We start from the raw sequence: 57671 nt of genomic DNA, 5'->3' as shown, positions 1-57671 counted from the left end.
GACCCCAAGACCTCCATCCTGATCGACGAACTGATCTGCGACCTCACCAAGCGCAACAACATCACCACCATCATCAATACCCACGACATGAACTCCGTCATGGGCATCGGAGACAATATCGTTCTGCTCAAGGACGGCAACCTCGTGTGGCAGGGCAATAAGACTCAGGTACTCGAAAGCGACAGCTCCGTACTGCAGGACTTCATCTTCGCCAGCCCCTTCCTCCGGCGCCTGCGCGAAGACGCCCTCAAGCAGCGCCACGCACACGACTGATCGACCAAACAACCCTGTTCCCCGCCAACGAAAACCGGCACCCTGGACGTCCTAGTCGGGAAACGATATTGCCATGCGCTACCTCATCATTACCCTCCTCCCGCTCTTCCTGCTGGCCTGTACCAAGGAAGAAGTCCAACCGGAATGCCCCACCGGAATCGGTGTCGGTGATCTGCTGACCCTGCCCGACGATTCGGCGCTCACGCTGGTCAGGATCAACGACAACCGCTGCCCCTGCGATGTCCAGTGCTTCTGGGCGGGCTACCTTCAGGCCGTACTCACTGACGGCGACACGACGCTGACGGTCTCCGACGTACACGTAGCCGACTCTCTGGGCATCGTCGACGTCGTATACTATCGCGGGTTCCCGATTGCCATCGACAGCGTGGTACTGCTCACCGACGAATGCCGGCACCCCTACCGGCAGGACGAATACTGCGTAACGTTCACCTTTGAAGACCGCGAATAGGCGCTTAAAGGGGGTTCAACGCGGAAAGGAAGCGGAGGCCGCATTACCTTTAGCGGTAAACCAAGCCCTCTCGATCATGCGTTCGCTCCTCCAACTTGCCATTCTGTTCTGTCTCGGCGTCGTCCTCTACGGCTGCCAGGAGACGGGCTCTTCCTCCCTGACCGCCGCTCCCGCCCAGGATCCGTACTCCGGTTCAGCGGAGCGCCCCGAGTACGTCCTGGTGATCCACGGGGGCGCGGGCACCATCTTGAAAGAGAACATGACCGACGAGCGGGCTGCGGCCATTACCGCCGCCATGAACGCCGCCATGGACGCCGGCGAGGCGGTACTGAAGGCCGGCGGCAGCAGCGCCGACGCCGTAGAGAAAACCATCTGGGTGCTGGAAGACAGTCCGTACTTCAACTCCGGCCGCGGAGCCGTTTTCACCAACGCCGGCATCAACGAGCTCGACGCCAGCTTCATGACCGGCGAAGACCAGATGGCGGGGGCCGTCGGGGGCATCACCAACCTTAAACACCCCATCAGTGCCGCCCGGGCCGTGATGGAAAAGTCGGAGCACGTGCTGCTCACCGGCAAGGGGGCGGAAGAGTTCGCCGCCGGACAGGGCCTGGAAGTAGTCGACCCCTCCTACTTCTTTACCCAGGAACGCTACGACGCCCTCCAGCGGGCGCTAAAAGGCGAGAAGGTCGAGCAGGAAAAGATCGACGTCGACAAGAAACACGGAACCGTGGGCTGCGTGGCCCTGGACAAGAACGGCAACCTAGCAGCCGGCACCAGTACCGGGGGTATGACGAACAAGCGCTTCAACCGACTGGGCGACAGCCCCATTATCGGAGCGGGCACCTACGCCAATAACGCTACCTGCGCGGTGAGCTGCACGGGGTGGGGCGAGTTCTTTATTCGCTACGCGGTGGCCTACGACGTCCATGCCCGCATGGCCTACGCCGATGCCACACTAAAAGAGGCCGCCGATGCCGTCATCCACAACACATTGGTTGAGAAGGGCGGCACGGGCGGCCTCATTGCGCTCGACGCGCAAGGTAACGTGGCTATGCCCTTCAATACGCCGGGCATGTACCGCGGCTACCTCAAGGCGGGCGGCGAGCGGGAAATCAAGTTCTACGAGGAGTAACCCCGCAGCGGCTTAAACGGTGGTGAACATCTCGTCGAGCGAGAAGCGGACCTTTTCGTGGTCCTGGGTGGCGTCTTCGGGCGAGCGGTAACCGACCGGTGCAATAACGGTGGCGGTCAGGCCCTGCTCTTCCAGTCCGAGGATCCGGTCGTAAGCGGCCACGTCAAAACCCTCCATCGGGCAGGTGTCGATGCCGAGTTCGGCAGCGGCGGCCAGCAGGGTGCCCAGACCGATGTAGGCCTGGCGCTGATTCCAGCTGCGTACGCTGTCGAGGTCCTTACCGGCTACCGATCCCTTCATATACTCGGCGTAGCCGTCGAGGTTTTCCCGGGCCACGCCCCGGACTTCGGCGATGCGGTCCACGTAGCTGTCGATATACTCGGGCGTCAAATCGCGCTTGGCGGCAAAGACGAATACGTGTGAGCTTTCGGTCAGTTGGGGCTGGTTGTAGCTGGCTTCGCGGAGCTGCTCCTTCACGGCGGCGTCTTCAATCACCAGTACGCGGTAGGGCTGCAGCCCGAAGCTGGAGGCCGACAGGTTCGTAGCTTCCATCAGGGTCTGCAGGTCCTCGGCACTCACCCGGCGGGTGTCGTCAAATCGTTTCGTGGCGTAGCGCCACTTCAGGCTTTCAATCAGTTTCATGGGTAAATTGTTTGTACCTACATTAATTGGCAAGCGGCCAAAAAGTTGTGCGTCGGCGCGCGGGTTCCGCGTTTGGAATCCGGCTGCGGAGCGGGTGGTTCAGCGGGCCGTGGCGGCGCTGGAATTTTAAAATCGCCGCGATATATTGTAAATGCCGGAGGGGCGTATTACTTTTGCGTCCGCTTCGCGCATCACCGCCCAGGTGGTGGAATTGGTAGACACGCCAGCTTGAGGGGCTGGTGTCCATTGCGGACGTGCAGGTTCGACTCCTGTCCTGGGCACTTACTTCGACGGCCCCGCTGCTTTGGCAGCGGGGCCGTTGTCGTTTCCACCCCCGGTTTTTAGTTGCCGCGCGCCGGTTATACCTTTGGGTGATGATCCTGAGCGCACTGTCCCGGGCCCGCGAAGCGGGCCGTAAGCTGCTGGCCGTACTGGTTGATCCGGATAAGGCCACCCGGGAATGCCTCCGGGCATTGGGGGAACACGCTCGGCAGGGTCACGTCGACTTTTTCTTCTGGGGCGGCAGCCTGGTCAACCAACCGCAGTCGGAATACTATTTGCGCCTGCTCAAGGGCTTTACTGAGGTGCCGGTACTGCTCTTTCCGGGCTCAGTTTATCAGCTGGACGGGCAGGCCGACGGGCTCCTCCTCCTTTCCCTTATCTCCGGCCGGAACCCCGAACTGCTCATCGGTCACCACGTCACCGTAGCGGGTCGCATCAAGCAGATGGGCCTGCCCACGGTACCGACCGGCTACATCCTGATCGATGGCGGCAAGGCCACCTCGGTATCCTACATGAGCGGCACCACGCCCATCCCGTCCGACAAGCCCGCCATCGCGGCCGCCACGGCCCTGGCCGGCGAGCAACTGGGCCTGCGCCTGATCTACCTCGACGCGGGAAGCGGGGCACTTACCCCGGTCCACCCCCGAACCATCCGTGCGGTGCGGGCCGAAGTCGATCTGCCCATAGTGGTGGGCGGTGGCATCCGAAATCCGGACCGCGCCCGCGAGGCCCTGCAGGCGGGAGCCGACCTAGTCGTGGTCGGCAACGGACTGGAGGGCGACCACAGCTGGCTGCCCTCCCTTAGTGCCGTGGTGCACGCTAGCCACCCTTCCGCCGTCGGCGTGAAATAGACACCTCGGTGGGTCTCACCCACGTAGCCACCGCAGCGCCTTCGCCTATTGGTCCGGGTCAAAGTGGCGGACCGTTGCCATGGTGAAGGGTGTCTACATCCGGTCGTAGTCCCGCTGCTCGAGGGTGCCCGGGTCATTGATAGATTTGGTGTTGGATAGGTGCTCCAAGGTGAACACGGTCACGATTATGGGATGCAGTGTTCGGTGCCGTAAGGAATTACTGCGTGCGCCTGTGCGGTGGCTGTTCAACCTCACCGGAACCGCGGTAGCCGGCACCCCGGAGTTGGTCTTGCACCCGCGTACGCGCCCCGGAAAATCGCACTATGAAGGGTTTGAAGTGTTTTCTCATCCACGCTCCTTCTCCCATGCTTACGCTCAACCTTCCAGATCCCCAGTCCAAACCCCGTATCGTAGTGATCGGTGGCGGATTTGCGGGACTCAACTTCGTTCACCAACTCGATACGACCCGCTACCAAGTGGTGCTGCTCGACCGGCACAACTACCACACCTTTGCCCCGCTGCTCTACCAGGTGGCGACGGCCGGCCTGGAGGCCCCTGACATTTGCGGACCGCTGCGCAAATCTTTCCGCCGCAAACACGACTTTCACTTCCGCATGCTGCAGGTACACGGCATCGACCCTGCCACCCGACTCGTACATACCGCTGCGGGAGCGATTCCCTACGATCACCTGGTGTTGGCCACCGGTACCCGCGCCAACTTCTTCGGCAACCAGAACATTCAGGCCCACACCCTACCGCTGAAGACCGTTCCCGACGCGCGGCGGCTGCGCAACCACATCTTCCAGACGCTGGAGCGGGCCGACCTGACCGACGACCCTGAGGAACGCAAACGCCTGATGACCTTCATCATCGTAGGCGGCGGGCCTTCCGGGGTGGAACTGGCCGGCGCCCTGTCGGAACTGCGTAAGCACGTACTGGCCCACGATTATCCGGATACCCCCATGGATCAACTGCGGTTTATCCTGGTAGAAGGGGAGGGGGAACTGCTGTCGTCCTTCTCGGATAAATCCAGCCGCGAAGCGTACCGCAACCTCGAGGAAATGGGCATCGAACTGAAATTCGGGATGCTGATGACCGACTACGACGGCCGCGTGGCCACCTTCAAGGACGGTACCACCCTGTCCAGCAGCACCGTCATCTGGGGCGCGGGGGTGACCGGTGAAATCATCGAGGGGCTAAAATCCGACAGCGTACTCAAAGCCCGCTACGTCATCGACGACCACCTGCGCGTGGCGGGCTACGAGAACGTCTATGCCCTGGGCGACGTAGCCCTGCTCACCAACGACGAATGGCCCCGGGGCCACCCCGGCGTGGCGCAGGTAGCCATACAAATGGGCAAACGGCTGGCCAAGAACTTCAACGCCATCGCGCGCGACCGCCCCACCACGGCTTTCCGCTACCGCGACAAGGGCAACCTGGCCATCATTGGTCGCAACCGCGCCGTGGCCGACCTGCCCCCTAATCTCCACTTCAGTGGTGTGCCGGCCTGGTTCGTGTGGGCCTTTGTACACATTTTTTACCTCATTGGCTTCCGCAACCGGCTGTTTACTTTTCTGAGCTGGGTGGGGAATTACGTGACCTATAACCGGGCGGTGCGGCTGGTGCTGGAACCCACGCTGGAGGAGGAATTGCGGGAGGGTGAGGAGCGATTTAGTGTGATTGACCGGCGTTAGGTGGTGCCTCTTCGCGGCCTGAGGCCGCATTGTACTTCGCAGCCTGAGGCTGCATTGTCTTGCGCGGCCCGAGGCCGCATTGTACCTCGCAGCCTGAGGCTGCATTGTCTTGCGCGGCCCGAGGCCGCATTGTACCTCGCAGCCTGAGGCTGCATTGTCTTGCGCGGCCTGAGGCCGCATTGTACTTCGCGGCCTCAGGCTGCATTGTACGGGTTAGCGGAAGGTGAAGGGCATTTCCAGGGGGCCGGTGAAGGACAGGTCGGTGAATTCGAGGTCCATGCTGGCGGTGCCTTCCGTGGCGCCATCGACTTCTACCCGGCGGTTGCGGGGGAAGGACACGGACAGTCCGTCTACGGCGGCGTAGGAGGCGTTGCTTACCGTTACGGCGCGGCTTTGGCCCAGTTCCTGGAGCTCCATGGAAGACAGCTGGTAGGTGACCGGATCGTAGCGGTAGTCGCCGGCAAATTCCCGGTTGCGGCCCATGAGGCGAATGGAACCGTTGTCGCGGCTCACTTCCAGGTCTTCGGTGAGGAAGACGGCGTTGCCGAAGAAGATTTCCTGCAGCAGGTCGAAGCGGGCGGGGATCTTGTATTTCTCCTCGATGTAGCTGAGGGGCTCGGCGATGTATTCCCCCTCGAGGCGGTTGTAGAGGAAGAAGCTGTCGGGGCGGATGAGGGCGCGCGCGCCCTCGATGCCAAACTTTTTCACGCTCATCCAAATGGCCTTATCGCGGTGGAGGCGGATGTAGGCGGTGCCACCAATGGAAAAGTTCTCGCTCGCCACATCCACCCGGGCGCGGGCGTCCATCCATTCCGAGGTGGCCCGTTTGTCGTCGATGGCCCGGAGTACCTGCGCGAGCCGCAGTTTGCCGGTGGGCAGGTCGTCGGTGCCCCCCGCGGCGGGCCCGGCCACCTTGCGGTTACAGGTGGATAGAAGTAGGATAGCCAGGAAGGCCAGGAAGGGAAAACGCATGCGGGGCGATTTAGCTTTTGAGTCCGGAAATCTTCCGGGCGAGGGTAGAGGACCGGCTCCCCGCGGCCTGGGCACGAGCGTAGAGTTCGGCCGCGGCAGCCTTGTCGCCGGCACGCTGTTGGGCATCACCCATCAGTTCCAGGAGGAGGGCGTTGGTGTTGACCGGGCTGTCGGCGGACTGCAGCGCGGCAGCGTCGGGGTCGTTACGTTGCTTGAGATAAAAGGCCAGCGGACCCCCTTCGCCACCGGGAAGGCGGGCCAGGTTCAGGTTATCGGCATCCGATCCGGTCTCCAGGGCAGTAAAGGCAGCCTGCAGGGCGTCTACCGCGGCGGCGGCGTCGGGGCTGGCGCTGACCATCAGTTGCGCCTGCTGCAGCAGGTTGTTGGCTTCCCCGAAATCGCCGCGGAGGGCTTCCCCGAGGGCGTAGTGTACGTAGACGGCCGGTCGGTTGGGGAAGATGTCGAGGGCGGCTTCGGCGTACTCCCGCAGGTCGACCAGCTGGTTATCCAGGTAGAGGGCCGCCAGGAGCTGTTCCCAGACGGGGTAAACGGTATCGTCCAGTTCCAGGGTTTCGCGGTAAGCCTGTGCGGCTTCGGTGAGCCGGCCGGTATGGAAATACAAGTCGCCCGCGATGGCGGCGGCTTTGGCGGCGTCGGGGTGTACGCGGCGCAGTTCGGCGGTGAGGGCCAGCAGGCGATCACCCAGGGCCCGGTCGCCGGTATTGGCTACTTGCTGGATGAGGGGCAGCAACTTGCCAACCTTGAGGTCCAGGTCGACTTCAGGCCGGGCGAGCAAGGCCATAAGTTCACGGTCGTCCGTACCCGCAACGTCGCCGCCGGGGGCGGCATCCTGCAGGGCGAGCTGAGCGCGCACGTCGGCGGGTTCCCGGCGCAGAATCTCCTGGTAAACTTCGCGTGCTTTCTTATCCTCGTCCTGACTGCGGTAATAGCCCGCCAGCAGGTGGCGGTAGTCGATCACGTCGGGAAAGGCTTCGATCAGTGATACCAGTTCCTGCTCGGCGCGCTTCCGGTCGCCGGTACCCAGGTAAAGGGCGTGCTTGCGGCGCGAAAGCTCTGGGTTCACCCCGATGCGGTCTTCCAGCTCGTCGTACACCTTCATGGCCCCCTTCACGTCCTGGGCGCGGACGAGGAACGCCGCCCGTTCCAGGTAATTTTCCGCTTGGGTGGGCCGTTGCTCGATGAGTTGGGCGTACAGGTCCGCTCCGTCGCGGTACCGACCGGCCGCCTGGTAGAGGTCGGCCAGGAAGGCGGCGTAGACGTCGTTGGGCCGGATGGCGTAGGCCCGCTGGAGGGCTTCGATGGCCGGCGCGGTGTTGCCCGCCGCGTAGTGCAGTCGCGCCAGTTCGAAGAGGGCCGGATCGTTTTTGGGCTGCTCCTCAAGCAGGGCCTGGAAAAGGGCGATGGCGTCGTCGGTCTTTCCGAGCAGCGCTTCCCGCTTCGCGGTGATGAACTGTTCCTCCCTTTTTACCTCGCTTTCACTCCTTTCCGACTGGGCGGAAAGGAAACTCAGCGTGAAAAGAAGGGGAAGCAAGAGCAGGATACGCATAGGACGGTGGTAGATAGACTGGCTACCTACTAACGTTTCGAGCGGGCAAGTAGTGCTAAAGGTTGGTCGGGCCAGCCACCGGCACGACTATTCTACTTCCGTGATCTTCATCGTGTTCAATCGTCCGCGCCCTTCCAGCGGCATGCTGGCGGTGTTGACGATACGGTCACCTGACTGTACGTGGTTGTTCCGCTTCAAGATCTCGACGATGTCCTCCATCGTCTGGTCGGTGCTGGCGAAGCTGTCGTAGTGGTAGCAGCGCACGCCCCAGCAAAGGTTGAGGGTGGCCAGCATTTGGGGGATATCGCTGAAGATGTAAATCTTGGCGTGGGGCCGGAAGCTGGACAGCTTGAAGGCCGTGTAGCCCGAGCGCGTAAGGCCGGTGATGGCGCGGGCGCCGACGTTCTGGGCGGCCCAGGTAGCGGCGGAGCTGACTACGTCACTGATGAAGGTACCGCTGCGGGCGTTCGACTTGGGTCGGCGCACGCCGATCTCGTAGATCTTTTCGGCTTCCTCGATGATGCTGTTCATCCACTTCACCACGAGGGCGGGGTGGCGGCCCACGCTGGTCTCACCGCTGAGCATCACGGCGTCAGTACCGTCGAGTACGGCGTTGGCGACGTCGGTCACTTCGGCGCGGGTGGGGCCGGGATTGGTGATCATGGAGTCCATCATCTGAGTGGCGACAATGACCGGGCGCGCGCGTTGGATACACTTCCGGATGACCTCCTTTTGAATGATGGGCAGTTGCTCCATGGGCATCTCGATGCCGAGGTCACCGCGGGCCACCATGATCGCATTGGAGTGCTTGATGATCTTGTCGATATTCTCCACCGCCTCGGGCTTCTCGATCTTGGCGATGATCTTGGCCGGGTGCTGGGCGCGGTCGATGTGGGCCCGCAGTTCCTTACAATCCGAATGGTGGCGCACGAAGCTCAGGGCGATCCAGTTCACCGGCAGGGTGAGGATGTATTGCAGGTCCTCAAAGTCCTTTTCCGTAATGCTCGGCAGGCTGATCTTGGTATTAGGCAGGTTGACGCCCTTGTTCGACTTCAGGGTGCCCGGGTAGAGGGCCTTCAGTTTTACCGTGTCGATGCCGTTGGTATCCACGACCTCGAAGACGAGTGTACCGTCGTCGACCAGTACGCGTTCGCCTACGCGGACGTCCTGGGCAAACTGGGGGTAGCTCATGTACACCCGGTCGATATTGCCGACGCATTCCTCGTTGACGAAAGTGACGATTTGTCCGGCCTCAAGCTCCAGCCCGTCGCCTTCCATCTTGCCGACGCGCAGTTTGGGGCCCTGTAGGTCGGCCAGGATGCTGACGTGGGTTTCCAGTTCCGCGTTAAGGCGCACGATGTGGTCGACCACTTTCTTGTGATCCTCGTGGGTACCGTGGCTGAAGTTGAGGCGGAAGACGTCTACGCCGGCCTCAATTAGGCCCTTGAGCCCCTCGTAAGAATTACAGGCGGGACCCACGGTAGCTACGATCTTGGTATTCTGGTGGTCGGTCATAAGAGGTGTAGCTTGAATTTATAGGATAGTGTAGAAAATACAATAATACGCGAAGGTAAGCGATAATTGGCCTTTACCGGCGTAAAAGGACCGGCCGGGGGTAGGGCGGCAGGAAAGGGATAACATTGCTATACCTGTTTAACCGGGCAGTAGTTCGACCTTGAGACTGCGGCCGGCATGACTGCGCAGGAGGGTATCGTAGAGCAGGGTCATGGCACCCGCGTCCGCGCCCCGCTGGCTTTCGGCGCGAAACAGGGGGAAAACGCGGCCGTGACTGTAGGCGTTGAAGGAAACCGCCAGCAGTTCGCCGTCGCGGGTCTGCACGCCGGTAGCGTTGCCCCAACTGCGGTGAAGGATCTGGTACATGATGCGCTGCATGGCGTGGAACTTCCACTCATTCTCGCCGCCGCTGCCGTGGACTTCCAGCCAGAAGGCGGCGAAAGCCTCCGGTTTGATCACCGGTACGGGCAGCAGGTCGGCGGCCTCGGCTCGGGCCATACGGTCGTAGTAGCCGGAGGGGAAGTTGTCGGTGATGGCTTCGTAGGGTTGGTTGAGGAAGAGGGCCTCGCCTACGGCGGAGGTAACGGTGAAGCGGCCGCTCTGCCCGGGGACGGAGGCGGGTTCCACAGTAAGTTCCCCTCCGCGGAAGGTGTCCGGGATGGCGTCCCAGAAGGCCTGAATGCGTTTCGGGCTGAGGGGCTTCACGCTGTAGACTGCCAGGTCCGGTACGAGGGTAGGCTGGGTGAGGTAGGTACGCCCTAGCCAATTCTGCCGCTTGGGCAGGGGCATGGCCGTGACGTAGTTGTCGCCCTCCACCAGGAGGTCCCATTCCTTGGCGGTGGCATTGAGGTACCAGTCGTAGCCGTAGAGGCTCCCGTTGGTGGCGAAGTGTACGCAACTGTTGTAGAGTTGCTTGTCGATCTCTTCCTGGGGGATAAAACGGATGTCCATGCCTTAGGAACCGGATGCGCCGAAAAAAGGTCATGAACGCCCCCAGGACTTACTTGAGTTTTCCGAGCTTTTCCGCGGTGAAGGTGGAATCCGGATTTTTTTTCAGCGCCATCTTGAAATGTTCCTTGGCGTGGAAGTCGTTGCCGGCATTGCTGTAGGCATCGGCGAGGCTATCGTAGACGTTGAAGGAATCGGGGTATTGCTGGCGGTTGAGGTCCAGCACGTAGATCGCCTCCTCGTCGTAGCCCTCGGCCATCAGGTCGTAACCCAGTGCATTCATCTGCATTTCGCGAAATACGTAACCGTTGGGATTGCTGCGTTTTAGCCCGGCGTACCATTCCTGGGCCGCCTCCAGGCCTTCACTGGTGAGGATTTCCTTGAGTTTGTCGTGGCCGTACTTGACCGGCGGGCCAATCTCCTTGACGTTGATCTTCATGATGAGGTGCCCTCCCCCGTTCCGCTGCTGTTCCCGGAAACTCTGCCGGGAGGCCGGCACCGTAACCTGCACGATGCCGCCGGCACCGACCATCTTCACGGCGTTGTTCCAGCGGGTGTTGGTGGGATCACTGCCCAGGATGTCCTGCCAGTCTTCGCCGAGGGAGGACGTCTCAAATACGGTTTCCCCCCGTTCGTTCATCACCTTGCCCGACCAGGTGACCTCCTGTCCGCGCAGGGGCTTCGGACCGGTACCTTCCTGGATGATCTGGTAGCTGATGGACTCCGATGAGGGCGGTGTGGTTTCGCGCTGAAGTTCCCACACTTCCATGCGGGTGCGTTCCCGGAGGTCGGTCATCTGATTCATGATCGCGCCCAGGTCCTTATTGGGGTGGGTGGCGGTGGCCGTCGACTGCCACTTTTGCTGGTAGGCCTCTACCTGGTCCCAGTCTGAAAAAGCGTCTACGGTAGCGAAATTGGCCCCGAAGTCGGTACCCACCGGTATAGCGCGCTCGAAGAGGGACCAGTTTTCCATACTGCCCTGCTTGACGTGCTGTTCCATGATGGGCTTGAAAACTTCCGTTTCCATAGCCAGGTAGTCGCTTTCCTTGCCGGGGGGTACCAACATGTAGTTGACGGCCAGGAGGGGGGCGCTGGGTTCACCCCGGGTGCTGGGGGCGGGCATGAGGGCCCCGGCAATGGTGTAGGTGGTCTCACTGATCACGTCGGAATCCTCTTCCACGAGTCCCCAGAATTGGTCCGGAGTGGTGTGCGGGAAGGTTTGCTCGATCACCTGGTTTTCCCCCGATTCGGGCAGGTGAAGTTCGGAGAGGTTGTCGTATACGTCGACGGAGATATAGTCGTAACCGGCCTCATTGGCGTCGGGCGAAACGATGCGGTAAAGGGCGTGCCAGATTTGCGATCCGTCGTTGACGCGGGCCTGAAAGTAGGGCAGCATCAGGGTATTTTCCACCTGCATCAGGTTCCCGGTCGGGTCCTTAAGTTTGGTGACCTGGTAGTATACGGTACCCGGTGGGGCGTCGGATTGGGCCACGAGGGGCGTAAGCCCCAGGAGGATGGCCAGGAGGAGTAAGGTCGTGCGTTGCATGGTAGCGGGTCGTTTTTGAAGGAAAGTGCTGTTACCGTGCACCCAGGCGGGTGCCCTAATAAGATAGGGTAATTAACAACGCAATACACATCTTTTATTCCCGCATATGAAGTATTAGACTCCCGCTAAAAGGCCGCGTACACCCGCCGCACCAGTTCGCCGATCTCGCCGGGTTCCAGCCAGCGTGTTACGATCACGAGGTCACGTTCCTCGTCGACCACGATGAAATTGCCCCCGAAGCCGGCGGCGTAGTAGACGTGGTCGGGCACCCCGTCCCAGCGCCGTTCACCGGCGTTGAGCCACCACATGTATCCGTAGCTGGCGTTGGCCGCGGCCGGGGTGCGAATTTGGTCGACCCACCCTTCGGAGATCAACTGCCGGTCGTTCCAGCGGCCGCGGCGGGCGAAGAGCAGTCCCAGGCGCGCGTGATCAACGGTGCTGATGAAGAGTCCGCCGCCGTGGTGGCCGCCGCCGCTCACCGACTGCATGTGCAGCCCGTCCAGGTCTACCCAGCTGTCGTCGTAGCCGTACCAGCGCCAGGTGGTGCTCGCGCCGATGGGGTCCATGATGCGTTCCTTGAGCACGCGCGGCAGGGGTTGCCGCCACACCTGAAGCAGGGAGTAGGCCAGCACGTTCACCCGCACGTCGTTGTACTTGTAGTGGGTGCTGGGGGCGTGGAGTTCGCGATTTTTCCAATCGTCGTAGCTGCCCGCGGGGTCGGGTCGGTCGGTCCAGTCTTCGAGTCCGAAGAGGGTGCCCGACCAGTCGGAGGTCTGCTGCAGCAGGTGCTCCCAGGTGATGCCGCCGTTGTGGTTGCCGCTGAAGGTGCCGTCCCAGACGTAGCGGCTTACGGAGTCGTGGACGGATTCGATCAGCCCGTCGTCAAGGGCCAGCCCGGCGGTGGTCGACAGGTAGCTTTTCGTCACGCTGAAAGTCATGTCCACCCGTTCGGTGTCGCCCCAGCGGGCCACGATGTAGCCGTCTTTGATGATCAGTCCGGCGGGGCCGCCGCGTTCCTTGGTGGGCCCCCTGAGGGTGTGGCCGGGCTCACGGCTGAAGGCGTTGAGGATGGCCAGGCGGAGGTCGCGGGCGCCGCTGTATTCGTGGTCGAGGGCGAATTGCACGGCCGAGTCGAGGGCTGCGGTCTGGAAACCGGCTTCCGCGGCGGCGCGTTCCGCCCAATCGGTGGGGGTGGGGTAGTACTGGGCGCGGACGCAGGTGCCGAGGAAGAGCAGGAGAGCAAGGATCAGTGGCTTCATGGGGTGAAGATAGGTTGAGTCTTTTGGGGGTGCATTGACCGCGAAGCCCCTTCCTCGGTTCCCTTGGAATTGACTTCGCTGGTGTAGGGGCGCCCTTTTCAGGGCCGCTGGGGGATTCACACGTTTTGACCGCGAAGCCCATTCCTCGGGGTTCCCTCGGAATTGACTTCGCTAGTATAGGGGCGTCCCTTCCAGGGCCGCTGGGGAATGACGCGCTATGACCGCGAAGCCCATTCCTCGGGTTTCCCTCGGAATTGACTTCGCTGGTGTAGGGGCGTCCCTTTCAGGGCCGCGGGGGGTCTCGCGCATTGACCGCGAAGCCCATTCCTTGGGTTTCCCTCGGAATTGACTTCGCTAGTCTAGGGGTGTCCCTTTCAGGGCCGCTGCCGGGGTGGGAGGTGACCGCTCGCTTCTCTCCGGCCCGATTGATACAATCACAGTGAGATACTGGGTCGCGCCTGGAGCCGCTCCACCCAAGGGGTAGCGGGTTGAGGGCTTTCCAGCCCGATTAACTGAATCGTCGTGGAATGGTGAGTCGCGCCTGGAGTCGCTCTACCCGTAGAGTAGCGGGTTGAAGGCTTTCCAGCCCGATTATGTGAATTGTCGTGGAATGGTTAGTCACGCCTGGAGTCGCTCTGCCCGGGGCTAACGGGTTGAGAACTTTCCAGCCCGAGTGGAGCAATCATAGTGTAATGCTGAATTGCGCTTTGGAGACGCATCAACTTTGCAAAGGGTATTGGTGTACGGAGGCTATGCAAAATTATTGCGCATTGAAAAAAATTAAATTAATATCATTTGGGTGGGTTACCTATGATTTATAATTTCATTATTAACTAAACGGTATTTGATGTGGCCTGCCGTATGGATGGCCATTGTTTAGTTTGTTTCGGGCCATTTGTCTTGGCCTCCAGTATAATCACACTATGTAGTTACGCGTCTTACACCCCTTATTTAACACCTCGCTTTTTCTCTTCTTGGCAATAAATGATTTTTCGGTTACTCGACCGGAACAGGTATTGCATTGGATAGGATCAGCTGATTAACCCACCCAACTTTTAACACGCACTCGCAGGCTCGGTCCCCTCGCCTGAAGGGGAGGGCTGTGCCCGCCATTTTCTCACCCTTTATTCCTGATTTATTATGGATAATGTATACTATTCCTCGCCTTGTTCCGAGAGGGGAACACTGAAGCGATGGTTCTCTGGATCGGCTCGATCGGGTACGTCCTGGGGCATTCTGTTCTTCCTGTTGCTCACCACCTCTTTACTGGAGGCTTCCCACTTTCGGTACGGTTCGATCAGCTGGCGCCATGTAGGAGGAACCACGGTCGAATTTAAAATCCAGCAAGCCTGGCGGATGAGCTTTTTCTTTTCCGGGACCCCAGCAATCGGCACTCGGTCGAGAATTGTCGATAATCTAAGGTTTGGAGACGGCGGATCACAATCGTTTTCGTTGGAGGTCACTGCAGTAGATCCCTCGGAAGACTGGTTCTTCGGGGAGACTACGATCACGCATACCTATCCCAGCTATCAGGACTTTACAGCCTTCTTCAGTGACTGTTGTCGAATTGGTGGAATAGTAAATGCCAGTGGTAGTTGGCTGTCTCAAACTTTGGTGAGCCTTTCCCCCGGCAAATTGGGTAACAACTCGCCTGTGGTAGCCGTCCCCCCGATCCTAAACGTGCCCCAAGGGAGTTCTGCCACCTTCAACTTAGCTTCCGCCGATCCAGACGGGGATGTCCGCCGTTTTCGCCTGCCGCAATCCGGTGAGTATACCGGGGTCGATCTGTCAGGATTTTCCATAAGTCCTACCGGTACTGTGACCGCCAATTTATACAACCGACCGGTCGGATCGCTCTTTGCTATGGTGGCCGTCGTGGAAGACCTTGACTTGTCGGGCAATGTCAAGTCCAAAACAATGGTTGATTTTTTGATCAAGGTGGTCCAGCCGTCGACACCTCCGGCCTTTGACTATTCGCTGACGCCGACTGATGGCTCAGTGATCTTTGCGCGACCAGGGAACGTCGTAAATTTTGGTGTCCGTGCCACCGATACCGACCCTGGAAGTACCGTCACCCTGAACGCGGTAGGAGTTCCAAGTGGAGCGAATTTTTCACCGGGACTCCCGGTAACCGCCAACCCGGTGCAGAGTGCCTTCAACTGGACACCGTCGATAAGCAATCTTGGCACAAATGTAATAAATTTCACGGCCACTGACAACGTTGGTAATCAGACCTCAACCTCGGTTTCAATCGTAGTTAGTCAGCGGCCGGTGTTCGATGTCCCGCCCACGCCGGCCACTGCAGTACATCAGGTAGTGGCTCCTGGTCAGACCATATCCTATACCGTTCAAGCTTCGGACGACGATCCCACTGATTTGGTCAGTATCACTGAAGCTAAGGATAAAAACTCCGGAGCCGATTTCAGTACCCGGGGGGCAAGCCTGTCGCCGGCCCTTCCTACTGCCGCGGCCAATCCGGTCAGTACCACCTTCAGCTGGACACCCGCGGCCGCGGATTGGGGGCATAATCACGTCATCTTCAAAGCGGAAGATAGTTTCAACGAGGTAGCCACTCATGAAGTGAGCATGCTAGTCAATACAAGCCCCGCGTTTACCAGTATTCCGGTAACGGTTGCGGAAGCGGAGTCCGTCTACACTTACCTGGTTACAGCCTCGGATCCTGACCTCGCATACGGTGACCAGTTAGCTTTGATAGGGATAAACATTCCTTCCTGGCTTTCCCTGGTTGATAACGGGGACGGGACCGCTACCCTCAGCGGTTCGCCCACTCTTGCGGAGATTGGATTTCATTCTGTAGAGATCAAAGTTCAGGATATCAACCATCACCATAACGTCGGTGGAATTCCTTCTCAGGTGTTTCAGGTAGAAGTCATCAACCCCTGCAACGTCGGACTCAACCCCGCGACCGTTACTGACCTTACCTGCCCCGGTTCGGATGATGGAGCAATCGCCGTTTCCGCTACCGATGTACGCGGCAATGCCACCTTTACTGCCGTTGGTCCGGTTACCGTTAATAGTACCGATGGAACCTTCACCGGCTTGCCTAGTGGTACTTACGAGGTTACCGTTACCGATGATGGTTCACCTAATTGCACCGCCACTCAATCGAATATCATGGTAGGAATTACTACGTACTCCGCCGACAACGATGGAGATGGATTGGGCGACTTTTGTGACCCCGACGATGACAACGATGGCGTGCTGGACGTGAACGACAATTGTGTATTCACTGCCAACCCGGACCAGGCCGATAACGACGGCGATGGTGAGGGCGACGTTTGCGATCCCGACGACGACAACGACGGCGTGCTGGACGTGAACGACAACTGCATTTTCGCTTCGAACTCCGACCAGGCCGACAACGACGCCGACGGTGAGGGCGACGTTTGTGATCCCGATGACGACAACGACGGCGTGCTGGACGTGAACGACAATTGCGTATTCACTGCCAACCCGGACCAGGCCGACAACGATGGTGACGGTGAGGGCGACGTTTGTGACCCCGACGATGACAACGACGGCGTGTTGGACGTGAACGACAACTGCGTCTTCGCTTCGAACTCCGACCAGGCCGACAACGACGGCGACGGTGAGGGCGACGTTTGCGATCCCGACGACGACAACGACGGCGTGCTGGACGTGAACGACAACTGCTTCTTCGCTTCGAACTCCGACCAAGCCGACAACGATGGCGACGGTGAGGGAGACGTTTGTGATCCCGACGACGACAACGACGGCGTGCTGGACGTGAACGACAACTGCGTCTTCGCTTCGAACACCGACCAAGCCGACAACGATGGCGACGGTGAGGGAGACGTTTGTGATCCCGACGACGACAACGACGGCTACGCGGATACCAATGATTGCGCGCCTTTTGACCCGGCCATCAACCCGGGCGCGGAAGAGGTATGCGACGGAATCGACAACAACTGTAACCTTATAGTAGACGAAAGCGACGCACCTGAGCTGCAATCAATCACCTTACCCCTAGATCCTGTGGCGATCAGCGAAGCGGTGAGTATCTCGGCCAATTTTACGGATGCGGATGACGAGGATGGCCACAGCGCAGATATCGACTGGGGCGACGGTACCGTCTCCACCGGCTTGGTGAACCAAAACAATAACTTCGTTAGTGGTAGCCACCAGTATTCGGCCGCCGGGGTTTACACCGTCAGCGTTACCGTTACAGATGCTTGTGGAGAGCAGGATATGCTGGTGAATGCCACATATGTTGTCATCTACGACCCCAGCGCCGGCTTCGTAACCGGTGGTGGATGGATCTGGTCACCGGCCGGAGCCTATTCAGGTGATGCCTCCCTGGAGGGTAAGGCCAACTTCGGTTTCGTAGCCAAGTACAAGAAGGGGCAGTCCGTCCCGGACGGTAATACCACCTTCCACCTGAACGCCGCAGACTTCAAGTTCAAGAGTACCGATTACCAGTGGCTGACCATTGCAGGTTCGAATGCCAAATTCAAGGGCTCCGGGCAGGTCAATGGCGCGGGCGACTATGGTTTCATGCTGACCGGCGTGGATGGAGACGTCAACGGTGGAGGTGGTGAGGACAAGTTCCGGATCAAAATTTGGGACAAGGCCACCAGTCAGGTCGTCTACGACAACCAGATGGGTGCGGATGACACCGGCTACGCTACCACCGTGCTCGGTGGGGGCAGTATCGTCATCCACACGCAGAAGGGATCTAATAAGTCAATAGGAACGCCAACTCCCCCGCCCCCGGCGGCGCCCGTGGACGCTGTTCCCGACCTGCAGGACCTGCAACTCTTCCCGAACCCGGCCCGTGATGAGGTCAACCTTCGTTTCCTGGCGCTTGATCGCGATGCCCAAGTCACGGTCTTTGACGCGATGGGTCGCAGCGTGGTTAACCAAATGATTGCCGCCGGTCAGACCCAGCTTCGATTGGTGCTTCCCGACGGCAAGTTCGCCACCGGAGTGTACACCGTTCGGCTCGCTACGGAGCCGGAAGGTATTACCCGCCGGCTGTTGATTCAGCGGTAAGGCCCGCAGTTCCGTTCACGGTACTGCTTACGTTTTAGCCCCGCCCGGATACTTCGGGCGGGGCTTTTTTTGTTCTCGGTCCGCGAAGCCCATTCCTCGGTTTCCTCGGAATTGACTTCGCTGGTGTAGGGGCGTCCCTTTCAGGGCCGCTGGGGATTCACGCGCTTTGATTGCGAAGCCCATTCCTCGGGGTTTCCTCGGAATTGACTTCGCTAGTGTAGGAGCGTCCCTTTCAGAGCCGCTGGGGAATGACGCGCTATGACCGCGAAGCCCCTTCCTCGGTTCCCTCGGAATTGACTTCGCTAGTATAGGGGCGTCCCTTCCAGGGCCGCTGGGGAATGACGCGCTATGACCGCGAAGCCCCCTCCTCGGTTCCCTCGGAATTGACTTCGCTAGTGTAGGAGCGTCCCTTTCAGAGCCGCTGGGGAATGACGCGCTATGACCGCGAAGCCCCTTCCTCGGTTCCCTCGGAATTGACTTCGCTAGTATAGGGGCGTCCCTTTCAGGGCCGCGGCCGGGGTGGGAAGTAGCCGCTCGCTTCTCTCCGGCCCGTTTGTTTGAATCACAGTAATATACTGGGTCGCGCCTGGAGCCGCTCTACCCGTAGAGTAGCGGGTTGAGGGCTTTCCAGCCCGATTATGTGAATTGTCGTGGAATGGTGAGTCGCGCCTGGAGCCGCTCTACCCGTAGAGTAGCGGGTTGAGGGCTTTCCAGCCCGATTATGTGAATTGTCGTGGAATGGTGAGTCGCGCCTGGAGCCGCTCCACCTAAGGGGTAGCGGGTTGAGGGCTTTCCAGCCCGATTCAGTGAATTGTCGTGGAATGGTGAGTCGCGCCTGGAGTCGCTCTGCCCGGGGCTAACGGGTTGAGGGCTTTCAGGCACGATTAGGTGAATCATTGTGAAAGAGTGAGTCGCGCCTGTAGTCGCTCTGCCCGGGGCTAGCGGGTTGAGGGCTTTCAAGCCGAATAGGTGAATCATCGAGGAAGAGTGAGTCGCGCCTGGAGCCACTCCGCCCACCATCCAGGGCCAACTACATTCGATCTCTAGAAACATTCGATAAAAAACCAAAAAAACGTAGCTTTTCCACAATTTACGGCACCCGCGGCCGCGCCCCGCCTCACTTTCCACGCCTTTTTGTGGAAAACCGACTGTGTTTTCCACATTGTTGATAACCTTATCCACATTGTGGAGAACTCGGGAAATCTTGCTAATTACTTGATTTACAGGTTAATGTGTAAAGTTATCCACACCTTGTGGATAAATACCCGGTAAAATCTCCCAACCGGAGCACTATCTTGGCACTTATACGAGGGAAAACAACAAATTGGTTGTACCCGCGCAGGTTCCGACTTGCTGATACCACTTAGACTAAGGCGGCATCCTTCCAAACGGGGAGCCGCCTTAGTACACTGACAACCACAACGATACGGTTTGCGCCGACCCATCCCCACCGAAGCTACCGGGGGGAAACGACCGGCCGCACGCCCTTAACCAACCAACCGCAGTACTCCGATACCAATTGGAACTGCCCACAAAACAGTCCGTCATGAACGCCCAAACAGAACCCATCCTCGTAGAGAACCCCAACCGTTTCGTTCTCTTTCCGATCCAGCACGACGACATCTGGCGCTATTACAAAGACAATGAAGCCTGCTTCTGGACGGCCGAGGAGATCGACCTGAGTGCCGACCTCAACGACTGGAACAACAAGCTCAACGACAACGAGCGCTACTTCATCAAACACGTGCTGGCCTTCTTTGCCGCCAGCGATGGCATTGTCAACGAGAACCTGGCCGAAAATTTCGTGGCCGAGGTTCAGTACACGGAAGCCAAGTTCTTCTACGGTTTCCAGATCATGATGGAGAACATCCACTCCGAGACCTACAGTCTGCTGATCGACACCTACATCAGCGACCCCGCCGAAAAGGACCACCTGTTCAACGCCATCGAAACCATGCCCTGCGTGCAGAAGAAGGCCGAGTGGGCCCTGCGCTGGATCGACAACGGCAGTTTCGCGGAGCGCATCGTCGCCTTCGCCGCCGTGGAAGGCATTTTCTTCTCCGGTTCCTTCTGCTCGATCTTCTGGCTCAAGAAGCGCGGTCTGATGCCCGGCTTGACCTTCTCCAACGAACTGATCAGCCGCGACGAGGGCATGCACTGCGACTTCGCCTGTCTGCTCTACAACGACCATATCGTCCATAAACTGGAAGACGGGATGGTGACCAAGATCATCAAGGATGCCGTCGAGATCGAAAAGGAGTTCGTCAGCGACTCCCTGCCCGTGAACCTGATCGGCATGAACGCCGACATGATGTGCCAGTACATCGAGTTCGTCGCCGACCGCCTGCTGGTGGAACTCGGGGAATCGAAGGTCTGGAACGTCGAAAACCCCTTCCCGTGGATGGACATGATCAACCTGCAGGGAAAGACCAACTTCTTCGAAAAGCGGGTGGGCGAGTACCAGAAAGCCGGGGTAACCAGCGACCGGGACAAGCAGGTGTTTACGCTGGATGAAGACTTTTAAGGTATGCGATATGTGATTCTCGATTCTCGATTCTTGATTTGGCTGCCGCACGAGAATGCTCGCTGCGCTCGTCTTGAACCGCCGACTGCTATATCTGCATAACGTGAAATCCTCGCAATCGCAGTCTGCCCAGCTGGAGCAACGGCTCATTGACTTTGCAGTACGGATTGTCCGGCTCTCCGCTAACCTACCCAGCAGTTTCGCCGGAGCGCATTTCGGCAAGCAAATTCTCCGCTCGGGCAGTGCACCCGCCCTGCTGTACGGAGAAGCTCGTGCGGCGGAGTCCGACAAGGACTTTCGCCACAAATGCAGCTTGGCCCTGAAGGAACTCAGAGAAACACATATCAACCTGAAAATCATTCAGCAGTCCGAATTGTACGCCGCCGACCGGCTAGCGGCTCTTCTGGATGAAAACAACCAACTTATCAGCATTTTCGTCCGCACGGTTCGCACCATGGACGATCGCATTAACCAAACCAAGAACTGAATTTGCGAGCGAAGCGAGTAGATAGGGCGGCACGAACGCAGTGAGCAGAGCCGTGCGGCAGCCAAATCGCCTATCGAGAATCGAGAATCGCAAATCGCATATCAAAATTAATCGCCATGCAAGTAATAAAACGCTCAGGACGTCGAGAAGACGTCTCCTTCGACAAGATCACCGCCCGCATCAAGAAGCTGTGCTACGGACTGGACGAGAACTTTGTCGACCACATCACTGTCTCAAAAAAGGTGATCCAGGGCCTGTACGACGGCGTCACCACCGTAGAGCTGGACAACCTGGCCGCAGAGACCGCCGCTTCAATGTCGACCGTCCACCCGGACTACGCCCAGCTGGCGGCCCGCATTGCCATCAGCAACCTGCACAAGGAAACGGACAAGTCGTTCAGCGCCACCATGGAGGGGCTGTACAACTACGTTGACCCCAAGACCGGCGACCCCGCAGGGCTGATCGGCGACGATACCATGCAGGTGATCCGCGACAACGCCACCACCCTGGATGCGGCCATCATCTACGACCGCGACTTCGAGTTCGACTACTTCGGCTACAAAACCCTGGAGCGCAGCTACCTGATGCGCCGCGACGGGGCCGTGGTCGAACGCCCCCAGCACATGCTGATGCGTGTCGCCGTGGGCATCCACCAGGACGATATCGAAAGCGCCATCCAGACCTACCAACTGATGAGTGAGAAGTGGTTCATCCACGCCACGCCTACGCTCTTCAACTCCGGAACGCCGAAACCGCAGATGAGCTCCTGCTTCCTGCTGACCATGACGGATGACTCCATCGAGGGGATCTTCGAGACGCTCCGGCGCTGCGCCCGCATCAGCCAGAGCGCCGGCGGGATCGGACTGAGCATCCACAACATCCGCGCCACGGGCAGCTACATCAAGGGCACCGGCGGCACTTCCAACGGTATTGTGCCGATGCTGAAGGTGTTCAACGATACGGCCCGCTACGTGGACCAGGGCGGCGGCAAGCGTAAAGGCGCCTTCGCGGTCTACCTGGAACCCTGGCACGCCGACATCTTCGAGTTCCTCGAACTGAAAAAGAACCACGGCAAGGAAGAAATGCGCGCCCGCGATCTTTTCTACGCCCTCTGGGTCAACGACCTCTTCATGCAGCGCGTGAAGGAGGACGGTGAGTGGAGTCTCTTTGACCCCAATGAGGCCCCCGGCCTGTGCGACGCCCACAGCGGTGAGTTCGAGGCCCTGTACCACCAGTACGAGCAGGAAGGCCGTGCCCGCAAGGTCGTCAAGGCGCAGGAGCTGTGGTTCGCGGTACTCGACAGCCAGATCGAAACCGGCACCCCCTATATCCTCTATAAGGACGCCGCCAACCGCAAATCGAACCAGCAGAACCTCGGCACCATCCGCAGCTCCAACCTCTGTACGGAGATCATGGAGTACACCAGTCCGGACGAAGTAGCCGTCTGTAACCTCGCCAGTCTGGCCCTGCCCAAGTACGTGAACGAGGAAACCCGGGAATACGATCTCGACAAGCTGGTGGAGGTGACCCGCGTAGTGACGCGCAACCTGAACAAGGTCATCGACCGCAACTATTACCCGATCGAGGAGGCCCGCAACTCTAACATGCGCCACCGCCCCATCGGGCTGGGCGTACAAGGGTTGGCCGACGCCTTCATTATGCTGCGCATGCCCTTCGACAGCGACGAGGCCCGGCAGTTGAACAAGGACATTTTCGAGGCGATCTACTTTGCCGCCTGTACCGAATCGATCGCCCTGGCGAAGAAAGATGGCCACTACGAGAGCTACCCCGGCAGTCCGGCCAGCAAAGGTGAACTGCAGTTTGACCTCTGGGGCGTTACGCCCTCCGACCGTTGGGACTGGGCCGGCCTGAAGCAGGACCTCGCCAAGTACGGCATGCGGAACAGTCTGCTCGTGGCCCCCATGCCCACGGCCAGCACCAGCCAGATCCTCGGAAACAACGAGTGCTTCGAGCCCTACAGCTCCAATATGTACACCCGTCGTACGCTCTCGGGCGAGTTCGTGGTGGTCAATAAGCACCTGCTACACGACCTTATCGGCCTTGGGCTGTGGAACAACGGCATGCGCAACCGCCTCATGCAGAGCAACGGCTCCATCCAGGACTTCGACGATGTACCACAGTACCTGCGTGACCTCTACAAGACGGTCTGGGAGATCAGCCAGAAGATCGTCATTGACATGGCCGCCGACCGTGGCGCTTTCGTTTGCCAGAGCCAGTCGATGAACCTCTTCGTCGAGAACGTGAACTTCGGCAAGCTCTCCAGCATGCACTTCTATGCCTGGCAAAAGGGCCTGAAGACCGGCATGTACTACCTGCGCACGAAAGCCGCCCGCGACGCCATCAAGTTCACTGTCGACAAGGACCAGCTGGTCAAGCAAAGCGACGACGGCGACGGACAGGTCAAGCAGGGAGCACGCAGCGAGTCATCCGCCCCCGCGAAGATGACCGGCGGCGTGCCCCAGCCCCGGCAGGATAGCGGTACGGCCACCGCGGTTTCGGCCGGAGGTTTTGAGGAGCTCAGCGCCGAGCAGACCGCCCAGGTCGGCAAGACGTGCAGTCTTGACGACCCGGACTGTGTGGCCTGCTCCGCCTAAGATTTATTTTCCCCAATCCCACATTCATTGGCCCGCGGCGCGTTTGCGCCGCGGGTTTTTTTGTTCGGAAATTGCCGTGGCGCGGGATCTCGCTGCGTCGACGATAGTCGTTCGGGGAGTGTCCGGTCCAGATTGTCCTGCTGATGCCGGATAGAATAGAGTAGAGCCCGCGCTTCACGGGGCTGCCAGTTTTGAGCAATGGTCTGGACCTCGCTGAACTGGAGGGCCTCTCTGCGTTGACGATAGTTGTCTGGCGAGAACCCGGTCTGGATCGTCCAGCTATTGCCGGGTAAAAAAGAAAAGGCCCGCGACGTATCTCGTCACGGGCCTGCCAGTTTTGGGTAATTATTCAGCGGACCTCACTTCATCGACGGTAGTCAACCAGCGAGGGTCCGGTTAGTGCTAGTAATTCGGATCCTGGGTGATCGTCGGTTCTCCGTTGAGGATCGAGCGGTCGATGGCCTCGGTGGGGATGGGGTAGTACTGGTCCTGGGGTGCCTCGAAGGTTACGCCGCGGAGGTATACCCGATGCTCTTCCTCGCTGTCGAGGTAGGCGTTGAGTACTTCCGACTGTACGCCCCAGCGCTGCAGGTCGAAGAAGCGATGGCCTTCCATGGCGAACTCGAGGCGGGTTTCGAAGCGGACGGCCTGACGGGCCATGTCCTGATCGGTCCACGGCTCGTCGTAGGTGTCGACCTTATAGTTGGCAGCAACCTCGCCGTCAACGAAGCTGTACTCCTGGCGGCTGTTGGCCCCCTGGATCACCTTGGGAACAAAGTCTTCCGAGTTGCCGGCGCGCTCCCGGATCTGATTGACCAGTTCGCGGGCGCGTTCCAGGTTGCCCAATTCGACTTCCACTTCGGCCAGCCAGAGCAGGATCATACCGTAGCGCATGATACGGTAGTTGTTGGCCGAGAGGTTACCCCAGCCGGTGACTCCGAAGCCTTCCGGCTCGGCCACGTGCTTCATGGAAGAGAAGGGACCGGCGTAGGACAGGTCGCGGATGAAGTCGGTCTGGTGGATCTGGAAGTTTTTATACAGGATACCCGGGCGGCCCACGGTGTGGTCGAGTCGGGGATCAAGCGGGTCGGTGTACTCGGTTTCGTGGGTAACGTCTTCCGAGTCGAAGGTTTCCAGGAATGGTAATCCTTCGTCGTCCGTGCGGAAAGCGTTAACGAGGTTCTGCGAAGCCTGGTAGAAGCCACAGCAGCCCCAGGGAGCGATGTAGGGGTGCGCCAGACCGACACCCTGGGTGGCGGCATCACCGGTTGCACTGCTCACTGCGTACTGTACTTCCCAGATGGACTCTTCGTTGTTCCGGGTTTCCACCAGGAAGTTGTGGGAGAACTGGGGGGTGAGGCGGTAGCGACCGCTGTTGATGATCTCTTCGAGCAGGGGCTTGGCTTCCTGCAGTTTACCGATGACGGCATTGCCGCTGTCGTCCCAACCCTGGTACATCTTGGCTTTGGCGAGGAAGGCCTTGGCCGCCCAGCTGGTGGGCCGGCCTACTTGTGCCTGGTTGTCCGGCAGAACATCGGCGGCAGCCTTGAAATCCGCCTCGATTTCTTCCCAGATTTTGCCGTCATTAGGGACCTTGGTCGATTCTACGTCATTAATGTCGTACACGTCGTCACCGACGTAGATCGGGAAGCGCCACATCTTTTGGGCCTCGAAGTGAAAGATGCCGCGTAGGAACCGGGCCTCGGCGATGATTTGCGCGCGGCGTTCCTCGGTCAACCCTTCAACGTTGCGGGCAGTGGTGATAACGTCGTTGGTCCGGGCCACGCCTTTGTACACACCCCGCCACTTGTTGCGGATGTGGCCATTGAAAGAGTTAAACTCGTAGCGTTCAATAAAGGATTGCTCGGGCTGGTCGCCGGCATCGGTACCTTTCAGTGCATCGTCGGAGGCGATACCACCGAAAACCCAGTTGGTGATATCATTATTCCAGGGAGCCTGGCCATCGAGTCCCGTGCCATCAACCATGGCGTAGGCACCGATCAAGAGGCTTTCCACCCCTTCGGGAGTTTGGGTGGAGGCGGTACTGATCTGTCCCTGTGGCGTTCTTTCCAGAAACTCTTCGCTACAGTTCCATAAGACCGTGGCCAGCGCCAGCAGGGGAATTATTACGCGGAAGCTATTCATTTTTATTGCGTTTATATCGTGGGTTAGTTTGCTCAGGGCATTATTGAAAATGCCCGAACGAGAGGGGTAGACTTATTGGAAACTGATGTTCAGTCCGAAGAGCAGGGTTCTCGAAACCGGCATGTAGCCGCCGTCGAATCCTAGCGTCGTATCGGTGTTGGACTGAATTTCCGGGTTAAGGCCATTGTATTTGGTGATGGTGATCATGTTCTGTCCCTGCAGGTACACCTGGGCGTTCGAAAGACCGAGCCGCGAGCCCAGACTGCCCGGAAGGGTGTAAGTGAGCTGGATGTTGCGGATGCGGAAGAAGCTACCGTCCTCAATAAGGTAATCCGATACCTGGCTGCTGATCTGGTCGTTGGCGTCCATGATGGGTGAGGTGGCGCCGGGGTTGGCGGCAACCCACTGCTCACGGGGGGCGGTGGGGTTGGTAGGCTGCCAGGCATCGTACAGTGCCCGGCGCGAGCGGTTACCCTGGAAGGTGTTGAAGTCAGCGAAGAAGCGGGTGTAGTTAAAGACATCGTTGCCTTGCGACCCGTTACCGAAAACGTTCAGTTCGAAATTGCCGTATCCCAGGGTCAGGTTCACGCCGTAGGTGAAGTCCGGGTGGGGGTTGCCAATAATAGTACGGTCGGCGTCGGATATGACTCCGTCGTTGTTCACGTCTACGAAGCGGAACTTGCCGGGAGCGTTATAGCTGCCGTATTCCGGGTGGGCATCGGCCTCGGCCTGACTTTGGAAGATTCCGTCGGTCTGGAAGCCGAAGAAGGAGGAAATTGGGAAGCCGGCCTGGGTGACCGTCATGGAGGGTACGCGCGAACCGTAGCCGAAGATCCGGGCATCCGCATCGTTGAGGGCTACTACTTCATTGCGGTAGGTGGAGAAGTTGCCGCCGATGCTGTAGTAGAAGTTGTCCGATCCGCCGGTCCAGTTCAGTCCGAGGTCGATACCGCGGTTGGATACTTCACCTACGTTGAAGGCGGGGGGAGAAGCGTCTCCCGCACTGAAGGTGATGGGCACTTGTAGAAGAACGTCCGTGGTGCTGCGGGTCCAGAGGTCAAGTTCTACGTCGAGGCGGCTGTTGAACATGCTGCCGTCGAAACCGAGGTTGTTGGAGGTCGTGGTTTCCCACTGCGCCAGGGGGTTGCCAAAGCTGGAGGCATCGAAACCGATGACCGGGGAACTCGGGTTGCCGTCGATGGGGTAGCCGGCGTTGAAGATGTTGGAGCGGTAGGTGGTGAAGCCGTTGTAGTCGCCGATCTCCTGGTTACCCGTTTGTCCCCAACCGTACCGCAGTTTAAGGTCGCTGAAAACGCCGCTGAGTCCGTCGAAGAAGGGTTCGTCGGACACACGCCAACCCAGGCTCACGGAAGGGAAGAAGGCGGCGTTGTCGGCGGTGAGGAAGCGCGAAGACTGGTCGTAGCGGCCGATGACCTGGACCAGGTAGCGGTCGCGGAAGGAGTAGTTCGCCTGGGCGAAGACACTGAACAGCGAGAAATCCTTGAAGGTACCGCCACTGTTACTGGCCGTGGTCAGGTCACCAAGGTTCAGGTAGGAGATGATTGCGTTGTTTTCGGAGGGGAAGCGCTGGCGGCTGGCGTTGGAGAACTCTCCGAAGCCACTGATGGCCTCGATACCGGCCAGACCGGACACCTGATGCTCGGAAGAAAGCTCCTTGCTGTAGGCCAGGGTGTTGGTCCAGACCCATTCGTACTCGTACGAATCACCGATGCTAAGGCTGTTGATGAAGTTGCCCTCTACGTACTCGGGCTGGGGGCGACCGATGTTCCGGCTGCGGCTGGTATTGGCGTCCAGGCCAAAGCTCGTCTTCGCAGTCAGGTTCTCGATAAGGTCAAATTCCGCGTATACGTTACCGAAGGCTCGCAGGTTGTAGTTCCGGTCGTCTTGGTCCCGGGCCAGTACGGCGTAGGGGTTAAAGTTGTTGCCGAGGTTAGCCCCGCGACTGCCGGCGAAGTTGCCGGCGATGTCGTATACGGGCAGCAGGGGGTGGTGCTTGTAGGAGCCAGAGACGGCGTTCTGCTCGTTGTTGTTGCTGAAGCCGCCCTTGCGGTTGCCGAAGGATACGGTGAAGTTCTCCCCGATGCGCAGCCGGTCGCTGATGGCCGAGAACTGTGTATTGGCACGCAGCGACATGCGTTCGTAGGCCACGAAGCGGGTGATGGCTTCCTGGTCGAAGTAGTTCATGCTGAAGGCGTAGCGCGCGAATTCCGTGGCTCCGGTAGCGGAAATCTGGTGGTTCTGAATGGGGGCATTCGAGCGGGTCACTTCCCCCCACCAGTAGGTGTCGGCGGAGCGCGTGATGGCGTTGATGTTGCCCGGCGTTAGGGCGTATTCATCCTCGTTGGCCGTTTCGGCGCCACTGGGAAATACGTAGTTAGGGATGGATACCTCGCCGTTCGGACCGAAGTCGTACTGTCCGTGAGAAGGATCCTTGCCAGCGTATAGATCGGCCAGGTAAAGGTACCGACCCAGCTCCTCGGCGTTAAGTACTTCCACATCCTGGGCGGCGTTCTGCAGGCCGTAGTAGGTGTTGTAGGAGATGGTGGGCTTGCCTAATTTACCTTTCTTGGTAGTAATGATGACTACTCCGTTGGCGGCCCGTGAGCCGTAGATGGAGGCGGCTGAGGCGTCCTTGAGTACCTGCAGTGACTCGATATCGTTCGGGTTCAGGTTGTTCTGGTTACGGGTGGGTACGCCGTCGATCACATAGAGCGGACTGTTGTTCCCCACCGTTCCGTATCCCCGGATACGGATGGTCGCTTCCCCGCCGGGCGTAGCGTCGTTCACTACCGTCACTCCGGAAGCGCGACCCTGCAACTGTTGGGCAAAGGTGGTGGCGGGTACGGCCAGCAATTCTTCGGAATCCACGGTCGCAACGGCTCCGGTAATGTCGCGCTTGCTCTGGGCGGTATAGCCGGTGACCACCACTTCCTCCAGCAACTCCCCCGAGGTCATGGTCACGTCTATCACCGATTCGTTTCCGACGAGCACTTCCTGAGTCTGGTAGCCGGTGTAACTAAATACCAGGGTACTGGCCGGTTCGGCATTGATGGAATAATTGCCGTCCAAATCGGTAACAACCCCGGAAGTAGTGCCCTTGATCAATACGGAGGCACCAATGAGCGGATCACCGGTGTCTGCGTCGATTACCGTGCCGGTAACCTGGGCGGAGAGGAAATTGGCGCACAGCATGGAGACCACCAATAACAGGTAGGCTCCCGCCCCGCGGGGGAGTAGAATTCGCATGATCAGTTTGAGTTGAGTTGTTGAGAAGGTCTTGAATACTAAGTGGGTGATTCCTAACGAAAGTAACTAGTAATGGGGAAATGAAAAAATTAAATAAGAAGGATGGGGTGACTGGAAGAATAATGTATATACATCTTTATTCGGGGACTAGAACCTGGGTATCCGACAATCGGTTGCTGGTCATGAACATGCGGTCTGCGCGCAGAGGACTCTTTAATTCGTTGGCGAGAATACTTTTCTCCCGGGTCGGGGCGGCTGGACCACTTATACAAGGTCATAAGAGCAGGAAAACGGGTGGGGCCGTGTGCGCATAGCACCGACACATCAGGCAGGGAGGCCGGGCGTAGTTGCCGTGATTTAAATAGTCGGCTAAGCTTGGAGGGCCCCGTGATCTACCGGGGGCCGGTATTTCATTGACTCGGCCTGGAAGGGCTCGACAATTCAGGGCTACTGCGAGCGGCGGATCGCCCGCCACTGCCGCCGCAATTCCCGCAGTTCATCCAGGCGGCCGCGCTGATTGTAATAGCGGCGGCGGCCGAGGCGAAATTTGGTCTTGACCTCGCCGTTCTTTCCGGTGGTGTATACGAGGTATACTTTCCAACCGGAAAGGGCGTAGCCGGTGGTGTCGGGCGCGGAGGGAAGGAGGCCGCGTCCGATGTTGCGCAGGGGCAGGGAAATGAGCAAGTCCGGCCCGCGGGTGGGGTGGATGTCGCCTTCGAGGAAGACCTGAAAGCCGGTAGATTGCACCTCGATGCGCGGCAGGGTAACCAATCCACCGTCGACGCGGATCTCCCCTTCGAGGGGGGCAAAGTGGAGATGGCGAAAGCGGTGTTGCATCCGGGCCTTGCGACCGATCTGATTAAGCATGGGCCAATCGGCCAGTTCCGCGTCGGTAAGGCGGTAGCGGAGGTGGCCGTAGGTGCTGTCCATGACCACCTTGCCATCGGTCTCGTCGACCAGACCGTGGATGGAGCCGTCCATGGTGAGTTTCCCGCGCAAGAGTCCAATGTCGTCGGGCAAGGAAACTTCCATCATTCGCAACTGCTCGACCAGGTGCTGCAGGGCCAGGGTGTCGGTAGTCCAGTGCGCGGTGAAGGGTGAGCGGAGCTTATCGTCGAGACTGTAGCTGGCGTCAAATTCGAAGCGGCCGTCGTCGAGGGAGAAGCCCGACCGTTCCAGCCGCAGTTCGGTGGAGTCAACCAGACGCAGCCCAGAGTGAAGGCCCAGGAGCGGGGTGGTCTCCCCGGCCCAGAAGGTGTCTACGCGAAGACTGAGATCGGGGCGAAAGGCCCGGAAGATGCCCCCGGTAGCCGAAAGGAGGGTTTGGGGGTCGAAGTCGGAAGCTGATGTGGTGTCCTCGTTGTCGGACTGCACGAAGTCGCGCAGGTCCGCCCAGTGGAGGGTGGCGGCGGTGGCGTCGGCCCGGACGCGGAAGGTTTCGCCGGCGGTGGGCAGGACGAAGGCGGGAAGGTTGGTCAGTTCACCGCGCAGTTCCACGGCCCGGCGGGTGGAATCGGTGAGCAGGTCCATGCGGTAGGTGGCATTGCCGCCTTCTACGTCGACCGAAAAGTGCTCCACGGGTACGAAGACGTCGGAGGGCCGGTAGGAGATCCGGCTGCTGTCGATCCGCAGTTGCAGTTCGCCATCCCGCAGTACGCTACGTAGGTCAGTGGGGTTGCCGTCGATGCACAGGTCGATGCTGAACCTTCCGGTGCCGAAAAAGAAGTCGCGGGAGCCGAAGAGAACATTCACGATCTGGGGGTCGCCACCGAGGCGCAGGTGGCTGGATAGTCCGCCCGGACCGGGAGTATAGGCGAGGCTACCGGAGAAAAGGTTGTTGCGACCGTCGTCGAAGCGGAATTCCCCGGTGTTGGTCCCGGGCCGGATGCCGAGGGAGTCTTCGATGATGCCGGCGTGGGAAAAGGAAATACTCAGGTCGTCGGGCAGGGAATCGAGTCCGCCCGGTACCTGCACGCCGAAATACGTCAGCGCGGGCCGCATGCGGTTGAGGTCGAGGTGCTCAGCCTGGGCGGCCAGGCGGAAGGGGGTTTCCCGGGCGCGGGAGAGATCGAGGCGCGCCCCGAAGGCGAGGTCGCTGTCGGCCCAGTCGAAGGTGGTGCGCTCCAGCACAAGGGTGTCGCCGAAGAACCGCAGGCCGGTAGCAAAGTCGGTGACCGAAAGCACGTCGTAATAGGCTACGGTATCGAAGCGCGCTTCAATGCTGGGGTGGAAGGACCGCTGCAGGCCGGTCAGGGCCGTCTTCATGGCGCGCACCTGATCGGTGGTACTGGCCGCCGGCGGAGCGGAGGCGCTGGTGTCGGCGGCGAAATATCCGCTTTGTCCGAAGAACCCGAGGAAGTCGGTCCAGTCGATCCGCGGCGCCAGCAGGGCGACGTCGGTAGTAATGGCCGCCCCGGGCTGGTCGATCAGCAGCGGGGTAAGGTTGTTGATGTTGCCGAACAGGCGGAAGGAAAACCCGGTGGGCATGGGACTGCTCGCCAGGCGAAAACTGACATCGCCCTTCTCCTTGGTAACGGTAATAGTCTCGAAGGGAAAGGCTACGTCGGCGGGACGGTAGACCACGTCCAGGTTCCGAAAGTGCAGCCGCCCCTCGCTGGTGGAGGCGATTTCCTCGAAAGAAAGCAGGGAAGCGTTGATCTCGGTGGTCAGGCTGAAACGCCCGCGGTTAAAGAAGAAATCGCGGTTCTGCAACCAGTCGCTCACGACCCGTGCCGGACCCGTAATGTGGAGCGGGGCGTGAAGGCGCGCGTCGCCGCCGAAGACGGCCACCAGGGCGTGCGGACTTGAGATACGGGCACCGAGGTACGTAGCGTAGAGGCTGTCGAGGTCCACCCGCATGTTCTTGCGGCTGTTGGGGATGCCGCCTAGCCGCTCTTCCAGGCGGTTGACGAGCTTGCCGCGGGTAAAGACGTCTGAAAAGGTATACTCCTTGACCCGCACCCGCTGCCCCTTCAGCGTAAAGTCGACCGTTACCTCCGGATCGCTGCCCCGCTGGAGGGTGGTAGCGATATCGACGTGCACCGGAAACCGACCGGTGACGTGGTATTCGGATAGTTTTTCACGCAGCTTGTCGTTGAGGAGCGGGTGAGTAAGGTCGAAGTCGGCCGCCTCGTTGGCGATGGAGATGTGGCTCAACTCCCCGGGGGTGCGGGCGATGGTGGCTCCGATGGTGAAGTCCTGCGTACCGATACGCAGCGGGGTGGGGGGGAAGGTCCAGGCCCTTGGGCCAAAGCTGGCAGCGATGGTCCCGCTCAGCGGTGCGTCGGTGAGGTAGGCTCCCTTTTCGGTGTTAAAGGCCAGGGCGCGTACCTGGGTGGCCAGTTGGGTAGTCAGTTCGACGGTACCGGAGTCGGTGCGAATGGCCCGCGTACGGAGGGAATCGACGCAGAGTTCGATGTGTTTGTTGCGTGGCGGGTTCAGGTAGGTGACGTCGATATCGGTGAGTCCTACGCGTACCCCATCCCAGGCCAACTGGGGGGGATCCCCAAGGGCACGGTTTTCGGGCGGTTCGGGTTGGTCCGCTTCGTTGAGCAAAGTTCCGGCATTGAATTGACCCGCGGAGTCGCTGGCCAGGTACAGCGCCCCATGGTAGAGGTCAAGACGCCGCAGGCTGAGGGTATCGCTGAATAGGGAGGCTAGGGAGAATTCCGCCTCCAGCCGATCGAGGCGCAGCAGGGCGGGGGCGTCCGGGGTGCCCACGGTGTCGCGTACGACGAGGCTATCGATGGAAAGGGACACGAGGGGAAAGGTAGACCAGGCCGTCAGGTCGACCTGGCGGAACACGATATCCAGACCCGCGGGGTAGGCGATTTGCCGCAGAAATTTTTCGTCGTTACTGCGCAGGTAGTCGTCCAGGTAAATACCCAGGCCGGCCAGGACCAATATCGTCAGGCCCAGGAATACCAGCAGCCCGCGAATCAGAATTTTAATCATAGCTTGCGCTTACGCAGGGATACAAACGCGGCCTTGGGGTTCGCCGGCATATCCGCCATTTGATCAAACCCTGCGGCCCCGCTAACAGTTCGGCCGCCGGGCAGTGAGTCCGGTGCGTCAGTTGCCCTTCCGGTCAAAAATATTATCTTGTTTCACAAGGTGACTTTTTTGCCTCTTACCCATTAACTAGTATACTATGTCCGATGAGGCCCTGTTAACGGCCTTGCAGGAGTCGGGAGATGACGCAGGTATTCACGTCATTTACCGAAAGTACCGTGAACCCTGCGTGCGTTTCCTTTTGGGACGGGTCATACCTCCGGAGGAAACCAACCGACACGAACTGGCCGTGGAACTTTTCACGGAATCCTTGATCATCCTGGTCGAGAACGTCCGCTCCGGTCGCCTGACCGTGCTGACGGCCCGCCTGGACACGTACTTGAACGCGGTGGCGCGTAATCTGTACCGCAAGATGAAACGCCGCAAGCGCGAAATTTGCTGGGAACCGGACGAACTGCCCGAACCCCTGGTGGAGCCTGTCTCGGAGGCGGAAGCGGAAGAAATTCGGCGCGAGGTGCACCAGAAAATGCGAGAGCTGGGGCCACGGTGCCGACAGTTGCTGGCGTACTTTTACTTTCTCCACCTCGATTGGGCAACTATTGCCGAATTACTGGGGTATAAGAATGCAGCGTCAGCCAAGACGAATAAATCAAAGTGTATGGTACGACTCCGTGCCCTCTACGGTGTTAGCCCTCCAACAAAATCCAAATGATCCTCCCAGCTGATTTACCGGATGACTGGGCAGCAGAAATAGAGGCATATTACGCAGGCGAGTTGTCGCCGGAAAGCGAACGCGACTTACGCGACCGTCTGAACGGCGATCCCGCGCTTGCCGCCGCCGCCGCCCAGCACGAAGCCCTCTACCGCCGCGGGTTGCAACCCGAACGGCCCACGCTCGTGGAACGCGAGCGGCTGCGGGAAAGCCTGCGCAGCCTCGAGCGGGAACTCCCGCCCGTTGCCGTCAAAGCCAACGAACCGCCCCGCCGGATGCGCCTGTGGCTGGCGATCGCCGCCAGCCTTCTATTGCCCGTACTACTGTGGCTCTTTCTGGCCCGCCCGGATCCCAACGCCGGCCTGATGGCCGACCATTTCTTCTGGCTGCCGCGGCAGGATGCCCTGTTGGGGCCGGATGAAGAGCGGGACGGACGCACGCTTTACGACGTGCGGGATTACGAAGCAGCCTACCCAAGCCTGCGCGATAGCGTCGCCGCCGGGAGCCTTGACAGCGTCAACCTGCTTTATGCGGGCGTGGCAGCCATCGGCAGCGGGCACCCCGCCGAAGCCCGTGAGATGCTGACGAACCTGCTCGACACTGGCCGGTACCCGCTGGAAGAAGACGCTATCCGGTATTATCTCGCCTTGGCCGAATTAATGTTGGGCCAAGACACCGCCGCCGAAGCACAATTACGCGCCATGACCGGCCAGGACCCCGAACTCTCGGTACGGGCCGACCGGCTGCTGCAAAAACTACGCGAGGGGGAAGGAGAATCCTGATCTCGTGGTCCATAAAAATGTGGGTTTCGCGGGTAACTTCCCTGTATTTTAGGGAATAGAGGAGAAGACACTTTTCAGACACTTTTCCTAATACCCGTCGGCCAATTACCCTGGCCGGCGGGCTTTTTTATCCTGCCAATACCCACACACCATGAAAAACACTTTACCCACCCTGCTATTCCTTTCCCTGTTCACCTCCTGGCTGCCGGCGCAATCCTACATTTTCACCACCGCTCAGGAAGAATATACCGAGCTCACGGGCGGTGACCTCATCAGCGGAGATTCCATCTGGGATGACCCCGACTTCCGCGTGCCGCTCGGCTTCACCTTCCCCCTTTTTGGTGCCCCTCTGGATACCCTCTACTTCAATGCCGAGGAGGGCCTTGGCGGTGACCTCACAACCGAGTATACAGACCCGGATGGCAATTACACCGATTCTTCCCACCACTTGCTTTACGCTTACATTACTGATCTGGCGGACCGCGGACTGGCCCACCTGGATTCCGCCGAATCGCCCATCACCTACCATATCACCGGGACCGGGCCCAACCGCATCGGGATACTGCAGTGGAAGAACGCCGGATTTTACGACGAGATCGCGGAGGATGATGAGTCAGACTACTTCGTGAACTTCCAGCTTTGGCTGTACGAGGGCTCAGGACGAATCGAGGTGCATTACGGACCGAGTTCACAGGAGGTGCTGGACGGTGAGGCCGGCACCCAGCCGGGTTTCGCGCTGTTCAAGAATTTTTATTTCCCGACGGACGATGATACGCTGGGCTTCGACGAAGGATATTTCCTGCGGGGCCCGGCCGATGATCCGGAGTTCGTCAGTTTCGACCAACTGGGCGAAGACGAACTACCCTTGCTCGACAACGGTCCCGAACCGGGTATGGTCTTCATTTTCAGTGTCTCGGAAACCACCGCCCTTCCCGCCACCGACGCCGTGGCCGCGGCGTTCGAGATATACCCCAATCCGGCCACCGAGGGCTTCCACATTGCCATGGCCCCGACCTTTACCGATCGCGTCGATCGACTCGAGGTCTTTGATCTGTCGGGCCGCCTTCTGACCACCTACGCCGGTATTCCCACGGAAGTTAAACTGGCCGCTTTCCGGTCGGGTATCTACCACGTCCGCCTGACTACCGATTCAGGCAGTTCCGCTCACGCGCGATTGATAAAGCGTTAAGGATCAGGGATTTGATTTCCGAGTCAAAGCGTGATCGTCACGTTTCGACCATTAATCGTGCGAGGCCCCCCGGCTACCGGCCCTGAATCGCTATATTAGCTGGCCCCGGCAGTAGGTAACGGCAAGTGTTGCCCTACCTATCGCCGTCGGCACCCGCACCCAGCAAATCATTCCGGTACCTGGTTCGCGCATCATGCGCGTACCTCACCCGGGTATTCCCTTTTTCACTCACTTTACGTAATCACACACCATGAAAGCTTGCCTTATCTTTCTGTTCGCCCTGCTGGGGCTGAACGCTACCTCCGCTGCCCAGTGCCAACAGGAAAGCATCCGCTCCCAGATCAATAACGTGACCGCACAAATGACGGATATCGGCTATGAGATGGTCTACCTTACCCGTTGCGGCTCACTCGGGGAGGGAGAAAGCGAAATCCACGACGTAGAGCTCTACGGTGGAGTGCCCTACAAGATATTCGCGGTTTGCGATGGCGACTGCCCCGACCTGGACCTTCAGCTCTACGACGGCAAAGGCAAGCTGGTCGCCGACGATACCCTCGACGACTATACCCCGATCGTGGACGTCAACCCGGACGCCGAGGCGACCTACCACGCCAAGGTGATCATGTACGACTGCGATGTCGAGCCCTGCTACTACGCCATTCGGGTGGTAGCGGAGTAACCACGCCATTCCGCCTGCCCGCTATCCGTGGATCTTGGCGGCGCGGACTCCCCGGCCGGGACCTCCATCCGCCGGGTAAAGCCAATGTTGCGACGGACGATCGCGGTAGGGGCGCGCGGTGTTTCCCATGGCACCCGCGCCCCGCCGCCCCGAACCCTGAAGCGGGCGATGCGTACTGTACGGGTAAAAGAGAAAGCATGACAAAGATCGCGTCGACCCGGTTGCGGCACCAGATTTACTTTTGGGGGCACCTGTCCAAGGGGCTCGTCTACCTTACGGTGGGCGGACTCGCCCTGGCCACCGTGGTCGGGCAGGCCCGGGGCGGCCCCGAAGGTCCGCAGCAGATCGTCCGCTACCTACAGAACGAGCCCGGCGGTACGGTCATCCTGATCGCCCTGGCCATCGGGCTCTTTGCCTACTGCGCCTGGCGGTGGTACAAGGCCATTACCGACGAAAGCAACGAAGGGACCGACGGCGAGGGACTTCTGCAACGCTCGGCCTTCGCCATGAGCGGTACCCTCTACGGACTACTCGGCGTGTACAGCCTCACTCTGGTGACCGGCGGCAGCGGGGCAGAAGGCAATAAGCAGGCCCTGCTGGTGGAGCTGATGCAGAAACCATTTGGCATCGTCGTGGTGGGCCTCCTGGCGCTTTCGGCCCTTTACGCGGCCTACCTGCAGTTTGACCGGGCGTACAACGAGACCTTCATGGAAGAGCTGGATACGGGGCAGATGAAGGAGAAAGAACGGCGCACCTACCGCTGGATGGGCAAGGTGGGCTACGGCTCGCGGGTGATCGTCTACCTCATCTTGGCTTACTTCCTGGTGCAGGTGGTGCTGGCACAGGACCCAGGCCAATACAAGGGTTTGGGTGGTGTACTCCAGCTCATCAGTCGGGGCGCGGGCAGTGTCTTTCTGGCGATCATCGCGGTGGGGCTCCTGCTGTACGGCGCCTTCGTACTGGTCAAGGCCAGGTACCGGGAACTCAGCTAGGCGCACCACTTTGGGCGGCGGAGCGCAGGTGCTGCGAACGTACTAAAAGGCGAAGCCCGGGAACTCCGCGCCGGTAATCCGCCACTCATCGTCTTCCAGCAGAAACTCCATCACGCCCGGTCCCTCGAAGGTTTCCGGTGCCCCGCCGGCCCGGCGAACGACCTCGTAGGCCACCAGATAGAATTTTATGGCCTGGCGGTCGCTGGGTGGTTCCACGTGTGGGCCGTCGGTTACCACTTCGAAGGCCAGGGGCGTGATGGAAGTGTATTCCTTCCGCCACTTCCGCAGGTGTTCCAGGGCACGCTGCCTGGGTACCACGCGGTTGTCTAAGCGCATTTCCCTGGCCAGGAGGTCCGCCGGAAAAGTATGGTCGAGGTCAAAGAGCGCCAGCAGGAACGACTCGGTGAGGGCCTCCAGCGGGTCGAAGTTGGCCAGGAACACCTCGTGGAAGGGGACCATCCGCTTGGTGCCGGGGGGCGGCGGGACGATCTCGTGGTTCAGGAGCATGTTGTACAGGTACTCGTAGAAGTTGATGTCGTCGAGTTCGGCGGCCTCGGCCTCCTGGACCAGAATGCGCTGGGCCCGCAGTGCTTCGGTGAGGCGGCTGATCTCGCGGCGGGCCATGGACAGGCCGGTAATTTCCCGAGGCGGTACGAGCTTAATGTCGCCGATCAGGTCGCCGATGCGGACGGTCGGGGCACCGGAGTGTTGCTGTTCCAGTTCCCGGATCTGTTGCTGAAATGCTTCGAGCATTTCCAGGGGCAAGTCGTCGGATATCATGGTCTGGCTGCCCATTTCGGCGTCGAACAGGGCGGTTTTGAGTTGTCTTTCGTACTGTTCCTCTTCGCTCGGCGGGGCGGGGCGGGCATCGCGGTCGAGGTGAAAGACGCGGCGAAAGCGGTCGGTGACAACTACCGTAGCGGGCTGGGGTGGGTTGTACCTTTCCCTGGTGACTTCCACGAATCCATAGTAGGCCAGGTAGCGTTCGAAGAGTCGGGTCTCCGTGGCGCGGTCCAGCAGGGTGCCGGGATAGTCTTCGTTAAGCATGGGAAACGCCCGCCGCAGCCGGGAGGAGTAATCGGTGATGGGGCGCTTCGTTTCGCCCAGCACCAGCAACAGAAAAGTGAGGTAGGGTGCGAAATGCTGGAGCATGGAGGTGTCGGGGTACATGTCCCACCATCCGAGGTTGAAGCCGGTGAAGTGGGCTACGAACATTTCGCGGAAGAAATCAGCGGGCGGGAGCCGGAGCGCCTTTTTACCCTTGGCCGTTATGGACAGGCGGTTCTGCCGTTTCTTGATCCACCTGAGTTGGAGCAGCAGGTGCTTGACCGTCTGCATGGGCAGGTAGTCGTCTTCGCCGGTCAGTTTCGTGATGCCACGCTCGATGGCGTAGTCCGGCAAGCGGCCGGTAGCGTAGTAGTCCTTCACCAGCTTGCCGGGCAGGTTGCCCTTGGCCGTAAGTTTGATTTCTCCTTTGGCCAGGTCATTCAGCAGGTCGGTGGCGAAGCGCGGCAGCGGCAGCTCGGCTAACGTGGCGGCGTCGAGGTCGTCGCGCACTTTCACCAGGCTACCCGGCCCCAGGAAAAAGTACAGAAGTTGACGCATCTGGCTGGACGAGAGGCCCTCAAAATCGTCCCGGGGTTCCTCATTCAGTCCCCGTATGCTACTGTCGAGTCGTGGCATGATCGAGTGTTGAGTGGTGTGCAAGATAAAGGCCGGAGGCCTACCGGCAACGGGGAAAGATAACGGCTACATCCTAAGTCAACGCCCCCGACTTGCTACAAAATGGGCGGTTGGGTTAAGGGTCGTAACGGGTGATCACTGCCCGGCAACCACCGTACCTTGGTTCTCCAAACGCCCCTTGCTCATGCGCACCGCCGCCCCGCTGCTCCTGTTGTTGTGTTGCCTTTTTGCCTGCGAGAACGCCGAAACGATCCCCGATGATGACCCGGTTACCGCGGTCCGGCCCGCAGTCGATCCCCTGAAGTGGGAACCGTATACCCTAGAGGACTCGGCGGCCCTGCGCCCCCGCGGGCCGTACTACACCTACCGATTGTCTACCCTGCGCGCGACCGACGGCGACCCCACGCTCCGGCGCATGATTAATGATACCCTGGCGGCCTACGTCCTGGGAGAACCCCTGGCCGTGGGCGCCTCACTGGAAGAGGTGCTGCCCAGCGAGCAGGCACGCCGCTTCAGCGACTACCAGCAACAGGAACTGGAGGAAGAATGGCTGCAAGAAGCCCCCAGTGCCTTCACCATGGCGGAAGACCATGAAACGGAAGTGGTCTTCCAAAACGACAGTCTGGTCGTTCTGGCCCACCATTACTACATCTACTCCGGCGGTGCCCACGGCAATTTCGTGACGACCCTGCTCCCTTTCGCGACCACCCCGCCCCGGCGACTTGCCTTCTCTGACCTGTTCAGGGAAGGGAGCGAGCCGCACCTGCGGCGCCTGCTTACGGAACGGGGGGATTCGCTTACGGAAGGTATGCTGTACGTGGATTCAGTGCCGGTGACGGATAACCTGGCACCACTGCCGGACGGGGTGCGGTTCGTGTACGAACCTTACGCTATCGCGCCATATGCGGCGGGGGAGGTGGTCATTGAGCTGACTTACGGGGAAGTGGAGGAGTGGCTGCGGCCTGGGGTAGCGGGGTTGGTGGAGTAGGTGGGGGGCGCGCGGTCGGAGACCGCGTCTTGCTTTCGCGGCCTGAGGCCGCGTTTTGCTTTCGCGGTCTGAGACCGCGTTTTACTGTCGCGGCCTGAGGCCGCATTCTGCTTTCGCGGCCTGAGGCCGCATTTTACTGTCGCGGCCTGAGGCCGCATTTTACTGGGTGAACACGGGGGTGGGTATGGGGCTTCTGACGTTGATGCGCATACTTCGTCTTTTCTTGCTTTTGGTGGTCGGGGGACTTACTGCCTGTTCCGGGGGGCCGGATATCAACGTATTTCCGGTCAGCCAGGACGTGGAGCTCGGCCGGCAGGCGATGGCGGAAATTTTGCAGGACCCCGCTGCCTTTCCCGTGCTGGATCCGGACACCCACCGGGAAGCCTACGCGTACGTGCAGGGCATGGTCGACGAGATCGTGGACCTCGGCGGTGTGCCCCACGCGGATGTGTTTCCTTACCGGGTTTACCTCATCGACCGGCCGGTGAATAATGCCTTTGCGGCGCCGGGCGGCTACCTGTTCGTGTTTACCGGCCTGATCCGTTCCCTGACTGGCCCTGACCAGCTTGCCGGGGTGCTGGCCCACGAAATCGCCCACGCCGCCGAGCGGCACTCGACCCAGCAGGCTACCAAGCGGTTCGGACTGGCGGCCCTGCAACGGCTGCTGACCGGCGGCGACAACTCCGGAATTCTGGCGCAGCTCGCCAACCAGTTGATCAACCTGGGGTTCAGCCGAGCAGACGAAGCGGAGGCCGACGCCCGTTCGGTTGATTACCTCTGCGCCACGCCCTACGCCACCAATGGCGCGGCCGGCTTCTTCGAGCAGGTGGAACGCCGGGGCCAGGTGACCGAATTCTTAAGCACCCATCCCAATCCCCAGAACCGTATCCAGAAGATCAACGCCCGCGCCGCCGACCTCGACTGCGCCGCGAAACGGGAAGATCCGGCGGCCTTCCAGCGCTTCGTGGGGCAGCTGTAGCGCGGGTGGTTCAGAAACGACAGACGGGTGATCCGTTACTGCCAGGTTCGACGAAATACATGCCGACCAGACCGATGTTCCTAGCTTCCACCTGTCCGCGAAAGGTGCAGGCAAAGTGGTCCTGAATGTAGTTGAATGTCGCTTCGGATACGTTGATGCGCCCCGGGGCGCTGTTGACCTCCATGCGGGAGGCTAGGTTGACGGTTTCGCCCCAGATGTCGTAGGCGAACTTGTTTTTGCCCACCACGCCGGCCACTACCGGTCCGGTATGGATGCCGATGCGCATTTGCCAGCAGTTGCCCCGGCTATCGGGCGGAAACTGGGCGACGCATTCGAGAATCTTCTGGGCCGCGACTACAATCTGGACCGCGTGGCCGTCATCCGGGTTCGGGATACCCCCGGCGGCCATGTAGGCGTCGCCGATGGTCTTGATCTTTTCGAGACTATGTGTGCTGACGATATCGTCGATGCAGTTGAAGATGTCGTCGAGGCGGTCCACCAGTTCGCGGGCGGGCAGACCGCGCGTCAGGCTGGAAAACTGGACGATATCCATGAACATGACCGAGACGGAGCGGAAGAAGCGCGGCTCGGCGTACCCCCGTTCCTTGAGTTCGGCGGCAATGTCGTTGGGTAGGATGCTGAGGAGCAGGTGGTCGGATTTTTCCCGCTCGATCTCCACCAGCCGTAGGGTTTCGTGGAGTTGCCGGGTGCGCTCCTCCACCCGCTCTTCCAGAATTTCCTTCTGCTGGGCTACCAGGGCGTGGGCGGTCTGGGCGGCGTGCAGCGCTTCCCGCTGGGCCTGGATGCGGTCGCGCTTGTAGGTATTGATGCGGTCGGCCAGGGCGAAGGAGAGCAGGGTCACCTCGAGGGCGGAACCGATCTGCAGGGAATTCAGGTGGGGGCTCACGGGAAGTACGTTGAGCGATTCCAGCATGGCCGCCACGAAGCCCAGGATCAGTACGCCCCAGGCGATCAGGTAATATTTGGCCGGGGAGAATCCCCGCCGGTACAATACCACACCGAGGACGAACAGGAACAGGGCCAGCAGCAAAATTCCCGCCTGGGAGAGCATCAACGCCAGCAAGGGTACCTGTACGACGACGAGGATAATGATGAGGCCGCCCAGGCCAAGGAAAAAACGGGAAAGCCGGTGAAACCGGGGCGCGTTGGTGAGGGTAGAGAGAAATTCCCGCGAAAAGAGCACGGCGGAGATGATGGTGAGTCCGGCAGTAGCGACCGCGTAGCGGTTCAGCTGCGGGAAATTGGGCCAGAAGTACTGGAACAGGTACTGGAAAACGAAACTCATGAAGAGGGTAATGCTCAGCAGGTAGAAGCCGTAGTAGAGGTAGACCCTCTCCCGCAGCGATACGTAGATCAGGAAGTTGTAGAGGAAGATCAGCAGCATGAAACCGAAGTAGACCCCCTGCAGGAAATCCTGGGTGTGGAGGTCCTCAAAGTAAGCCTTGGGCGTACCCGTGCGCAGGGAGAAGAAGAGGGGCTGATCGGAGCGGACGCTCAGGTAATAGGTGCGGGTTTCCTCCACCCGCTGGTCGAGCAGCAGGAGAAAACTCGGCACCTGCAGGTCGCGCTCCGCGAAGGGAAGATCGTCGCCCGTGCGGCGCAGGAGGCGGGGGCCCGATTCGCCGATCTGGTACAGTTCGATCCGGTCGAGGAAAGCGGAGCTCAGGTGCAGGTAGAAAGGCAGGGGAGAAACCTTGCGCACGGTGAAGCGCAGCCAGACAATATCGGAGGTGGCTGCGAAATTGGGGGCCGCCTGGTTGAGGCGGTGGAAGGCACCGGAACTGTCCAGGGCGATCACCTCCTCTATGGACAGTTCGTCCGGCGTGCGGAAAAAAGCGGTGTACGTGCCCACGGTCTGCACGCCGTCGGCGGCGTCCAATACGATCACGGGCTGGGTGCTGCCGGAGGCGGCGGTAACCAGTAACAGGGTAAGCAGAACAAGCCGTACCACCGGAGCCTGATGCATATCCAAAGGTGGAGGTCCAAACCACGACGAAAGGGGCCGGAGGCGGGGTGTCTCCTTTACTGAAAATTACGTCTTTTTTTCGCTAATATCCCGGCCCGCCCGTAGTTTTGTAAAGGCCTCTGCGTCAGTTTGGTAGGGGCGCATAAACAGCCCCTCACACTATGCCACCACTAGTCGCTGGCCCGCTCGTGGAAATCGAGCGGGAAGTACGGTCCTGGGTGCAATCCTTACAGGACTCGCCGTCGGAACGGTACGCTTCCCGGCAGCAGTTTTACGCTAAGTACGGCCACCGAAACGGTGGGCTGTCCAGCCTCGGAAACTCCGAACTGGCCTTCATGCGCTGGCAGGAACGGGCCGTACTACGCCCCCTCAATAGTAAGCCCCCGGGCAGCGCCTGGTGGAGCGCCGTGAACCTGCACTACATCTATTCCTGCGAACTTGCCGTGCGGGCCGCCGACAGAATGGTGGACCCCACACTACTGCCCACGCCCGCTCAACTATGGCACGAGTACCTGAACCGGCCCGACGACACCACCTGGTACCGTGCTCACAACTGTAGCATCATCGACGGATACCTGACCTACACCGCGCTCGCGAAGAAGGAGCGCCCGCCGGAACGCATCTTTCTGAATGTCGTCCTGTACCGCCTGCTCTTTGCCCAGGCCATGGTGGAGGAGGCGCCGTTCGCCTTCGGGGACCTGGGGCGGATCTTCGCCTCGCCCGGGGGGGCAGCGGTGGACTTACTTACCCAGTTTGAGGCCTTCTACCCGCGTACGTACCCCCTCTCGGACCGTGACATTCGCCATGTTCTGGGCCACTGCCACTGCGGCGAGTCGCTCGGCGTGCAGCTGTTCGACAATGTGTTGATCATGCCGGAGCTCGATCGCCTGTACCGCCTCGCCGCCGACTGGAATCGACAGCCCCGCCTGGTGGAACTCATCCGCAATGGGCAGCCCGTCTATCCCACCGGCCGATTGCCCCGGCGCGCCACCCCCTGTTGGGTTAAGCTGCTCGGCACCTTGCGCGGGATATTCACCCGCTTACCCGCGCCGCCACCCGCGCCCAACACCGTCTGATCGCCATGCCCAAACAGATCGCCATTCTTGGCGGAGGACTCGCCTCCCTGGCCGCGGCCCACGAACTGACCGACTACCCCCGCTGGTCGGAGCACTACGAAGTGACCGTCTACCAACCGGGATGGCGATTGGGCGGCAAGACCGCCACCGGGCGGGGCGACCACGGGCGCATCGAAGAACACGGCATCCATATCCTGCAGGGCTGGTACGATACCACCTTCAGGCTCTTCCGGGACGTGTACGCCGAACGCACCCGGCGGGCACTGGATCCGGACAGCCCCCTGCAGGAATTGTTCCGTGACGGACTGGACCGCAACGACACCACCCTCCTGACGACGGAGGAACGGTCAGACCACTGGAGTTGCTGGCCCCTCATCTTTCCCCGTACCGCAGAACTGCCGGGTACCTCCGGGCCGCTGCCACCCTGGGCGCTGATCCGCAAGGGCATGGCCCTGCTGCTGGAGTTCGTCATGGGCAGCCCCTACGGCAAAGACGTCAACCCGATCGAGCGCCTGATCCTGGCGCACTTCTTTCCCTACTTCGGACTGCCCGCCAGGGGGTGGCGCGGCTGGTTGGCCGGGGCGGTCGGAGTTCTGGTGAGCCAGCAACAACGCAAACTACCCCCCAGGTACCAAAACCTGCAGGAGGCTTTCCACACCGCCCACGCCCGGGCTATGGATAGTGAGTACGCCCACCACCGCCGCCTGCTGCGGCAGATCGGCAATTTCCTGGAACAGAGCGACGACCTGCTGTACGCCGGCCTGAGCAAACACCCACGGCTGGAACGCATCGTCCTCTTTCTCACCTTTGGCTACTACCTGCTCAAGGGGGTGCTCGACGACGTATACGAAGAGAAGACTGAAACCTTCCACTTCGAGGCCATCGACCGGTACGATTTCCGGGAATGGCTGCGTCGGCAGGGTGCGCCGGACTACCTGTTGGAGAGCGTCGTGGTACGGTTCTTCTACACCGGCACCTTTTCCAACCTGGTCAACGACCGGGGCGGTGCCCTGGCGGCCGGCTCGGCCCTGCAGTTCCTGATCCAGTCGATCGGTTACAAGGGCAGTTTCGTATTCCAGATGCGTTACGGCACGGGCGATACCCTGGTGATGCCACTCTATCAGGTATTGAAGGCGCGCGGCGTCAAGTTTGAATTTTTCCACCGCGTCGAGCAGGTCTACCACTCCCCCGCGGGGCGCATCGAGCGCATCGACGTACTCCGCCAGGTCGATCTCACGGCGGCCGAGTACGACCCGGCGGTGGTGCTGCCCGACGGCGTCCGGGCCTGGCCCAGTACCCCGCGCTACGAACAACTTGACCCCACCCAAGCCAATCGGCTGCGCACGGAGGGGGTCGACCTGGAAGATCCGTGGGCCGACTGGCCCGGGGCGGGCACCCGGACCCTCACCCTGGGCGAGGACTTCGACGAGGTAATCCTCGGCATTCCGGTAGGCTGCCTGACCACCGTGTGCTCGAGCATCATCGACAACCGCCCCGAATGGCGTCGAATGGTGGAGGCGGTCGCCACTACGCCCACGCAGTCGGCCCAGATCTGGACAAAGCCCAACCTGCGCAAACTCGGGTTCAAATTGTACGATTGGGGGTTGCCGCCAAGCGGGGGAGCACCCAACGTGGTGGTGTACGAAGACCCGCTCTACTCGTGGCTCGACAGCACCCTCGTCCTTCCCCACGAACAGTGGCCGAATGACAATCGGCCCGGTTTCGTGGCCTACTTCACCGGTCCGTATCCGCTGGCTACTCCGCTTCCTCCCTATTCGGACCACGGCTTTCCGGCTCGGGAACTTGCCCGTCTGCGGGCTTCCTTCCGCCAGTACCTCGACCGCTATATGGCCTACTTCTGGCCGGATGCCTATTCGCCCAATGCCACCTTCGACGGACGACTGCTTTACAGTCCGCAGGCGTCGGCCTCGCCGGAAGAACGGTTCGCCTACCAGTACGTGCGGCTGAACGTACGACCCACTGACCAGTACACGCTCTCCCTGCCCGACACCGCGCGCCACCGGCTGCGGCCCGATGGCAGCGGCTACGGTAACCTTTATCTCTGCGGCGACTGGACCGATTTCGGTCTGAACGTAGGGTACATAGACGGGGCTATTCAATCCGGTCTGCAGGCCGCCCAGGCGCTCAGGCGGGCTTACGGTGCGACCCGTTATAAGGACATCTGGTCCCCGCTGCGCCGCACGCCCGGAGTACCCGTCGGCTAGCCGCTGAATCGGAAAAAATTATGATCCGGCCTCCAACGCTTTTCCGGTCGCCTGCGTCCTGTTCATGGTGAAACCAAATGCGCGAATTGCCATGACAAAGTTCACTGTATTGCCCCTGTTTTTGCTCGCCTTCCTGTTGTTTTCCTGCGAGAAGGACGAAGCCCTTACCCTTGACTGCGGTCCCGATATCAGGATCGTGGGGTCGGTGGAGGGTTTAGCTTCCGACCACTACAACCTGGAGTCGGCCCACGTAGACGGTCGCTGCCTGACGGTGGAGATCGGTGCCAGCGGCTGTACGTCAGAATTCTGGAAACTGGACCTGGTGACGACGGGCGACGTAGCGGAAAGCAATCCCACCCAGTCTTCGGCCCGGCTCATCTTTGACGACAATGTAGACGAATTTACCTGCCAGGCCTACCTGACGCGGGAATTCTCGTTCGACCTCTCTCCCTACCTCTCGGAGGAGGACCTGCCCTCCGAGCTTTCCCTGATCGGCACGGATACCACCCTGCTGGTTGAATAAGCGACCCCTGCGAAAGTATGGTCCGGCGTGCCGGATCGTCGATCAAACCGGGGTAGACCAACCCACCCGGGTCCGGATCGTCGAGCAAGTACGCCGGATGGTAGATCGGTGCCCCGCGGCCTCCCCGCGGGGCCTTCTTTTGTGTGCCTAATCCCACCCAGATGAAGACTCGTTTGTATCCCCGCTTTATATTTCTTTTCAGCCTGTTGCTAACCGGCGTCGCTTTAGCCGCCCTTCCCGTGGGCGCGGACGCCGGTGCAACGGCTTTTTCCCTGCGCGGTAAAGCGTGGTTGCCCGCGGCGGGCTCCATCACCGGCACGGTCACCGATGCCAACGACGGAAGCCCGGTGGCCTACGCTACCGTGAGCCTGTACACGGCGGCGGCGGAGCTGGTAAACGGTACGCTCACCGACGAAGCCGGTCGCTTCACGGTTACCGACGTGGCCGACGGCACCTACCGCGTGGAGATCACCTTTCTGGGATACGAAAAAATATCCGTGCCCGACGTCACGGTAGCCGGCGGCAAGGCCACCGCCATCGGCAACGTCACCCTCGGCGCTTCCGCCGAACTGCTGGAGGAAGTCACCGTCACCGGCCAGCGCGCCCTGATCGAGGAGAAGGTGGACCGCCTGGTCTACAACGCCGAGCAGGACCAACTGAGCAAGGGGGGAGACGCCAGCGACGTACTGCGGCGGGTACCCCTGCTGCAAGTCGACCTGGAGGGCAACGTGAGCCTGCGGGGCAACAGCAACATCCGCGTACTGATCAACAACAAACCCTCCACCATCATCGCCAGCAGCGTGGCCGACGCCATGAAGATGATTCCCGCCGACCAGATCAAGAGCGTGGAGGTCATCACCAGCCCCTCCGCCAAGTACGACGCCGAGGGAAGCGGGGGCATCATCAATATCATCACCAAGAAGAACAGCCTGGCCGGATACTTCCTCAACGTGGATACGGGTGTCGGACTGCGGGGGTCCAACCTCGGCCTGAACGGCAGCTACCGCAAGGGCAAGTTCGGCCTCACCCTGGGTGGCTTCGGCCGCGCCTTCTACAACGACGCCGAAACCTCCCTGCTGCAGCAGTTTACCGACAGCCGCAGCGAGCAGTTCGGACAGGCCAGCGACAACGGGATGTTCGGTCGGTATAACTTGGGACTGGACTACGACATCACCGACCGGCAGTTCCTCTCCGGGGGCATCCGCTTCGGACTGCGCAACTTCAACCGCGACCAACTGCAGACCACCAGCGTGTACGCTAACGAGCAACCCCTGTCCACCTTCCTGCGCGACATTGAGAGCGAGCGCACCGGCAACAGCATCGACCTGAACCTCGACTACCTCTTCGTCATCAAGCCCGGCCGCGAACTCAGCGTCTCCACCCTCTACAGCACTACGGACGAGAACACCAACTTCGTATCCTCCAACCTCGACGGACGGGAGACCGTGCTGAGCCGCCTGCAAAACCTCAATAACAGCAACAACGAGGAGATCACCCTCCAGACCGACTACATCCACCCCATCGGGGAAACCCAGATCGTTGAGGCCGGCGCCAAGGGTATCCTGCGGCAGGTCAACAGCGACTTCCGCTACCTGAGTGCCGAAGGGCAGGACCCCTTCTCCGCCGACGGACTACGCCCGGCCGGGCAGCTGGACTACGGACAGGACATCGTGGCCGCCTATGGTGCCTACACCCTGTCATTGCCCGGTGAAATGACCGTCAAGGCCGGGCTCCGCTACGAGCAGACCCGCATCCAGGCCACCCAGAACCTGGAAACGATCGAGATCCCCGACTACGCCAACCTGGTGCCCAGCCTGAACCTCTCCAAGCGGGTAGGGGAGTCCACCACTGTAAAGGCAGCCTACAGCCGGCGCATACAGCGGCCCTGGCTGCGGCAGCTGAACCCCAACGTCAACCTGGAAAACACCCAGAACATCGAGGTGGGTAACCCCCTGCTGCGCCCGGAGCTGACCGACAACTACGAACTCGGCTACAGCAGCATGGTGGGCAAGACCTACCTCAACCTCTCCCTCTTCGGGCGCAATACCTCCAACGCCATAAATGAGGTCCGCACGCCGATCGACAGCCTGGAGGGCACCCTGCTCACGACCTACGAGAACATCGGCAAAGAGCAGGCGGTAGGCATCAACGCCTTCCTGAACCTCTATCTGACAAACCGCTGGACGGTCAACGGCGGCTTCGACGTCGACTACGCCCGCCTGGAAGGCCAGGTAACCGGGGCCGACGGCATCTCCGTCACCCAGACCAACGCCGGCCTTAACTACGGCGGCAGGTTGATGAGCCAGCTGAAGCTGAACCACGGCTGGAGCGCGCAGGCCTTCACCTTCATGCGGGGCCGGCGGGTACAACTGCAGGGCTCGCGCGGCGGCTTCGGTATGTACGCCCTGGGCGTGAGCAAGGAATTTAACGAAGGACGGGGCACCATAGGCCTGTCGGCCGAGAACTTTGCCGGTCGCGGCTGGACGCTGCGTAGTGAACTGGAAACGCCCAACTTCACCCAGGTCCGGGAAGACCTCCTCCTCAACCGCAACATCAAGCTGACCTTCAGCTACAAGTTCGGCGAACTGGAAGCCGACCGCGCCCGCCGCAAAACCCGCGGCGTCAGCAACGACGACCTTATGGGTGGCGGCGACGACAACGGCGGCGGCGGTGCCGCCGCCGCACCCACGCAGACGCGCCGCGCCGCCGCCCGCCGCTCGGCCGCCCCGGCCCCCACTAAGTCGGACAAGAAGAAGAATGAGTAGCCCCTCGCGGTGCTCTACGACCTATGCTTTTGAAGTTTGAGTTGAGATTACTTTTGTGAAGCGGGCTCGCCCCTCGATACCACCACTGTGGTGAACCGGGGGGCGCCGCTTCTTTTTTTTGGGGACCCACCCCGCCGGCCGCCCCGGTCGGAAGCCGGCACCCGCGACCGCGCCCACATCCCGTTTCGGTATGTAGGAAGCTTTGCTATCTTTCACGGTATGCAACGCTATGTAGACCAACTGACCGAAGACCTGCGCACCGCGGCCCACCAACGCCGCGAGCGCCCCCGACCACTGGCCGATCAATACTTTGTCAATGAGGAAGAGCGGCAACGCGCCGAACTGATCCGCCACTTCTCGGACGTGGAGCGCTACGTTTCCGGAGCCAGCAACTCCAATATGTACGTTGCCCTGGGGTTCGCACCCGAGGTGTTCCCTCCGGCCGAGCGGCTGACCGACGCGCAACTCGAAGCGCTCGTCCGCGACCTGCTGGACCTCTGGGCCGCCCACCGCACCCTGGCCGATGCACCCGAAGGCGTGCCGCCCCGCCTACTGTACCCCCAACTGCTGCGGCTGATGTACGAAGACTACTTCGATCCCGGCGACTCGGGCTACCACCACCTGGAATTCTGCGAATACGAACCGGCCCGCTGCCCCTGGCCGGAAGGCCTCTGCGGCTGCCGGATCGACCTGGAAAATTTCGGCGCGGCGGGGGAATAGGCGGTTGCCCGGAGTCAAATTCGCCCCGATCCAGGGGTTACCCTAGTTGGCTAACACCATTAATCAGATGAATCGGCCGCCGTCGGAAGGTGGGTGGTCATAATCCTTACTACGACCAGTACCATGATCAAAATTCCCTACTCCCGCGTCGGTTTGCAGCGCAGCCAGGGCCTGCTGAACGGCAAAATCGACTACCGCTCTTTTCAGGAAGTCAGCGACCACTACAATCCGAGCGTAATCGTGCGACCTTCGCCGTCGACCGACGTGGTAAGCCCGCCACCCTCCGCGGAACCGTATTACGCCCAGCCGGTCGTGATGGTCCTGCCACCGGGTATGCAACGCGTGTGGTCGTTGGACGAATTAGATGAAGAAGGCATGCCGCGCACGGACGGATTATCCCTGCTTACCGAACAGGGCCCCGGGGCAAGCGCCGTTCGCTTCGTGGCCCTGGACCACTTTGGCGGCCCCCCGGAGCATTTCTCCCCGGAAGAATCGGTTTTGGTTGCGCATTACTGCGGGGCCGAGCAAAATGGCGGCGCCCCGCTGCCGGAAGATCCGGATGCGCATCTGCTTCTGGGCAGCAAAATCGGCGGCGTGTGCTCCACCGCCTTCCGACCCACGCGGTCCTCGGGCACCTATATGGCGGTGCGGTGGGATTGGAGAAAGCACTACGATGTGGGTACGAAGGCTTTTTACCAACTCTGGCGCCTGTTCAGCTCCGTGGAGCCCCTGGTCATGCTGGCCACCGTCTGTAACGACAGTTCCATGGTATGGGTGCCCCTCCAAGGCGAAAAGCACTGGCGGGCCGCCCACAAAGCCCTGACCGTACCGGGTGAAGAACCCGTACTGGCCTTCAACGACGTACACTACGTGGACGGGCCGGACATTCGCCTGACCACCACCCGGACCTACATTGATGGAGAACACTACCCTGGTTAGCTCACCGTCAGGCCGGCCCAATAATAGGGCAAGGTGTAGCGCGCGCCGAGGGCGCCGGAGCGGCACTTGCGCTGGGCGCGGTTCAGGGCGGTGGCCGGAGACGCGCCGGACAGCAGGGCGGCGTAGAATTCGCGCAGCAATACGGCGGTAGCCGCCGCCGGAATGTCGTAGAGGGAAGAGACCACGTCCGGTACCCCGGCCCGGTGGAAACTGCGCCGCAGACTGAAGGTGCCCTCGCGTTTGTAGGTGTAGCCCAGGGAGGAGGAACAGGCAGCGAGCACTACGAGGCGGGGTGCCAGGGGGTATTCGCCGATCTGCAGTCCGTTCAGACTGTCCGTGGGGCTCAGGTAGAGGTAGTTCTCATTCAGCGATTGCTGGTCGCCGCCCGCGTGCAGGGAGAGTTGCAACCAGTCGTAGTCGGCCGTGCGCGAGGCAAAGGGAGTCGGACTGCTGGGTGCCGGGGGCAGGAAAGTGGTACTGACGGCGGAGTGGCCGCCTAGCAGGGTGTTCAGCGGATCGAAGTAGGGCCGCAGGGCGGGGTAGGTGATCACGCCGAGGCGGGGTGTTGCGTTGAGCGGTACGCGCAGGCGGCGGTGCTGCACTTCCGTTCGCCAACTGGGCAGGTACCGGATCAGGTGGTCGTCGGCCAGATATGCGCGGGCGTCGGAGGAATCCGGGGCGGCGGGGCGCGGGAGCAATGCGGCAAACGGCAGTGACGCCAGGGCGGCGGTGGGCACGATTAACAGTTCTTCCCTGCGGCGCAGCGCTTCGGCAGCGGGCAGCAACAGGCTGCGATACAGGTCGTGGGCGAGGGAATCAAAACGGGGGGAGATGCTGCGCTGGTCACCCACCAGCTGGGCTATCAGCTGGTCGGCCTTCTCCACCGCGGAACCTGCAATCAGGTAGGACAGCGTGGTATCACGGTCTACGTAGAAGGCGTGCAGGCCCGCGGCGGATTCGGCAAACTCCAGGAGGGCCTGCTGGTCGGTCAACGCTTGCTGGACGTCGCGGAGCGAACTCACCCCGTAGCCCCGCGTCACACCGTGCAGGGCTTCCGACCTGGTGGTTTGGTTCTGGGCCAGCAGTGCCTTTTCCCGGCGCAGCAATAGCTGGTATTCCGCCAGGGTGGTCTCGGTGACGCTCAGGTCGCGGGCAAAGTTTTTCTGGATCAGGTCGATGGCGGTACGTAACTGGCGGAGGCTGTCCGCCGCGGTGAGTTCCGCGCGTGCCCCGGCGATCTGCAGGAGATCGCGGGTTAGCAGGAAGGTCTTCCCCTTTTCCATGGCCTGGAAGAGGGCGTTCAGGTGCTCCGGCGAGGGGGTGGCGCGGGCCCGGTAGGCGGCGGTGCGCAGGGCGGTGTTGATTACCCGGTCGCCCAGGGTGAGGCTCTGGTTGAGGATGCCTTCTTCCTTTTCGCTTACAAAGGCGCTTTCGTAGCGCTCCAGGGAGGTCTGTACATATGCGGCCGCCGAATCCAGGTCAGCGCTGCCGCCCCGGCTTTCGTAGCGCTGCAGGTGAATTTCGGCCAGGGCCGTGAGGTGGTAGATGCATTCCAGTTTTTCCAGGCAGGTCAGGGGCGCCGGGTCGCCGCCGCCGGAGGGGCAGCACCCCCGCTGGTGCTGGTCGGCGAGGGTAAGGGCGAAGGCTTGGTGGTAGTCCTCGTTTTGCAAGGCACCTTCGATGAGCATGTAGCGGGCCTCGTCGGCGTAGTGGTTGGAAAAGGAGGCCGGTTGTTCGAGGACGGCCCGGTAGTAGGCGGCGGCGCTGTCGGCCCGCCCGCGGGAGGCGTGCCAGTAACCGAGCAGTCGTTCGGCCGACCCGGAAGGGCGGGGCGCGGGGCCGACCATGGCGCGGAAGCTGTCGATGAGGGCCGGAAGCTGGGGGTCATTTTCCGGACTGCGGACGGATACGATGATGAGGTTCTCCACCGCCGTGGAGGCCCAGGGGGAATCCAGGTCGCGGTATCGTTCCCAGGCCTCCCGCAGCAGCGCCTCGCTTTGGTGGTACAGTGGAGGTCGCTCGTCCGCGGGTTGGCGGTCGGCGTACTGTTTCAGGGCCTGACCTTCCACCACCAGCAGTTCGGCGTAGATGGCGCTGCGGTCCTGTCCGGCGCGCTCCTGCAAGCGGCGTGCGTAACGCGTGGTCAGCTGCACCTCCAGCCAGCTCCAGGCGTGGAAAGTGGCGTAGGCCTGGCAGAGCAACTGACGCACCCGGGTATCCAGGGCCGGATCTTCGGGGAGTCGTTGCGCGGCCCGCCGCGAATAGTATTGCAGGGAATCCACGTGCTGCTGCCAGTGATAATGGAGCATGGCCAGGTACTGGTCTACCGGTACCCGCAGTTCATCCCGGACGGGCGCGGGCGTTGTCTCCAGGCGGTAATTCAGGCTTCGGGCGGTGGCCAGGGCTTCGGGCAGGCGACCGGCGGTGTAGTCAGCCGCCAGTTGCTCTACTCCGGCAGCTATTTCCGTCTCGAACGGGGACAGCGGGATACGCTCAGTCGTAGCCGAGCAGGCTACTCCCAGCAACACCGGAATGAGGAGGAGGATGAAGAATCGGAGACGCAAGCTGGGGCGGGTGGTTCCCGCCAAGATAGCTGAATGACGCAACTAATTTTCATCGGTTCATGTGAGGGGCCCGGCCCTCGGCTTGGAAGGGTCCACCCGGCAAAATTGAACCCAACTCCCACATTTTCCCGTTAGGCCGCCAAATACCGTGCTATGAAAACTATCGCTACCCCCCGGCAGGTCCTCGGCCTGTTGTTTCTTTTTCTTGCTTGTTGTTTGCCCTCCCTGCAGGCCCAAAAGGGGCAGGTGGTCACGGACGCGGGTACCGTGCAGGTCAAGACCCTAATCGACAGCCTCGACCACCCCTGGGGAATGGCTTTCCTGCCCGACGGGCGGATGCTGGTCACCGAACGCCCCGGCCGCCTGCGGATCGTGCAGCCGGATACGACGCTCTCCGAGCCGGTGGCGGGTACCCCGGAGGTGCTGAACTGGGGGCAGGGCGGATTGCTCGACGTTGTACTGGACCCGGACTTCGCCAACAACCAGTATATCTACCTCTCCTTCGCCGAGCCGGCCGGTGACTCCCTGGCTTCGTCGGCCTTCGGTCGCGGCCGCTGGGTAGACGACCGGATCGAGGATTTTGAAGTACTCTTCAGCCAGGAACCCAAACTCAAGGGCCCCAATCACTACGGCGGCCGCCTGGTGTTCGCCGACGACGGAACGCTGTTCTTTACCTTGGGCGAACGCTTTCAGTTCGACCCCGCCCAGGACCTGAGTAATCATTTGGGCACGGTAGTGCGCCTCAACGCGGATGGGAGCATTCCGGACGATAATCCCTTCGTGGACCGCGACGGTGCCCAGGCAGCCATTTACTCCTACGGTCACCGCAACATCGAGGCGGGCGCCATCGATCCGGCCACCGGTAAGCTGTGGCTGGCGGAGATGGGTCCGCTCGGCGGCGACGAGTTCAATGCCGTGGCGGCCGGCAACAACTACGGCTGGCCCGTAGTCAGCTGGGGCGATAATTACGACGGTACCGAGATCCCTGACCCAACGACCCGCCCCGAATTCGCGGACGCGGCCATCCACTGGACGCCGACTATATCGCCTTCGGGAATGGTCTTTTACTCCGGCGACCTCTTCCCCGAATGGCGGGGTTCGGCCCTCATCGGCGGACTGACGGCCAGCGGGATCGTCCGCGTGAGCGTCGACGGTGACACGGCCCAGGAAGTGGAACGCATTCCTCTGGTCGTACGCGTACGGGAAGTGGCCGAGGCACCGGACGGCTCCATCTACGTGCTTACCGATGCGGCGGCGGGTAAGTTGTTGCATCTGCGGTTGCGGGAGTAGTCGGCGGCGCGCAGGTGCCATGAAACACGCACCGGCCAAGATTTTTCAAGTCATACGACTAGAGATGTAGCGCATTTTTATCCTTTAGCGGTGTATATCGGATCTATGTCGATCTCGAACCCAAGGCCGGGATGGTGGTCGAGTCGCCGGCCAATGAACTCCGCCACCCGATCGGCCTTCCTGCCGGTTTGCACCTCCAGACCGAGTATCTCCAACTCAGCCTGGGTCATGTAGGAGAAGTGATTGTGGTGTTCGTCCAGCCCCACGCCTAGCAGGAGGACTAACGTTTCCCGGCCGATCTGAATACTCATCGTCGATGATGCCCATGCACCCCGGGTTTCGCTCCCGGTAGTCCAGGAAGTAGAGCCCTAACCGACGCGTCCAGTTGTCGATGGTCGCGTGGCAGAGCGGTCCGTAGTTCTACCCCATGAGTTGAGCGAAGTAAGCGACCGTCTTGGCCGCTCTGCTCAGGTAGGCGTTGGCATGTTCCATTTTAAAAACCGCCAGGCCGATCATCTGGGCCATATAGTGGTGACCGGGCACCGGGGTGGGATAGGTCCTGGGGCCGATAGATTGGACAGCCTACGTTTAGACCGGAACACTTTCCAAAAAGAGGTCAGGTGGTTGCTGAGTAGCCTTTTCAATACCACCCAGGCAGCATCACACCCCCTGTATCTGGTGCCCACCTCCGGGAAACCCAGTCATCATACTGGGTTCAGTCATCATTTTTTCAACTGCTCGCGCTTTTAGACTGGTTCAAGGCCTACGTGGATTCCGGAGACCGTCCGCGGATAAGACCGCTTTAACCCATGACGTCGACCACGCAAACCACAGGGCGGCGGTAGTAGGACCTGCATGTGTGCGAAGTTTTTAGCAGCATGACGGCTTAGCCATGGCTATGCGTATCAACGGGCCGTCGGGCCTGTGGCCCGGCGTATAAATCAGTGTTGTGGTGAAATGGGCAGGTGAGGACCTTGCAATGTCCCTGCCTATAGTGGCCAGGACCTGCAAGTGTCTGGTATTATCTGCAGCATGACGGCTGAAGCCATCGCTACATGTACCATCCGGGCCGTCGGGCCTGTGGCCCGGCGGAAAACAGGGTGACGGGCAGGACCTGGCAGCGTGCCCGCCCCGTAGTGGCCAGTACCTGCAACTGTCCGGTATTATCTGCAGCATGACGGCTTAAGCCATCGCTAGGCGTATTCCGGGCCGTCGGGCCTGTGGCCCGGCGAAAAACAGGGTGACGGGAAAGACCTTGCAGTGTGCCTGACCAATAGGTGCCAAGACCTGCGAGTGTGCGGTATTATCTGCAGCATGACGGCTTAAGCCATCGCTAGGCGTATTCCGGGCCGTCGGGCCTGTGGCCCGGCGAAAAACAGGGTGACGGGCAGGACCTGGCAGCGTGCCCGCCCCGTAGGTGCCAGGGCCTGCAAGTGTGCGCTATTATCTGCAGCATGACGGCTTAAGCCATCGCTAGGCGTATTCCGGGCCGTCGGGCCTGTGCGCCGGCGTATAAACCGTGCTGAGGTGAAATGAGCAGGTGGGGACCTTGCAATGTCCCTGCCTGTAGGGGCCACTAACTACAAGCGTCCGGCGTAAGCTAACCCCCATCCCAACCCTCCGGCAATTCCAGTTTAGTAGGCAGCTTCCGACGAATACGGCGGCGGGCGGGATCGTCTTCAGGGTCCAGGGGGGCGGCCGTGAAGCGGCGTGCCTCGCCGGTGAGGAGGTCAACCAGTACAAGGCGGTCCGCGCTGAGGGTATCGATCCGGTAGAGGAGGTGAAAGTCCTGGCCGCGCCGGTAGCGGTCGGGAATGCGCCGTTTGCCGAGGAAGTAGTCGACGGATAGGGTGATCTCCTGGTTGTCTTCGTCGACGCGGTACCGGCCCATAAGGTAGCGTCCGCTGCCGGCGTCGGGGCCGTAATCCTCTTGAAACGTTCCGTCGGGGGTGAGCAGCAGCCGGTTGGGGTGGCCGTCCTCGGTCCAGTGCACTGCCTGCAGGAGGGTGTCGCCGACCTGGGCGTGCAGGCCGAAGAGGGGCAAGAGGAGACAAATCAGGAGGTTACGCATCGCGGTGGGGGTCAGGAAAAAGACAAAACCGGCGGGCGTGGGGTTACCGTCTGAGCGGATCTTAACGGTTTGTTAGCCGAAATTATCCAATAAGACCGGAAAAGGACGATTGGGAATGGTCGCTCCGGCACGGCACCCGCCAAAAGCGTACCTTTGCGGCCTCAAACTTAAAGCACCTGACCATGGGCAACGAAGCCTACGACAAACTCTGGAAACTGATCGGCCTGCGCTACAAGAGCCACCCCTGGCACGGTATCGAAATCGGCAACAACGC

Annotated in this window: 39 protein-coding genes, 1 tRNA gene and 1 pseudogene (2 of these 41 running past the window's edge); 26 read left to right on the top strand and 15 right to left on the bottom strand. The window is 60.6% G+C overall.

The features are described from left to right. The 3 genes from E4021_RS08310 to E4021_RS08300 all read left to right on the top strand — a co-directional run. On the top strand, positions 1 to 273 hold the end of the coding sequence (locus E4021_RS08310; RefSeq protein ID WP_136458257.1) for an ABC transporter ATP-binding protein. 504 nt of this gene lie to the left of the window's left edge; 273 of the gene's 777 nt are visible here — the last part of the coding sequence; the start codon falls outside the window, past its left edge; its stop codon occupies positions 271 to 273. Positions 274 to 346: 73 nt separating this feature from the next. Beyond that, complete coding sequence (locus tag E4021_RS08305) at positions 347 to 742, top strand: hypothetical protein (protein WP_136458255.1); 396 nt, start codon at positions 347 to 349, stop codon at positions 740 to 742. Positions 743 to 818: 76 nt separating this feature from the next. Then, complete coding sequence (locus E4021_RS08300) at positions 819 to 1874, top strand: isoaspartyl peptidase/L-asparaginase family protein (protein WP_136458253.1); 1056 nt, start codon at positions 819 to 821, stop codon at positions 1872 to 1874. A 12-nt stretch (positions 1875 to 1886) separates the two neighbouring features. Here the strand turns inward: E4021_RS08300 and E4021_RS08295 are convergent, their stop codons facing one another. Beyond that, entirely contained in the window at positions 1887 to 2516 is a 630-nt protein-coding gene (locus E4021_RS08295; RefSeq protein WP_136458251.1) for an NAD(P)H-dependent oxidoreductase, read from the bottom strand. Positions 2517 to 2712: 196 nt separating this feature from the next. Between E4021_RS08295 and E4021_RS08290 the strand changes: the two genes are divergently transcribed. From E4021_RS08290 to E4021_RS08280, 3 genes are all read left to right on the top strand, one after another. After that, a tRNA-Leu gene (locus E4021_RS08290) sits at positions 2713 to 2797 on the top strand. A gap of 93 nt (positions 2798 to 2890) precedes the next feature. Beyond that, entirely contained in the window at positions 2891 to 3649 is a 759-nt protein-coding gene (locus E4021_RS08285; RefSeq protein ID WP_136458249.1) for a geranylgeranylglyceryl/heptaprenylglyceryl phosphate synthase, read from the top strand. 323 nt (positions 3650 to 3972) lie between these two features. Then, a complete protein-coding gene (locus E4021_RS08280) occupies positions 3973 to 5343 on the top strand; it encodes an NAD(P)/FAD-dependent oxidoreductase (RefSeq protein ID WP_246050252.1) in 1371 nt (456 codons plus the stop codon). Positions 5344 to 5556: 213 nt separating this feature from the next. Here the strand turns inward: E4021_RS08280 and E4021_RS08275 are convergent, their stop codons facing one another. The 6 genes from E4021_RS08275 to E4021_RS08250 form a co-directional block, all read right to left on the bottom strand. Further along, entirely contained in the window at positions 5557 to 6315 is a 759-nt protein-coding gene (locus E4021_RS08275) for a DUF4292 domain-containing protein (protein WP_168797524.1), read from the bottom strand. Between the two features lie 10 nt (positions 6316 to 6325). Next, entirely contained in the window at positions 6326 to 7882 is a 1557-nt protein-coding gene (locus E4021_RS08270) for a tetratricopeptide repeat protein (protein WP_136458245.1), read from the bottom strand. Positions 7883 to 7969: 87 nt separating this feature from the next. Further along, positions 7970 to 9397: a pyruvate kinase gene (gene pyk, locus E4021_RS08265; RefSeq protein WP_136458243.1), complete on the bottom strand. Its 1428-nt coding sequence runs from the start codon at positions 9395 to 9397 to the stop codon at positions 7970 to 7972. 138 nt (positions 9398 to 9535) lie between these two features. Then, positions 9536 to 10348, bottom strand: a complete 813-nt coding sequence (locus tag E4021_RS08260; protein WP_136458241.1) for a hypothetical protein — start codon at positions 10346 to 10348, stop codon at positions 9536 to 9538. Between the two features lie 49 nt (positions 10349 to 10397). Beyond that, positions 10398 to 11891, bottom strand: a complete 1494-nt coding sequence (locus tag E4021_RS08255) for a tetratricopeptide repeat protein (RefSeq protein WP_136458239.1) — start codon at positions 11889 to 11891, stop codon at positions 10398 to 10400. 125 nt (positions 11892 to 12016) lie between these two features. After that, entirely contained in the window at positions 12017 to 13150 is a 1134-nt protein-coding gene (locus E4021_RS08250; RefSeq protein WP_136458237.1) for a serine hydrolase domain-containing protein, read from the bottom strand. Between the two features lie 1140 nt (positions 13151 to 14290). On the opposite strand from E4021_RS08250, the pseudogene E4021_RS18675 reads away from it, so the two are divergent. The 5 genes and pseudogenes from E4021_RS18675 to E4021_RS08230 form a co-directional block, all read left to right on the top strand. Further along, positions 14291 to 14758: pseudogene (locus E4021_RS18675) on the top strand (hypothetical protein); the annotation flags it as partial. Positions 14759 to 15526: 768 nt separating this feature from the next. After that, entirely contained in the window at positions 15527 to 18184 is a 2658-nt protein-coding gene (locus E4021_RS18575; RefSeq protein ID WP_136458235.1) for a thrombospondin type 3 repeat-containing protein, read from the top strand. Positions 18185 to 19730: 1546 nt separating this feature from the next. Continuing rightward, positions 19731 to 20708, top strand: a complete 978-nt coding sequence (locus E4021_RS08240; RefSeq protein ID WP_136458233.1) for a ribonucleotide-diphosphate reductase subunit beta — start codon at positions 19731 to 19733, stop codon at positions 20706 to 20708. A 103-nt stretch (positions 20709 to 20811) separates the two neighbouring features. Then, positions 20812 to 21195 (top strand): four helix bundle protein, encoded by a 384-nt coding sequence (locus tag E4021_RS08235; RefSeq protein ID WP_211096994.1) that lies wholly within the window; start codon positions 20812 to 20814, stop codon positions 21193 to 21195. Between the two features lie 116 nt (positions 21196 to 21311). After that, positions 21312 to 23810, top strand: a complete 2499-nt coding sequence (locus E4021_RS08230; RefSeq protein ID WP_136458229.1) for a ribonucleoside-diphosphate reductase subunit alpha — start codon at positions 21312 to 21314, stop codon at positions 23808 to 23810. 402 nt (positions 23811 to 24212) lie between these two features. On the opposite strand, the gene E4021_RS08225 is transcribed toward E4021_RS08230, so the two are convergent. The 3 genes from E4021_RS08225 to E4021_RS08215 all read right to left on the bottom strand — a co-directional run bounded on the left by E4021_RS08225 (position 24213) and on the right by E4021_RS08215 (position 33176). After that, positions 24213 to 25955: a RagB/SusD family nutrient uptake outer membrane protein gene (locus E4021_RS08225; protein ID WP_136458227.1), complete on the bottom strand. Its 1743-nt coding sequence runs from the start codon at positions 25953 to 25955 to the stop codon at positions 24213 to 24215. Positions 25956 to 26027: 72 nt separating this feature from the next. Further along, the gene (locus E4021_RS08220) at positions 26028 to 29222 is read right to left on the bottom strand and encodes a SusC/RagA family TonB-linked outer membrane protein (protein WP_136458225.1); all 3195 of its coding nucleotides are present in this window, start codon (positions 29220 to 29222) and stop codon (positions 26028 to 26030) included. A gap of 447 nt (positions 29223 to 29669) precedes the next feature. Further along, a complete protein-coding gene (locus E4021_RS08215; RefSeq protein WP_136458223.1) occupies positions 29670 to 33176 on the bottom strand; it encodes an AsmA family protein in 3507 nt (1168 codons plus the stop codon). 196 nt (positions 33177 to 33372) lie between these two features. Here E4021_RS08215 and E4021_RS08210 point away from each other — a divergent pair, with 196 nt between their 5' ends. From E4021_RS08210 to E4021_RS08190, 5 genes are all read left to right on the top strand, one after another. Further along, positions 33373 to 33945 carry an RNA polymerase sigma factor gene (locus E4021_RS08210; RefSeq protein WP_136458221.1) on the top strand — a complete coding sequence of 191 codons (573 nt, stop codon included), beginning with the start codon at positions 33373 to 33375 and terminating at the stop codon, positions 33943 to 33945. Next, a complete protein-coding gene (locus tag E4021_RS08205) occupies positions 33942 to 34727 on the top strand; it encodes a tetratricopeptide repeat protein (protein ID WP_136458219.1) in 786 nt (261 codons plus the stop codon). The genes E4021_RS08210 and E4021_RS08205 overlap by 4 nt, the downstream gene beginning before the upstream one ends. 151 nt (positions 34728 to 34878) lie before the next feature. Next, positions 34879 to 35916 (top strand): T9SS type A sorting domain-containing protein, encoded by a 1038-nt coding sequence (locus E4021_RS08200; protein WP_136458217.1) that lies wholly within the window; start codon positions 34879 to 34881, stop codon positions 35914 to 35916. Positions 35917 to 36166: 250 nt separating this feature from the next. Continuing rightward, on the top strand, positions 36167 to 36595 hold the full coding sequence (locus E4021_RS08195; RefSeq protein WP_136458215.1) for a hypothetical protein: 429 nt from the start codon (positions 36167 to 36169) through the stop codon (positions 36593 to 36595). Between the two features lie 197 nt (positions 36596 to 36792). Then, positions 36793 to 37587: a DUF1206 domain-containing protein gene (locus E4021_RS08190; protein WP_136458213.1), complete on the top strand. Its 795-nt coding sequence runs from the start codon at positions 36793 to 36795 to the stop codon at positions 37585 to 37587. A gap of 42 nt (positions 37588 to 37629) precedes the next feature. On the opposite strand, the gene E4021_RS08185 is transcribed toward E4021_RS08190, so the two are convergent. Further along, the gene (locus tag E4021_RS08185; protein ID WP_136458211.1) at positions 37630 to 39270 is read right to left on the bottom strand and encodes a hypothetical protein; all 1641 of its coding nucleotides are present in this window, start codon (positions 39268 to 39270) and stop codon (positions 37630 to 37632) included. A 184-nt stretch (positions 39271 to 39454) separates the two neighbouring features. On the opposite strand from E4021_RS08185, the gene E4021_RS08180 reads away from it, so the two are divergent. Then, complete coding sequence (locus E4021_RS08180; protein WP_136458209.1) at positions 39455 to 40258, top strand: DUF3298 and DUF4163 domain-containing protein; 804 nt, start codon at positions 39455 to 39457, stop codon at positions 40256 to 40258. A gap of 202 nt (positions 40259 to 40460) precedes the next feature. Beyond that, positions 40461 to 41237 carry a M48 family metalloprotease gene (locus E4021_RS08175; protein WP_136458207.1) on the top strand — a complete coding sequence of 259 codons (777 nt, stop codon included), beginning with the start codon at positions 40461 to 40463 and terminating at the stop codon, positions 41235 to 41237. 10 nt (positions 41238 to 41247) lie between these two features. Here E4021_RS08175 and E4021_RS08170 read toward each other — a convergent pair whose 3' ends face one another. Then, positions 41248 to 43224, bottom strand: coding sequence for a 7TM diverse intracellular signaling domain-containing protein (locus E4021_RS08170; protein WP_136458205.1), 1977 nt, complete (start codon positions 43222 to 43224; stop codon positions 41248 to 41250). A 161-nt stretch (positions 43225 to 43385) separates the two neighbouring features. Here E4021_RS08170 and E4021_RS08165 point away from each other — a divergent pair, with 161 nt between their 5' ends. The 6 genes from E4021_RS08165 (at position 43386) to E4021_RS08140 (ending at position 51472) form a co-directional block, all read left to right on the top strand. Continuing rightward, positions 43386 to 44300, top strand: coding sequence for a hypothetical protein (locus tag E4021_RS08165; protein WP_136458203.1), 915 nt, complete (start codon positions 43386 to 43388; stop codon positions 44298 to 44300). 5 nt (positions 44301 to 44305) lie between these two features. Then, on the top strand, positions 44306 to 46525 hold the full coding sequence (locus tag E4021_RS08160) for an FAD-dependent oxidoreductase (protein ID WP_136458201.1): 2220 nt from the start codon (positions 44306 to 44308) through the stop codon (positions 46523 to 46525). Between the two features lie 91 nt (positions 46526 to 46616). After that, positions 46617 to 47048, top strand: coding sequence for a hypothetical protein (locus E4021_RS08155; RefSeq protein ID WP_136458199.1), 432 nt, complete (start codon positions 46617 to 46619; stop codon positions 47046 to 47048). A 161-nt stretch (positions 47049 to 47209) separates the two neighbouring features. Beyond that, the gene (locus E4021_RS08150; RefSeq protein WP_136458197.1) at positions 47210 to 49813 is read left to right on the top strand and encodes a TonB-dependent receptor domain-containing protein; all 2604 of its coding nucleotides are present in this window, start codon (positions 47210 to 47212) and stop codon (positions 49811 to 49813) included. A 219-nt stretch (positions 49814 to 50032) separates the two neighbouring features. Beyond that, a complete protein-coding gene (locus E4021_RS08145; protein ID WP_136458195.1) occupies positions 50033 to 50533 on the top strand; it encodes a hypothetical protein in 501 nt (166 codons plus the stop codon). Positions 50534 to 50656: 123 nt separating this feature from the next. Next, positions 50657 to 51472 carry a hypothetical protein gene (locus E4021_RS08140; protein ID WP_136458193.1) on the top strand — a complete coding sequence of 272 codons (816 nt, stop codon included), beginning with the start codon at positions 50657 to 50659 and terminating at the stop codon, positions 51470 to 51472. On the opposite strand, the gene E4021_RS08135 is transcribed toward E4021_RS08140, so the two are convergent. Beyond that, complete coding sequence (locus E4021_RS08135) at positions 51469 to 54036, bottom strand: CHAT domain-containing protein (protein WP_136458191.1); 2568 nt, start codon at positions 54034 to 54036, stop codon at positions 51469 to 51471. The two genes, E4021_RS08140 and E4021_RS08135, sit on opposite strands and share 4 nt — an antisense overlap. 153 nt (positions 54037 to 54189) lie before the next feature. On the opposite strand from E4021_RS08135, the gene E4021_RS08130 reads away from it, so the two are divergent. Beyond that, the gene (locus tag E4021_RS08130; RefSeq protein WP_136458189.1) at positions 54190 to 55326 is read left to right on the top strand and encodes a PQQ-dependent sugar dehydrogenase; all 1137 of its coding nucleotides are present in this window, start codon (positions 54190 to 54192) and stop codon (positions 55324 to 55326) included. A gap of 77 nt (positions 55327 to 55403) precedes the next feature. Here E4021_RS08130 and E4021_RS08125 read toward each other — a convergent pair whose 3' ends face one another. Beyond that, positions 55404 to 55637: a hypothetical protein gene (locus E4021_RS08125; RefSeq protein ID WP_136458187.1), complete on the bottom strand. Its 234-nt coding sequence runs from the start codon at positions 55635 to 55637 to the stop codon at positions 55404 to 55406. A 1289-nt stretch (positions 55638 to 56926) separates the two neighbouring features. Continuing rightward, positions 56927 to 57397, bottom strand: coding sequence for a hypothetical protein (locus tag E4021_RS08120; RefSeq protein WP_136458185.1), 471 nt, complete (start codon positions 57395 to 57397; stop codon positions 56927 to 56929). A gap of 182 nt (positions 57398 to 57579) precedes the next feature. Here E4021_RS08120 and E4021_RS08115 point away from each other — a divergent pair, with 182 nt between their 5' ends. After that, a protein-coding gene (locus E4021_RS08115) for an inorganic pyrophosphatase (protein WP_136458183.1) crosses the window boundary here: on the top strand, positions 57580 to 57671 show its beginning. It continues 634 nt past the right edge of the window; only the first 92 of its 726 coding nucleotides appear in the window; it begins with the start codon at positions 57580 to 57582; the stop codon falls past the right edge of the window.

It is taken from the genome of Neolewinella litorea (assembly GCF_004803465.1).
In the GTDB taxonomy this organism is placed as follows: Bacteria; Bacteroidota; Bacteroidia; order Chitinophagales; family Saprospiraceae; genus Neolewinella; species Neolewinella litorea.
Note: the sequence above shows the minus strand (reverse complement) of the source record. Positions and strands in the feature narration are given on the sequence as shown.

Bases quoted from the DNA above. Each gene is read 5' to 3' on its own strand.
- E4021_RS08175 (WP_136458207.1), top strand. From the start codon at position 40,461: ATGCGCATACTTCGTCTTTTCTTGCTTTTGGTGGTCGGGGGACTTACT.
- E4021_RS08185 (WP_136458211.1), bottom strand. From the start codon at position 39,270: ATGCCACGACTCGACAGTAGCATACGGGGACTGAATGAGGAACCCCGG.
- E4021_RS08225 (WP_136458227.1), bottom strand. From the start codon at position 25,955: ATGAATAGCTTCCGCGTAATAATTCCCCTGCTGGCGCTGGCCACGGTC.
- E4021_RS08150 (WP_136458197.1), top strand. From the start codon at position 47,210: ATGAAGACTCGTTTGTATCCCCGCTTTATATTTCTTTTCAGCCTGTTG.
- E4021_RS08190 (WP_136458213.1), top strand. From the start codon at position 36,793: ATGACAAAGATCGCGTCGACCCGGTTGCGGCACCAGATTTACTTTTGG.
- E4021_RS08180 (WP_136458209.1), top strand. From the start codon at position 39,455: ATGCGCACCGCCGCCCCGCTGCTCCTGTTGTTGTGTTGCCTTTTTGCC.
- E4021_RS08155 (WP_136458199.1), top strand. From the start codon at position 46,617: ATGACAAAGTTCACTGTATTGCCCCTGTTTTTGCTCGCCTTCCTGTTG.
- E4021_RS08215 (WP_136458223.1), bottom strand. From the start codon at position 33,176: ATGATTAAAATTCTGATTCGCGGGCTGCTGGTATTCCTGGGCCTGACG.
- E4021_RS08230 (WP_136458229.1), top strand. From the start codon at position 21,312: ATGCAAGTAATAAAACGCTCAGGACGTCGAGAAGACGTCTCCTTCGAC.
- E4021_RS08240 (WP_136458233.1), top strand. From the start codon at position 19,731: ATGAACGCCCAAACAGAACCCATCCTCGTAGAGAACCCCAACCGTTTC.
- E4021_RS08195 (WP_136458215.1), top strand. From the start codon at position 36,167: ATGAAAGCTTGCCTTATCTTTCTGTTCGCCCTGCTGGGGCTGAACGCT.
- E4021_RS08305 (WP_136458255.1), top strand. From the start codon at position 347: ATGCGCTACCTCATCATTACCCTCCTCCCGCTCTTCCTGCTGGCCTGT.
- E4021_RS08270 (WP_136458245.1), bottom strand. From the start codon at position 7,882: ATGCGTATCCTGCTCTTGCTTCCCCTTCTTTTCACGCTGAGTTTCCTT.
- E4021_RS08170 (WP_136458205.1), bottom strand. From the start codon at position 43,224: ATGCATCAGGCTCCGGTGGTACGGCTTGTTCTGCTTACCCTGTTACTG.
- E4021_RS08120 (WP_136458185.1), bottom strand. From the start codon at position 57,397: ATGCGTAACCTCCTGATTTGTCTCCTCTTGCCCCTCTTCGGCCTGCAC.
- E4021_RS08250 (WP_136458237.1), bottom strand. From the start codon at position 13,150: ATGAAGCCACTGATCCTTGCTCTCCTGCTCTTCCTCGGCACCTGCGTC.
- E4021_RS08200 (WP_136458217.1), top strand. From the start codon at position 34,879: ATGAAAAACACTTTACCCACCCTGCTATTCCTTTCCCTGTTCACCTCC.
- E4021_RS08275 (WP_168797524.1), bottom strand. From the start codon at position 6,315: ATGCGTTTTCCCTTCCTGGCCTTCCTGGCTATCCTACTTCTATCCACC.
- E4021_RS08205 (WP_136458219.1), top strand. From the start codon at position 33,942: ATGATCCTCCCAGCTGATTTACCGGATGACTGGGCAGCAGAAATAGAG.
- E4021_RS08295 (WP_136458251.1), bottom strand. From the start codon at position 2,516: ATGAAACTGATTGAAAGCCTGAAGTGGCGCTACGCCACGAAACGATTT.
- E4021_RS08160 (WP_136458201.1), top strand. From the start codon at position 44,306: ATGCCCAAACAGATCGCCATTCTTGGCGGAGGACTCGCCTCCCTGGCC.
- E4021_RS08210 (WP_136458221.1), top strand. From the start codon at position 33,373: ATGTCCGATGAGGCCCTGTTAACGGCCTTGCAGGAGTCGGGAGATGAC.
- E4021_RS08300 (WP_136458253.1), top strand. From the start codon at position 819: ATGCGTTCGCTCCTCCAACTTGCCATTCTGTTCTGTCTCGGCGTCGTC.
- E4021_RS08165 (WP_136458203.1), top strand. From the start codon at position 43,386: ATGCCACCACTAGTCGCTGGCCCGCTCGTGGAAATCGAGCGGGAAGTA.
- E4021_RS08285 (WP_136458249.1), top strand. From the start codon at position 2,891: ATGATCCTGAGCGCACTGTCCCGGGCCCGCGAAGCGGGCCGTAAGCTG.
- E4021_RS08145 (WP_136458195.1), top strand. From the start codon at position 50,033: ATGCAACGCTATGTAGACCAACTGACCGAAGACCTGCGCACCGCGGCC.
- E4021_RS08220 (WP_136458225.1), bottom strand. From the start codon at position 29,222: ATGCGAATTCTACTCCCCCGCGGGGCGGGAGCCTACCTGTTATTGGTG.
- E4021_RS08280 (WP_246050252.1), top strand. From the start codon at position 3,973: ATGAAGGGTTTGAAGTGTTTTCTCATCCACGCTCCTTCTCCCATGCTT.
- pyk (WP_136458243.1), bottom strand. From the start codon at position 9,397: ATGACCGACCACCAGAATACCAAGATCGTAGCTACCGTGGGTCCCGCC.
- E4021_RS08140 (WP_136458193.1), top strand. From the start codon at position 50,657: ATGATCAAAATTCCCTACTCCCGCGTCGGTTTGCAGCGCAGCCAGGGC.
- E4021_RS08255 (WP_136458239.1), bottom strand. From the start codon at position 11,891: ATGCAACGCACGACCTTACTCCTCCTGGCCATCCTCCTGGGGCTTACG.
- E4021_RS08260 (WP_136458241.1), bottom strand. From the start codon at position 10,348: ATGGACATCCGTTTTATCCCCCAGGAAGAGATCGACAAGCAACTCTAC.
- E4021_RS08125 (WP_136458187.1), bottom strand. From the start codon at position 55,637: ATGAGTATTCAGATCGGCCGGGAAACGTTAGTCCTCCTGCTAGGCGTG.
- E4021_RS08130 (WP_136458189.1), top strand. From the start codon at position 54,190: ATGAAAACTATCGCTACCCCCCGGCAGGTCCTCGGCCTGTTGTTTCTT.